At 61.2% G+C, this 55,300-nt stretch carries 53 protein-coding genes; 28 read left to right on the forward strand and 25 right to left on the reverse strand.

Features of this window, described 5'->3' with window-relative positions; translation table 11 throughout:
- Window positions 1-95 precede the first annotated feature (95 nt).
- The 6 genes from PSELUDRAFT_RS19275 to PSELUDRAFT_RS19295 all read left to right on the forward strand — a co-directional run bounded on the left by PSELUDRAFT_RS19275 (window position 96) and on the right by PSELUDRAFT_RS19295 (window position 3,743).
- On the forward strand, window positions 96-464 hold the full coding sequence (locus PSELUDRAFT_RS19275; protein WP_157725044.1) for a hypothetical protein: 369 nt from the start codon (window positions 96-98) through the stop codon (window positions 462-464).
- A gap of 61 nt (window positions 465-525) precedes the next feature.
- Window positions 526-1,110, forward strand: coding sequence for a hypothetical protein (locus tag PSELUDRAFT_RS19280; protein ID WP_157725045.1), 585 nt, complete (start codon window positions 526-528; stop codon window positions 1,108-1,110).
- A gap of 166 nt (window positions 1,111-1,276) precedes the next feature.
- Entirely contained in the window at window positions 1,277-1,594 is a 318-nt protein-coding gene (locus tag PSELUDRAFT_RS19285) for a hypothetical protein (protein ID WP_157725046.1), read from the forward strand.
- On the forward strand, window positions 1,591-2,076 hold the full coding sequence (locus PSELUDRAFT_RS06860; protein ID WP_088966141.1) for a hypothetical protein: 486 nt from the start codon (window positions 1,591-1,593) through the stop codon (window positions 2,074-2,076). The genes PSELUDRAFT_RS19285 and PSELUDRAFT_RS06860 overlap by 4 nt, the downstream gene beginning before the upstream one ends.
- Window positions 2,077-2,131: 55 nt before the next feature.
- Window positions 2,132-2,581, forward strand: coding sequence for a hypothetical protein (locus PSELUDRAFT_RS19290; protein WP_157725047.1), 450 nt, complete (start codon window positions 2,132-2,134; stop codon window positions 2,579-2,581).
- Between the two features lie 526 nt (window positions 2,582-3,107).
- A complete protein-coding gene (locus tag PSELUDRAFT_RS19295; RefSeq protein ID WP_157725048.1) occupies window positions 3,108-3,743 on the forward strand; it encodes a hypothetical protein in 636 nt (211 codons plus the stop codon).
- A gap of 404 nt (window positions 3,744-4,147) precedes the next feature.
- Here PSELUDRAFT_RS19295 and PSELUDRAFT_RS06865 read toward each other — a convergent pair whose 3' ends face one another.
- The gene (locus tag PSELUDRAFT_RS06865) at window positions 4,148-4,846 is read right to left on the reverse strand and encodes an NUDIX domain-containing protein (protein WP_088966142.1); all 699 of its coding nucleotides are present in this window, start codon (window positions 4,844-4,846) and stop codon (window positions 4,148-4,150) included.
- A gap of 124 nt (window positions 4,847-4,970) precedes the next feature.
- Here PSELUDRAFT_RS06865 and prs point away from each other — a divergent pair, with 124 nt between their 5' ends.
- Both prs and PSELUDRAFT_RS06875 read left to right on the forward strand, forming a co-directional pair.
- On the forward strand, window positions 4,971-5,783 hold the full coding sequence (gene prs / locus PSELUDRAFT_RS06870) for a ribose-phosphate diphosphokinase (RefSeq protein WP_197693946.1): 813 nt from the start codon (window positions 4,971-4,973) through the stop codon (window positions 5,781-5,783).
- Window positions 5,784-5,806: 23 nt separating this feature from the next.
- Window positions 5,807-7,525, forward strand: coding sequence for a nicotinate phosphoribosyltransferase (locus tag PSELUDRAFT_RS06875; RefSeq protein WP_088966144.1), 1,719 nt, complete (start codon window positions 5,807-5,809; stop codon window positions 7,523-7,525).
- 465 nt (window positions 7,526-7,990) lie between these two features.
- On the opposite strand, the gene PSELUDRAFT_RS19300 is transcribed toward PSELUDRAFT_RS06875, so the two are convergent.
- Complete coding sequence (locus PSELUDRAFT_RS19300; RefSeq protein ID WP_157725049.1) at window positions 7,991-8,140, reverse strand: hypothetical protein; 150 nt, start codon at window positions 8,138-8,140, stop codon at window positions 7,991-7,993.
- A 93-nt stretch (window positions 8,141-8,233) separates the two neighbouring features.
- Between PSELUDRAFT_RS19300 and PSELUDRAFT_RS06880 the strand changes: the two genes are divergently transcribed.
- Window positions 8,234-9,901: an ABC-F family ATP-binding cassette domain-containing protein gene (locus PSELUDRAFT_RS06880; protein WP_088966145.1), complete on the forward strand. Its 1,668-nt coding sequence runs from the start codon at window positions 8,234-8,236 to the stop codon at window positions 9,899-9,901.
- Between the two features lie 356 nt (window positions 9,902-10,257).
- Here PSELUDRAFT_RS06880 and PSELUDRAFT_RS06885 read toward each other — a convergent pair whose 3' ends face one another.
- From PSELUDRAFT_RS06885 to ycaC, 4 genes are all read right to left on the reverse strand, one after another.
- The gene (locus PSELUDRAFT_RS06885) at window positions 10,258-10,860 is read right to left on the reverse strand and encodes a hypothetical protein (RefSeq protein ID WP_157725050.1); all 603 of its coding nucleotides are present in this window, start codon (window positions 10,858-10,860) and stop codon (window positions 10,258-10,260) included.
- Window positions 10,861-11,301: 441 nt separating this feature from the next.
- Entirely contained in the window at window positions 11,302-11,715 is a 414-nt protein-coding gene (locus tag PSELUDRAFT_RS06890) for an OsmC family protein (RefSeq protein WP_088966147.1), read from the reverse strand.
- A 14-nt stretch (window positions 11,716-11,729) separates the two neighbouring features.
- A complete protein-coding gene (locus PSELUDRAFT_RS06895) occupies window positions 11,730-12,332 on the reverse strand; it encodes an FMN-dependent NADH-azoreductase (protein ID WP_088966148.1) in 603 nt (200 codons plus the stop codon).
- A 54-nt stretch (window positions 12,333-12,386) separates the two neighbouring features.
- A complete protein-coding gene (gene ycaC, locus PSELUDRAFT_RS06900; RefSeq protein WP_088966149.1) occupies window positions 12,387-13,013 on the reverse strand; it encodes an isochorismate family cysteine hydrolase YcaC in 627 nt (208 codons plus the stop codon).
- A gap of 27 nt (window positions 13,014-13,040) precedes the next feature.
- On the opposite strand from ycaC, the gene PSELUDRAFT_RS19305 reads away from it, so the two are divergent.
- Window positions 13,041-13,205 carry a hypothetical protein gene (locus PSELUDRAFT_RS19305; protein ID WP_157725051.1) on the forward strand — a complete coding sequence of 55 codons (165 nt, stop codon included), beginning with the start codon at window positions 13,041-13,043 and terminating at the stop codon, window positions 13,203-13,205.
- Window positions 13,206-13,241: 36 nt separating this feature from the next.
- Here the strand turns inward: PSELUDRAFT_RS19305 and PSELUDRAFT_RS06905 are convergent, their stop codons facing one another.
- Complete coding sequence (locus PSELUDRAFT_RS06905) at window positions 13,242-14,105, reverse strand: pirin family protein (protein ID WP_088966150.1); 864 nt, start codon at window positions 14,103-14,105, stop codon at window positions 13,242-13,244.
- 95 nt (window positions 14,106-14,200) lie between these two features.
- Here PSELUDRAFT_RS06905 and PSELUDRAFT_RS06910 point away from each other — a divergent pair, with 95 nt between their 5' ends.
- A complete protein-coding gene (locus PSELUDRAFT_RS06910) occupies window positions 14,201-15,088 on the forward strand; it encodes a LysR family transcriptional regulator (protein WP_088966151.1) in 888 nt (295 codons plus the stop codon).
- A gap of 261 nt (window positions 15,089-15,349) precedes the next feature.
- On the opposite strand, the gene PSELUDRAFT_RS06915 is transcribed toward PSELUDRAFT_RS06910, so the two are convergent.
- Window positions 15,350-16,588, reverse strand: coding sequence for an NADH:flavin oxidoreductase/NADH oxidase family protein (locus PSELUDRAFT_RS06915; protein ID WP_088966152.1), 1,239 nt, complete (start codon window positions 16,586-16,588; stop codon window positions 15,350-15,352).
- 303 nt (window positions 16,589-16,891) lie between these two features.
- On the opposite strand from PSELUDRAFT_RS06915, the gene PSELUDRAFT_RS06920 reads away from it, so the two are divergent.
- Window positions 16,892-17,683, forward strand: a complete 792-nt coding sequence (locus tag PSELUDRAFT_RS06920; RefSeq protein WP_157725052.1) for a type 1 glutamine amidotransferase domain-containing protein — start codon at window positions 16,892-16,894, stop codon at window positions 17,681-17,683.
- Between the two features lie 44 nt (window positions 17,684-17,727).
- On the forward strand, window positions 17,728-18,141 hold the full coding sequence (locus tag PSELUDRAFT_RS06925; RefSeq protein ID WP_088966154.1) for a MerR family transcriptional regulator: 414 nt from the start codon (window positions 17,728-17,730) through the stop codon (window positions 18,139-18,141).
- Between the two features lie 126 nt (window positions 18,142-18,267).
- Here PSELUDRAFT_RS06925 and PSELUDRAFT_RS06930 read toward each other — a convergent pair whose 3' ends face one another.
- Window positions 18,268-19,047, reverse strand: a complete 780-nt coding sequence (locus PSELUDRAFT_RS06930; protein ID WP_088966155.1) for an ABC transporter substrate-binding protein — start codon at window positions 19,045-19,047, stop codon at window positions 18,268-18,270.
- 267 nt (window positions 19,048-19,314) lie between these two features.
- Here PSELUDRAFT_RS06930 and fumC point away from each other — a divergent pair, with 267 nt between their 5' ends.
- Complete coding sequence (fumC, locus tag PSELUDRAFT_RS06935) at window positions 19,315-20,715, forward strand: class II fumarate hydratase (protein ID WP_088966156.1); 1,401 nt, start codon at window positions 19,315-19,317, stop codon at window positions 20,713-20,715.
- A gap of 286 nt (window positions 20,716-21,001) precedes the next feature.
- The gene (locus PSELUDRAFT_RS06940) at window positions 21,002-21,781 is read left to right on the forward strand and encodes a slipin family protein (RefSeq protein ID WP_179947572.1); all 780 of its coding nucleotides are present in this window, start codon (window positions 21,002-21,004) and stop codon (window positions 21,779-21,781) included.
- A 55-nt stretch (window positions 21,782-21,836) separates the two neighbouring features.
- Here PSELUDRAFT_RS06940 and PSELUDRAFT_RS06945 read toward each other — a convergent pair whose 3' ends face one another.
- Both PSELUDRAFT_RS06945 and PSELUDRAFT_RS06950 read right to left on the reverse strand, forming a co-directional pair.
- Window positions 21,837-22,307, reverse strand: coding sequence for an HNH endonuclease (locus tag PSELUDRAFT_RS06945; protein ID WP_157725053.1), 471 nt, complete (start codon window positions 22,305-22,307; stop codon window positions 21,837-21,839).
- A gap of 46 nt (window positions 22,308-22,353) precedes the next feature.
- Window positions 22,354-22,833 carry a VOC family protein gene (locus PSELUDRAFT_RS06950; protein ID WP_088966158.1) on the reverse strand — a complete coding sequence of 160 codons (480 nt, stop codon included), beginning with the start codon at window positions 22,831-22,833 and terminating at the stop codon, window positions 22,354-22,356.
- 319 nt (window positions 22,834-23,152) lie between these two features.
- Between PSELUDRAFT_RS06950 and hemN the strand changes: the two genes are divergently transcribed.
- Window positions 23,153-24,532 carry an oxygen-independent coproporphyrinogen III oxidase gene (hemN, locus tag PSELUDRAFT_RS06955; protein WP_197693947.1) on the forward strand — a complete coding sequence of 460 codons (1,380 nt, stop codon included), beginning with the start codon at window positions 23,153-23,155 and terminating at the stop codon, window positions 24,530-24,532.
- 59 nt (window positions 24,533-24,591) lie between these two features.
- On the opposite strand, the gene PSELUDRAFT_RS06960 is transcribed toward hemN, so the two are convergent.
- On the reverse strand, window positions 24,592-26,766 hold the full coding sequence (locus tag PSELUDRAFT_RS06960) for a nitric-oxide reductase large subunit (RefSeq protein ID WP_231895324.1): 2,175 nt from the start codon (window positions 26,764-26,766) through the stop codon (window positions 24,592-24,594).
- 579 nt (window positions 26,767-27,345) lie between these two features.
- Complete coding sequence (gene hutC / locus PSELUDRAFT_RS06965) at window positions 27,346-28,053, reverse strand: histidine utilization repressor (protein WP_088968414.1); 708 nt, start codon at window positions 28,051-28,053, stop codon at window positions 27,346-27,348.
- Window positions 28,054-28,397: 344 nt separating this feature from the next.
- On the opposite strand from hutC, the gene PSELUDRAFT_RS06970 reads away from it, so the two are divergent.
- From PSELUDRAFT_RS06970 to PSELUDRAFT_RS06995, 6 genes are all read left to right on the forward strand, one after another.
- The gene (locus PSELUDRAFT_RS06970) at window positions 28,398-29,255 is read left to right on the forward strand and encodes a transporter substrate-binding domain-containing protein (RefSeq protein ID WP_088966161.1); all 858 of its coding nucleotides are present in this window, start codon (window positions 28,398-28,400) and stop codon (window positions 29,253-29,255) included.
- 131 nt (window positions 29,256-29,386) lie between these two features.
- Entirely contained in the window at window positions 29,387-30,103 is a 717-nt protein-coding gene (locus PSELUDRAFT_RS06975; RefSeq protein WP_088966162.1) for an ABC transporter permease, read from the forward strand.
- A 10-nt stretch (window positions 30,104-30,113) separates the two neighbouring features.
- Complete coding sequence (locus PSELUDRAFT_RS06980) at window positions 30,114-30,806, forward strand: ABC transporter permease (protein WP_088966163.1); 693 nt, start codon at window positions 30,114-30,116, stop codon at window positions 30,804-30,806.
- Window positions 30,807-30,866: 60 nt separating this feature from the next.
- Window positions 30,867-31,643 (forward strand): ATP-binding cassette domain-containing protein, encoded by a 777-nt coding sequence (locus PSELUDRAFT_RS06985; RefSeq protein ID WP_088968415.1) that lies wholly within the window; start codon window positions 30,867-30,869, stop codon window positions 31,641-31,643.
- Window positions 31,636-33,159 carry a histidine ammonia-lyase gene (gene hutH / locus PSELUDRAFT_RS06990; RefSeq protein WP_088966164.1) on the forward strand — a complete coding sequence of 508 codons (1,524 nt, stop codon included), beginning with the start codon at window positions 31,636-31,638 and terminating at the stop codon, window positions 33,157-33,159. Before PSELUDRAFT_RS06985 ends, hutH begins: the two co-directional genes overlap by 8 nt.
- Window positions 33,160-33,384: 225 nt before the next feature.
- Entirely contained in the window at window positions 33,385-34,569 is a 1,185-nt protein-coding gene (locus PSELUDRAFT_RS06995) for an MFS transporter (RefSeq protein WP_088966165.1), read from the forward strand.
- Window positions 34,570-34,677: 108 nt separating this feature from the next.
- Here PSELUDRAFT_RS06995 and PSELUDRAFT_RS07000 read toward each other — a convergent pair whose 3' ends face one another.
- From PSELUDRAFT_RS07000 to PSELUDRAFT_RS07010, 3 genes are all read right to left on the reverse strand, one after another.
- On the reverse strand, window positions 34,678-35,580 hold the full coding sequence (locus PSELUDRAFT_RS07000) for an HD-GYP domain-containing protein (protein WP_088966166.1): 903 nt from the start codon (window positions 35,578-35,580) through the stop codon (window positions 34,678-34,680).
- A gap of 265 nt (window positions 35,581-35,845) precedes the next feature.
- Window positions 35,846-36,613 (reverse strand): ABC transporter substrate-binding protein, encoded by a 768-nt coding sequence (locus tag PSELUDRAFT_RS07005; protein WP_088966167.1) that lies wholly within the window; start codon window positions 36,611-36,613, stop codon window positions 35,846-35,848.
- Between the two features lie 91 nt (window positions 36,614-36,704).
- Complete coding sequence (locus PSELUDRAFT_RS07010; RefSeq protein ID WP_088966168.1) at window positions 36,705-37,901, reverse strand: M20 aminoacylase family protein; 1,197 nt, start codon at window positions 37,899-37,901, stop codon at window positions 36,705-36,707.
- 160 nt (window positions 37,902-38,061) lie between these two features.
- Between PSELUDRAFT_RS07010 and PSELUDRAFT_RS07015 the strand changes: the two genes are divergently transcribed.
- The 3 genes from PSELUDRAFT_RS07015 (at window position 38,062) to PSELUDRAFT_RS07025 (ending at window position 40,835) form a co-directional block, all read left to right on the forward strand.
- Entirely contained in the window at window positions 38,062-38,979 is a 918-nt protein-coding gene (locus PSELUDRAFT_RS07015) for a LysR substrate-binding domain-containing protein (protein WP_088966169.1), read from the forward strand.
- A 107-nt stretch (window positions 38,980-39,086) separates the two neighbouring features.
- A complete protein-coding gene (locus tag PSELUDRAFT_RS07020; protein ID WP_088966170.1) occupies window positions 39,087-40,472 on the forward strand; it encodes a nicotinate phosphoribosyltransferase in 1,386 nt (461 codons plus the stop codon).
- The gene (locus PSELUDRAFT_RS07025; protein ID WP_088966171.1) at window positions 40,473-40,835 is read left to right on the forward strand and encodes a nuclear transport factor 2 family protein; all 363 of its coding nucleotides are present in this window, start codon (window positions 40,473-40,475) and stop codon (window positions 40,833-40,835) included.
- 80 nt (window positions 40,836-40,915) lie between these two features.
- On the opposite strand, the gene PSELUDRAFT_RS07030 is transcribed toward PSELUDRAFT_RS07025, so the two are convergent.
- The 9 genes from PSELUDRAFT_RS07030 to PSELUDRAFT_RS07070 form a co-directional block, all read right to left on the reverse strand.
- Entirely contained in the window at window positions 40,916-41,536 is a 621-nt protein-coding gene (locus tag PSELUDRAFT_RS07030) for a VC0807 family protein (protein ID WP_088966172.1), read from the reverse strand.
- Complete coding sequence (locus tag PSELUDRAFT_RS07035) at window positions 41,526-42,068, reverse strand: cysteine hydrolase family protein (RefSeq protein ID WP_088966173.1); 543 nt, start codon at window positions 42,066-42,068, stop codon at window positions 41,526-41,528. The genes PSELUDRAFT_RS07030 and PSELUDRAFT_RS07035 overlap by 11 nt, the downstream gene beginning before the upstream one ends.
- Window positions 42,069-42,194: 126 nt before the next feature.
- Window positions 42,195-42,656 (reverse strand): SRPBCC family protein, encoded by a 462-nt coding sequence (locus PSELUDRAFT_RS07040; protein WP_088968416.1) that lies wholly within the window; start codon window positions 42,654-42,656, stop codon window positions 42,195-42,197.
- A 78-nt stretch (window positions 42,657-42,734) separates the two neighbouring features.
- On the reverse strand, window positions 42,735-43,001 hold the full coding sequence (locus tag PSELUDRAFT_RS07045; protein WP_088968417.1) for a hypothetical protein: 267 nt from the start codon (window positions 42,999-43,001) through the stop codon (window positions 42,735-42,737).
- A gap of 632 nt (window positions 43,002-43,633) precedes the next feature.
- The gene (locus tag PSELUDRAFT_RS07050) at window positions 43,634-44,110 is read right to left on the reverse strand and encodes a GyrI-like domain-containing protein (protein ID WP_088966174.1); all 477 of its coding nucleotides are present in this window, start codon (window positions 44,108-44,110) and stop codon (window positions 43,634-43,636) included.
- Between the two features lie 154 nt (window positions 44,111-44,264).
- Window positions 44,265-48,107 carry a DUF3683 domain-containing protein gene (locus tag PSELUDRAFT_RS07055; RefSeq protein WP_088966175.1) on the reverse strand — a complete coding sequence of 1,281 codons (3,843 nt, stop codon included), beginning with the start codon at window positions 48,105-48,107 and terminating at the stop codon, window positions 44,265-44,267.
- Between the two features lie 267 nt (window positions 48,108-48,374).
- Window positions 48,375-49,361 (reverse strand): 4-hydroxythreonine-4-phosphate dehydrogenase PdxA, encoded by a 987-nt coding sequence (pdxA, locus tag PSELUDRAFT_RS07060; RefSeq protein WP_179947573.1) that lies wholly within the window; start codon window positions 49,359-49,361, stop codon window positions 48,375-48,377.
- A 65-nt stretch (window positions 49,362-49,426) separates the two neighbouring features.
- Window positions 49,427-50,704, reverse strand: coding sequence for a peptidylprolyl isomerase (locus PSELUDRAFT_RS07065; protein WP_088966176.1), 1,278 nt, complete (start codon window positions 50,702-50,704; stop codon window positions 49,427-49,429).
- On the reverse strand, window positions 50,701-52,779 hold the full coding sequence (locus PSELUDRAFT_RS07070; RefSeq protein ID WP_197693948.1) for an LPS-assembly protein LptD: 2,079 nt from the start codon (window positions 52,777-52,779) through the stop codon (window positions 50,701-50,703). The genes PSELUDRAFT_RS07065 and PSELUDRAFT_RS07070 overlap by 4 nt, the downstream gene beginning before the upstream one ends.
- A 191-nt stretch (window positions 52,780-52,970) precedes the next feature.
- Here PSELUDRAFT_RS07070 and amgK point away from each other — a divergent pair, with 191 nt between their 5' ends.
- The 3 genes from amgK to ruvC are packed head-to-tail and all read left to right on the forward strand — an operon-like array spanning window position 52,971 to window position 55,250.
- The gene (gene amgK / locus PSELUDRAFT_RS07075) at window positions 52,971-54,017 is read left to right on the forward strand and encodes an N-acetylmuramate/N-acetylglucosamine kinase AmgK (RefSeq protein ID WP_088966178.1); all 1,047 of its coding nucleotides are present in this window, start codon (window positions 52,971-52,973) and stop codon (window positions 54,015-54,017) included.
- 4 nt (window positions 54,018-54,021) lie between these two features.
- Window positions 54,022-54,723, forward strand: a complete 702-nt coding sequence (gene murU, locus PSELUDRAFT_RS07080; RefSeq protein ID WP_088966179.1) for an N-acetylmuramate alpha-1-phosphate uridylyltransferase MurU — start codon at window positions 54,022-54,024, stop codon at window positions 54,721-54,723.
- Entirely contained in the window at window positions 54,720-55,250 is a 531-nt protein-coding gene (ruvC, locus tag PSELUDRAFT_RS07085; RefSeq protein ID WP_088968419.1) for a crossover junction endodeoxyribonuclease RuvC, read from the forward strand. Before murU ends, ruvC begins: the two co-directional genes overlap by 4 nt.
- Window positions 55,251-55,300 lie beyond the last annotated feature (50 nt).

Consider the following 55,300-nt stretch of genomic DNA (forward strand, 5'->3'; position numbering starts at 1 on the left):
CAGTGAATTCCCTCAGTCTCAATAGACAAATCACTGTAGCAAGTTGTAGCTCGCCCAAAGGCTTAGGCGAATATCAATTATAACTAGGAATTTTTATGCCAAAAAAATCTTGGAATAAGTTTGTAGGTACTTGTCAGAGTGCAATAACTTTTACGGCAAAGGTATCGGCTGGATTGCCAAAACAGCTGCAATTTGATAAAAATGGGAAAAAACTTCCAACGCCATATGGTTTATTTGTTGAGTGGGCCGAAGCTAGTTTAACCGGAGATTGGTCGTCAACATCAATCAGAGGGGGAGGATTCGCTGTTTCAGTCGAGTTACAGACTGATGCCCAGATTGTTATGACTACATTTGGCACAATTGGTGCTTTTCAAAAGACGACTGTGTCAAATAGAACAATTCAAGTGAACTATAAAGACTCAGACTATGCTGGCTTGGCAAAAAAACTTGGTTATCAATTATAGTTAGTGCTTAATATGGCATCTCGTGTGGGATGCTTTTCATTTTGCCGGCATAGGTGCATTAATGGATATCTTGTGGTGGGAAAAAACCGTTGAGTATTTTTTTGTTCAAAAATATGTAGATATCAAAACGTTTGTGGCACCTTTAGATGGTAATCACGAAAATGTTGGCGATGCAATTTTTTCCAATGAGAGCATGTGGATTTTAATTGAGTTCAAGAGAGATAAGAAAAGCATATCTGACGAATTAGGGAAATTCATAAATTTTGCCGAAGCAAAGGAAGCGTTGGAATCAGAGGGGGCACATCACTTAATAATTTATGGCGAGTCCGAAAGTGCCGATTTTTATCTAAAATGTCAGCAGTATTTTTCTGGATTGCCGATCCTACTTGAGGATGCGCTTAAATCAGGTATTGAGAAAGATTTATTTGTAAAGTATCTGCAAAAATTAATTGAATACAAAAAGCAATCACAGGGTGGCTCTGGCGGTTATGGTTTTGTCGCCGGAGTAAGCAATGACGGCACTGTAACGAGATGCATGAAGCTCTCAGAATTTGCTGAAGCTCTACATCTTGAAAAAATACTTAAGCAAAAATTGCAGCAGAGGCCACAACAGTCGAGCTATTCAAGGCCAAGAATGGGCAGGTAGCTTTTCTGGTAAGCTACAGAATTATGGCCGAGATATAGTGCTATTCATTCTTATGTATGTTTAATTTCTAGGATGCAGTGATTTCTATTTTTGTGCATTCAAGGTGATGTTTCACAGTCTGTGTCAGTAGTAAGATAATACTACTTTATACACATGAGGATTGATTTTGAAACTCTATGTGATTGATAAGAAAAACAGCGGAAAAGTATTCCTTCGTACCGTTGCTCCAAACCGCCATGCACTTGCGCAAAAACTTGGCGCTAAAGTATTTAAGGCAAATGGTATGACTTACTACGTAAGCGATGTCGTGGCGGAAAAGGGATCTGATAATACCGCCATTGGAATGTTGGTGGGAGGCGTAATTGGAGCTCTGGGGGGCGGGCCAGGTGTTGCGGCGGGTGGCTTTATTGGCGCTTTACTTGGAAAGGAGCAGGACAAGAAAGAGGAAGCTGAAGTTGCTGAGTTCAACAGGAGCATCGTATGAACCGCGGAAAATTCAGTCCATCGAGGCTACTCGTAATAATTGCCTTGCTTATCCTTGGACTTGCGCTCGTTTACAGCAAAGATGAAGCAAAGAACATCGTTCGTATCTTTCTTGAGTCTTACTGGCCAGCTGTAGTCATCTGGCTTCTAGCAATCGTCGGTGTCGGCGTTGGAAAGTTCTTCTGTGAACCCGACGAAAATGGAGTAGAGGGTTTCATCTATAGGAGCTTTGGCGGGTATGCCGATGCCGTGTTTACCATTGCCACCTATGGATTTTCTGGAAGCACGTCACTTGCGCTGTTGAAAGGGCTTTATTTGCAGTTATTTTTTGGTGGCGCCTTCTTTACGGGGTTTGGTGAGTTCGATCTTGCATCAATTTTTGTCATTTCATCATTTCTACTTTTCTATTCAGTTGTAAGCACGACAAGGCAAATTATCAATGTTGTCTTTCAAGCTGAAGCGACAGTTGTTACATCAGTGTAAGTCGAAGTTTGTGAAAATGCAGATGCCGGATGCCTGGCCATTGATGTGATTGTGAATGAAGATCCTTTCGAGGGGGCTGTATCTTCTGACTTTTATTATTGATTTTCATTGCAATATTTCATGGTGGTTAAGGGATGATATGAAAAATTATATTTTGTATGCCGTTAAAGACGGTACTAGTGGTTTAGATACAGAAGTAAATCTCAGCTTTGAGATTACTAGCAAAGATGCTCCGGTACGTCTGGTAGATTTTAGTGGCGGTAGGGCTGAGTTATATGACGGTTATTCGGCGCAAACTTATAAATATTCTATTGGTTTGGTTGATTATGATGAGAGGCGAATTTTTCTAAATAATGGTGTTAATCGTGATATTGTGATTTCTCCGGATTTTATTCGTCGAATTGACAAAAATGACCCACTGAATCAATTGGTTGAAATTCCATTAAAACTGGGGCAGAACCTTTCAGGATATAAAATTACTCATTCGAACTGGGGATTGAGGTGAAGTGGCGAGATCTGGCAGAGATTTTCTGGCCTAAAAATTTGTGTTAGCTGGAAATTATATGCCAAAAATAATTTCAAATTTAGACGTGGTTGCTAGCTGAAAGTATAAATAAATTCTAGGATGTTTTTCATAGTCACCTCTCCCGGTGCAATGCCATCCGCTGGCCGGATAGCGCCAGTGGTGTTTGCGGTACGCTATCGTCAGGAGTTGGCAGCAACACAACTAAGCAGCGCCACAACCATGCAAACCTAGGACTTCTCTTCTTATCGCTGGTATGACTGACGGGGGAAAATCAGAGCAGATCAGAGCAGTTCGGTGCGTAGACCGTAATGTCTAACTCGCGGCGCTTCGCGCAGCACATTGAGCAAATGTGATGCGGTAGTCCCATTGGGCTGTGTGCTTTCAGACATCAGCCTCAAAAAAGCTTGAAAAATAAGAATGACGCCATTGTCATTTCGCGTTATGCGCACAGCCAAACAAAATATACACCTGTATATGTGCATGTTTCACATTGGAGATGTCAATAATGCCCCAGGTTATTCAATTGCAAGACCTCACGCCCAAGCAGGCTTCGGGGCGCATTTGGTATTTTTTCTTTACACCGTTTTGGGTGTCATTATTATTGACGCTCGCATCGCTTGCTTTAGATAACTACTGGTCACGTGTAATAGTTGAAGCGGTATCGGGTCAGCTTGCGCTCCCTCTTATTAAGCTTTTCTTGTATGTGGCTGGCTGGATGCTTGGAACGGCTGCGTTTCTAGCCGGAGTGCCCTTAATTGCGAAATTCTTATGTTGGTCAGGGGAGCGTGTGGCAAGTGTGGCTTTCGACTATTCGAGTGCGGCAAACGGTGTGATATTGGGCTTCTTGCCAGCGGCAATTATTCAAGATGGCGCAAGGGCGTTTGCAGTCACTATCTATGTTTCGCTTGTGATTCTTGCGCTGCAAGCATGCCTCTGGGCCAGCTCATATCTAGCATTCGGCAAGGCAGATAAACATTTCAATAACTATCGCTGGTTAACTCGCCTATTTGGTTTGGCATTAGTGGCTATTTTTGTCTGGGCATTTCACGGGGAGCTTTGGAGTGAATTGAAGGGCAAATGTAGCCAGTCGCAGCAATCTCGAACCACTCAATCCACCGGACCCGCTAAAGCGAGCCGGTGATTTCAAACATTCGGACCGCGCGTGACTTCATCATTTATTTGCTCCTTGTAAACTGGTCATTACCATCGCAGCATTGACCGCTGGGTTTGGCCGACCGGTCTCCTCACTCCCCGTCCTGAAACCCTTGCTATTGCTAGTTTTGACAGACTATGGCAACAAGCATGCACATAACCCCTTGAAATCGTCACTGTGTGACAGACTTAAAATTTTGGCGGTTTCGTGGTTTTAATGTAAAAAAATCATAGGCTTACGATTTGTTGTCATGACAGACTTTATTCTCTCCGATCACTAGAGCAAATAAAGTTCGTCGGATCCGAATAAAGTTCGTCGGAGTCTGACCAAAAAGAAGGGGCCATTGGCCCCTTCTTTGTTAGATAGGGTCGGGAAAGTTCAGTGTCCTGTAGCTACCAGCAAGCCCGCTTGAACAAGCTCAGATGGTTGACGCGAAACAGCCTGGCCGGGCGTTGGCTGCCGCCGAGAAATTCGTCGGTAGCAATCAGGATATCCGCCTCGTCTGCCGACTCCCCTGGCCTGGCATCTCCAACTCTGATGCCAAGACGCGAGCGGAAAGTGCCTCGCGAGACGGTCTCTCCAAATATCTGTTCATAGGTGCGCTGCAACTGGGTCAACGTGAACAACTCCGGCAACAACCAGCAGGGCAGGGTGGAATAGCTGGCCTTGTTGCGCACCCGCTGTACGGCCTCGCGGACTTGCTCGGCATGGTCGAAGGCCAGCTCCGGCAGCTGGTCCACGTCGTAGAAGTGGAAAACACCGTCCCCTACCCCCCGCAGCTCCTCCAGTGGAATCAGCGCTACATGTGAGATGGCCACCGACCAGCCGCGTGGATCGCGGTCCGGTCCGGCGAAGGTGCGTAGCTGCTCCAGATAGCGCGGCACCAGGCCGGTTTTCTGCTTGAGTACTCGCAACGCTGTCGCGTCGGCCGATGCATCCTCATCCACATGGACGTACCCCCCGGGGAGGGCCAGCTGCCCTCGGCAGGGATCATGCTCCCGGCGATGCAACGCCACTTTCAAGCCGCCTTCGGCCAAAGTGAGCAACACGATGTCGACACTGACTGCCGGCGTTGGGTAGTCCCTATCCATTGCAAACCCCGCTAATCCTGATCACGGCACTATTTTCACCGAGATAGTTGCAAAGTTCAACTAAGTATTATTATACTGAATGCATGTTAGTCGAAATGATCGACTAAGCGGAAAGGTGAACGCCATGATCAAGGTTTACGCGGTATCGCGCGACGGGGCCTCGCAAGACATCGAGGTCAACACCACGATGTTTCCCGGGGGTGAAGTCCATGTATCGGTGGGGCTGGATATTCCGGCCGACTCTTTGCGGTTGCATGCCCATCTGCCGAATGCAGCGGCGGTGATGACGCTGCTCCTGGTGACCGATGCCTTGCGCCGCGCCTATCCCGGCCTGCCGCTGTCATTACACATGCCGTACGTGCCCTATGCCCGTCAGGATCGCGTGGCCAACCCCGGCGAAGCCCTCAGTGCCAAGGTCTTCTGCGATCTGATCAATGCCCAGGGCTACAGCCGGGTGCTGATCCAGGACCCGCATAGCGATGTTGTACCGGCGCTGCTGGACCGGGTTGTCATCGAAGACCCCTTGCCAGCGTTACGCAAGGTGTTGGCCCAGGTGGGACCGGTGGCACTGGTGGCGCCGGATGCCGGCGCGCGCAAGCGTGTGCTCAAGCTGGCGCAACAACTCGGCTGCGACGTGGTATTTGCGGACAAGGTACGCGACACCCGCACAGGGGCCATCACCGGTACACAGGTGGCTGGCTCGCTGCCAGCACTGCCATTGCTGGTGGTCGACGACATCTGCGATGGCGGTCGCACTTTCACCGAGCTGGCTACAGTGCTGCGGGCTCGGCAGATCGAACAGGATCTGCATGCGCCGCTTTACCTGTATGTGACCCACGGCATTTTCAGCAAGGGGCCAGAGCCGCTGCTGGCTCACTACCGACAGCTTTTCACCCGCAACAACTGGAGCGGCGATCTGCGCTGCGCACTGGTCTGAACCCTGACTCGATGGAGACACTGATGAACGCCCCAACTCGCCGTGAAGTGCTCGAAAAGAACAATCTGGTTCCGTTCAACCTGGCTGACTTCTACAAGACCGGCCACCCATCCATGTACCCGGCTGCCACCACCAAGCTGGTGGCCAACTTCACGCCCCGCTCGGCCAAGTACGCACCAGTGCTGAAGGAGCTGTTTGACGACAAGGTAGTCTGGTTCGGTCTGCAGGGTTTCATCCAGGAATTCCTGATCGACCTCTTCGGCAAGGAGTTCTTCCGCAAGCCGAAGGGACAGGCCGTCCGTAAATACCAGCGCCGTATGGATACCGCGCTCGGCCCTGGCGCCGTGGCCGCCTCCCGCCTGGAAGCACTGCACGAACTCGGCTACCTGCCGCTGGAGATTCGCTCGCTGCCGGAAGGCTCGCGGGTGGATATCAAGGTGCCGCCGGTCATCTTCATCAACACGCATCCGGATTTTCCGTGGGTGGCGACCTATTTTGAAACCCTGTTCAGCTGCGAAACGTGGAAGCCCTCGACGGTGGCCACCATCGCCTTCGAGTTCCGCAAGCTGCTGGACTATTTCGCCCAGCTCACCGGGACGGCGCCGGAATTCGTCGGCTGGCAGGGACACGACTTCTCGATGCGCGGCATGAGCGGAGTGCACGACGCGATGCGCTGCGGCGCCGGCCACCTGCTGTCGTTCACCGGTACCGACACTATCCCGGCACTCGACTACCTGGAGGATTTCTACGGTGCCGATGCCGACAACGAGCTGGTAGGCGGTTCTATCCCGGCTTCCGAGCACAGCGTGATGGCACTGCGCATTCTGCTGACGCTGCAGCGCCTGCGCCGCGATCCAGCCAATACCGCCCTGAATGAGCCAGCGCTGCGCCGCAAGGCGGAACTGGCGGTGGTTCGCGAGTTCGTCACCCAAGACTACCCGGCAGGGATGGTCTCCATCGTCAGCGACACTTTCGATTTCTGGAACGTCATCACCGTGATCGCCAGGGAGCTGAAGGCGGACATCCTGGCGCGCAAGCCGGATGCGCTGGGCAATGCCAAGGTGGTGTTCCGCCCCGACTCGGGCGACCCGGTGAAGATCCTGACCGGCTACACTGCTGACGAACTGCAGTGCGAGGCCGGCCAGCCGCTGGTGGACGATGCTGGCCGCTACATCGTCAAGGCGACGGGCGAGCGGATCACCGAGGCCGAGCGCAAGGGCGCGGTGGAGTGCTTGTGGGAAATCTACGGCGAAACCACGACGAGCCAAGGCTTCAAGCTGCTCGATGCCCATGTCGGTCTGATCTATGGAGACTCGATCACCCTGCCGCGCGCCCGCGACATCCTGCTACGCCTGGCTGCCAAGGGGTTTGCCTCCGGCAATGTGGTGTTTGGCATTGGCAGCTTCGTCTACGGCATGAACTCCCGCGATACCTTTGGCTATGCGCTGAAGGCTATCTATGCCGAAGTGGATGGCGAGGCGGTGGACATCTACAAGGATCCGGCCACGGACGATGGCACCAAAAAGTCCGCCAAGGGCATGGTACGGGTTGAGCGGGAAGGTGACTGCTTCGTATTGTATGAGCAGCAAACGCCGGAGCAAGCTGAAGGCGGTGCGCTGGTGCCGGTATTCCGGGATGGCGAGCTACTGGTGAGGCAGTCGCTGGCTGACATCCGGGAACGTCTGCAGTCATCCTGGCACTGCCCAGAGGTTGGCAGTATCCGTTGGCACAGCCAAGGCTAATTTGACTAGAAAATGGCCTCCAGATTTGGAGGCCATTTTCTTTACTTCCTTCCGTGGTCAGCATGTGGCTAACACCGGCGTCTCAACAACACTCAGCGTCAGGCCATGTGTGGCAGCATACATGATGCGCCAGCTTGGATTGTCCGACGAACTTTATTCAGACGTCGCGAAATGAGGTGGCACGAAGAACTGGTTGCGACGAACTTTCGGACGAAAAACGTATGACGCAAAATCAAGTACTTATGGTGCCATGTCGCGACGAACTTTATTCGCCCCCGTCAGACTACACCGAATAAAGTCTGTCGGATCCGAATAAAGTTTGTCGGAGTCTGATCAAGGAGAAGGGGCCATTGGCCCCTTCTCCTTTTTGGTGAGGGGCGTGTGGAGCGGAAGGAGGTATGCGGAGTAGCTGCTGTTCGGCCAAAGCGGTCTGTTATCCCATTTGTCCTGAACGTCTGCTCAGATTCACATACCGGCCATTTCTCTGTTGCCGGCACCGAACGTCAGCTTTCTTCCCCTTTGGAGCGCGTAGGGGCGTGTTACCATCTGCGCCGTGCCGTTTTTATTGCTTTGCAGCATGCGGCGGCACCGCTGCTGCTGCAGCACCATTGCCATGATGCGGCCAACGTTGGCCGCATTGCCTGTCGTCTTCCCGCCTTGTCGCCGGTCGCGGCGTAACCTGTTTCCTGCCGCCGCACGGCGCTTCCCATGATCATTCTGAAAAACGTGGCCTTGCGCCGCGGTACCAAAGTCCTGCTCGACAACGCGTCGGTGACGCTCAATCCTGGGGAGAAAGTCGGCCTCGTCGGCCGCAACGGCGCAGGTAAATCTTCGTTGTTCGCGGTGCTGAACGGCTCGCTGCACGAAGACGGCGGCGATGTGTCGATCCCGTCACAATGGCGTATGTCACAGGTGGCGCAGGACATGCCGGAAACGGAGCAGACGGCGACCGAGTTTGTGATCGAAGGCGATACCACCCTGCTCGCCGCGCAGCAGGAGGTGACCGAGGCCGAGGCCGGCGAAGACTACATGCGCATGGCGCACGCCTATACCGCGCTCAACGATGCCGGCGCCCACGACGCGCCGGCACGGGCGCAGGCGCTGATTCTCGGGTTGGGTTTCAGCGTCGCCGAGCTGCAGCAGCCGGTGAACAGCTTTTCCGGCGGCTGGCGCATGCGGCTGCAACTGGCACGCGCGCTGATGTGTCCGTCCGACCTGCTGCTGCTGGATGAGCCGACCAACCACCTGGATCTGGACGCGCTGGTATGGCTGGAAGCGTGGTTGAAGCAGTACGCCGGCACCATGGTGGTGATCAGCCATGACCGCGAATTCCTCGATGCCGTCACCAACGTGACGCTGCACGTCGACAATGCCAAGCTGGTGCGCTACGGCGGCAACTACAGCAAGTTCGAGGACATGCGTGCCGAACAGCTGGTCCTGCAGCAGGCGGCGCAGGCCAAGCAGCAGGAAAAGATGGCGCATCTGCAGAAGTTCATCGATCGCTTCAAGGCCAAGGCCAGCAAGGCGAAGCAGGCGCAGAGCCGCGTCAAGGCGCTGGAGCGGATGGAGAAGATTGCGCCGGTGTTGGCCGATGCCGAGTTCCAGTTCGAATTCAAGGAGCCGCAGAGCCTGCCGAACTCGATGCTGTCGATGACCGGCGCGGTGTTCGGCTATCCGGCGCCGGAGGGCGCGCCGGAAGACACTGCGCCGACGGTGATCGTGCGCAACGTGAACCGCACCGTGCTGGCCGGGCAGCGTATCGGCATTCTCGGTGCCAACGGCCAGGGCAAGTCGACGCTGGTGAAAACCGTGGCCGAGGCGCTGCAGGCGGTCGGGGGCGAGATCATTCGCGGCAAGGGGCTCAATATCGGCTACTTCTCGCAGCAGGAGCTGGACGTGCTGCGGCCGGAGGACGATCCGCTGCAGCACATGTTCCGTCTGGTGCGCGACACCCCGGCGGCGATGCGGCCGTCGGCCAACGATTGCCGCGAGCAGGGGCTGCGCAATTTCCTCGGCACCTTCAACTTCAGCGGCGACATGGTGAAGCAGGCGGTCGGCAGCATGAGCGGCGGCGAGAAGGCGCGGCTGGTGCTGTGCATGATCGTGTGGCAGCGGCCGAACCTGCTGCTGCTGGATGAACCGACCAACCATCTGGACCTCGCCACCCGCGAGGCGCTGAGCGTGGCGCTGAACGAGTTCGAAGGCTCGGTGATGCTGGTCAGCCACGACCGGGCGTTGCTGCGCGCGGTGTGCGACGAATTCTGGATGGTGTCGCGTGGCGGGGTCAGCGATTTCGCGGGCGATCTGGACGATTACCAGGTCTACCTGCTGGAAGAGGCCAAGCGCCGGCGAGAAGAAGCGGCCGGAAAGCGTTAAGCCGGCCCGTCTGCGCGTTACCACCTTGCGCAAGCATAGGGCAGGATTGCCTACAGGAGCCGGGGCCGCCCACTTCCAATAGGAAAGTGGCCATTTTTAGTGGTGACGTGGTTGCCTGTTAAGGCCGAAAACCGCTAGCGCTACATTGCTCAAAAGTTACCGCAGTAGTCTGCCAGCAGGCTGTGGAAATGAATTTGTGCAAATTTTGCACAAAGTAAGGGCGTTGGAGGCTCTTCTCACCACGACCTAAAGTGGCTCATGAATTGCTCACACTCGACTGCGAGTGCCTCTATACGCGCAGCGTTCAAAAAGGAAAAGCCCGCAAACGCGGGCTTTTCCTTTTGTTGTTCACTTGATTAGCCAATGTAAAAGGCATCGGTGCTCTCGCGCTTGGCGATGTAAAAGGCATCGGTGCTCTCGCGCTTGGCGATGTAAAAGGCATCGGTGCTCTCGCGCTTGGCGATGTACTGGGCATCGGTGCTCTCGCGCTTGGCGATGTACTGGGCATCGGTGCTCTCGCGCTTGGCGATGTACTGGGCATCGGTGCTCTCACGCTTGGCGATGTACTGGGCATCGGTGCTCTCACGCTTGGCGATGTACTGGGCATCGGTGCTCTCGCGCTTGGCGATGTAAAAGGCATCGGTGCTCTCGCGCTTGGCGATGTAAAAGGCATCGGTGCTCTCGCGCTTGGCGATGTACTGGGCATCGGTGCTCTCGCGCTTGGCGATGTACTGGGCATCGGTGCTTTCGCGCTTGGCGATGTACTGGGCATCGGTGCTTTCGCGCTTGGCGATGTACTGGGCATCGGTGCTTTCGCGCTTGGCGATGTACTGGGCATCGGTGCTCTCACGCTTGGCGATGTACTGGGCATCAGTGCTTTCGCGCTTGGCGATGGTTTCAGCCTGGGCAGTGCCGGCAAACACAGCAAAAATGGAAGCAATCAGTACCAGTTTTTTCATGATCATATCCTTTAATCAAAATTCGGCTTCAAGCTCAGGTGCCGGTTTGTTCGGTTGTCCGCCTTGTTTCATCCAGCCTGCAATCCGTTTGTCTTGGTTCGGACTGCCTTGGTGTACTTGTTCTGTGCTGCTATGTAGTAACTATAGTTATTATCCTGATTAGAACAAAGCAGAAGAATTCGAAGCAGTCATTTTGAAGATTTGAACAGACAGGTCGGGGAGGTGGGCCAGCAACTGTTGTGAGTAGCGTTTGCACAGAATGCCAACCTACTACCGGCTCGTCGGGTGGGCGGGTAGATCATCGGCCAAGTGGAGGTTGGTCGGTGAGTGCTCTACGTCCACGTTGGCCAAGCTGCTGTCTGACTACCGTGATCAGCGGCAAATCGTCGGCCAACGCTGAAGTAGTAGGGTGGGTGATACAGCGCCTGCTGTACACCGGATTCAGCCACGCTGGGGGCTGAGTTCCGTCTGGATATAAATCTCACCACTTAGCAGCTTGTGCATAGGGCAGCTGTTGGCCACCTTCAGTAGTTGCGCCTGCTGTTCCTCGTTCAAGTCGCCCTGCAGGGCAATCCGGCGAACGATGTTGTTGCCGCTCTCCGGCTTGCCGTCCGGGTTGAGCTGCAATTCCACCTGGATGCCTGTCAGTGGCAATTGCCGACGAGCGGCAACCATCTTCAGGGTAATTGCCGTGCAGGCGCCAAGGCTGGCCAGAATCAGGCGTTCTGGCGTTGGTGCCGTGTTGCCGCCACCTGCCTCCAGCGGTTCGTCAGCTGTCCAGCTGTGGCCGAGATCATCGGTGAACGAGACGATATAAGGCGTCTCTTGCAGTGTGGCTTTGACAGTTGGTGCCATTGGTACTTCTCTCCTCAGCTGGCAATGCGGCTCAGTTCGGCATGGGCAATTGCCAGCCCGGCTGCCTTGCTTTCCGCGCCCATGTTCAGGCCTTCTGCGTAAACAAATTCAACCTCGGTGATGCCGATAAAACCCAGGAAATTGCGCACGAAATCGGTCTGGGTATCAAAGGAAGTACCGGCATAACGGCCACCGCGCGTGGCGAAAACGTAGACCTTCTTGTTGGCGAGTAGCCCCTCGGGCCCGTTTGCCGTATAGCGGAAGGTGATGCCGGCGCGAGCGACATGATCCATCCAGGCTTTCAGCATCGACGGAACGCCCAGGTTGTACATCGGCAGGCCGATGACCAGCACGTCCGCCGCCTGCAGCTCGGCGATCAGCGCATCAGAGTAGGCAACCTTGGCCTGCTGTTGGTCGGTGCGCTCCCCCGGCTTGCTCAGGAAGGCCTGGAAGCCCGCGCCGTCCAGGTGTGGTACCGCTTCGGCGGCGAAGTCGCGGATGGTTACTTCCGATCCGGGCCGGCTGGCTTGCCAGGCCTCGACAAAGGCATCGGATAACTGGCTGGATTGCCCCTGATCGGCAAAGAGGCTGGTCTTGAGTTGCAGCAGTTTTTGCATGGTGCGTATTTCCCGGGTAAAGGGGTGCCGCCAGGAGGTGGCACCCCCACAGCCTTATTTGCTGTTCTGTACGGTGGTGTAGCTGTTGATCAGGTTGCGGTAGTCGGGGATGTGGTTGGCAAACAGGGTGCCCAGGCCCTCGACATCGTTGCGCCAGTCGCGGTGCAGTTCGCAGGCAACGCCGAACCAGGTCATCAGCTGGGCGCCGGCGGTGGACATGCGATCCCAGGCCGACTGGCGGGTCACCTCATTGAAGGTGCCGGAGGCATCGGTTACCACGAACACTTCGTAGCCTTCCGCCAGTGCGGACAGTGCCGGGAAGGCAACGCAGACTTCGGTAACGATGCCGGCGATGATCAGCTGTTTCTTGCCGGTGGCCTTCACCGCCGCCACGAAGTCTTCATTGTCCCAGGCGTTGATCTGGCCCGGCCGGGCGATGTATGGCGCATCCGGAAAGGTATCCTTCAGCTCGCTCATCAGCGGGCCGTTGGGGCCGTTTTCAAAGCTGGTGGTCAGGATGGTTGGCAGCTTGAAGTACTTGGCCAGATCAGCCAGCGCCAGCACGTTGTTGCGGAACTTGTCCGGGTCGATATCGCGCACCAGGGAGGACAGGCCGGCCTGGTGATCTACCAGCAACACGGCGGCGTTGTTCTTGTCGAGTTTGACGTAGGGCTTGCTCATGGGAATGCTCCTTTTCAGAGACGGGCCATGCTGGAAATCCAGCACGGCGGTGCATTTCCCGGCTTGCGTTGCCTGGCCGTGGCGGGCGATCAGCAACAGGCAAGCCGGGAAAATCCTGGTATTGACTTTTACCCGCGCACTGCCAGCATCAGATGGAGCGATGCCGGGCCGGCGCGGGGAGGTGGCGGCTGAGCGCTAGCTCAGCCTCCTGCGGGTGCCGGCATGGGGTCAGCCGATGCGCCCAAAGCGGCCATGGTTGAAGTCGTCCACCGCCTGGCGGATTTCCGCTTCGCTGTTCATCACGAACGGGCCGTAGCCCACCACGGGCTCACCCAGTGGCTCGCCGTTGAGCAGCAGCAGTGTGCTGTCTTCGAGCACGTCAAACACCAGGCGGCTGCCGGCGCGCTCCATTACCGCCAGTTCGGCGCCGTGCACCTCGTGCTGATCCCCCAGGCGGATGGCGCCGTGCAGCACGAACAAGGCCGTGGTGTGTCCTTCCGGCAGATCGAACGCCACTTGATGACCGGCCTTCAGCCGCAGATCCCAGACATTCATCGGCGTGAAGGTGTGTGACGCGCCGGCAGTGCCGTCGTAATTGCCGGCAATGACGCGCATCTGGCCGGCATCGTTAGGCAACGTCACGGTGGGGATCTGCCCGGCGGTAATGCCCTGGTAGCCTGGTGCGGCCAACTTATTCTTTGCCGGCAGGTTGACCCACAGCTGGATCATCTCGAAGGCGCCGCCCTGGCTGGCGAAATCGGGGCTGTGGTATTCCTCGTGGATCAGGCCGGATGCGGCTGTCATCCATTGCACATCGCCCGGGCCGATGGTGCCGCCGCCACCCGACGAGTCGCGGTGCGACACGCCGCCTTCGTAGACGATGGTCACCGTTTCGAAGCCGCGGTGCGGATGCTGGCCAACGCCGAGCTTGCGGGTGGTGGGCGGGAAGGTGGCCGGGCCGGCGTAGTCCATCAACAGGAACGGGGACATTTCCTCGGCGATATCGCGATAGGAAAAGATGCCCCGCACCGGGAAGCCGTCCCCGACCCAGTGACTGCCGCTGCCGCGTTTGATGAATGCCAGTTGTTTCATGACTGCTCTCCTTGAGTGGATGCAGTTACTGTAGAAGGCTGACTGCCCACGCACTAGATGGTTAAATACGAAAACATTTTCCAACTGGTTGCATAATGGATCTCAATCAAGCAGCAGTATTCGTCAAGGTGGTGCAGGCTGGCAGTTTCAGCGCCGCCGCCCGCCTGCTCGGCCTGCCTACCTCCACGGTGAGCAATCGGGTCGCCACTCTGGAAAAGCGCCTGGGGGTGACGCTGCTGCAACGCACGACGCGGCAGCTCAAGCTGACCGAGGCGGGCGAGCTGTACTACGAGCACGCGTCTACCGGCCTGGCACACATGCTGGATGCGGAATCAGTAGTGACCGAATCGATAGGCGAGCCAAGGGGCGTGCTGCGCGTCACCGCGCCTGCCGATCTTGGCGACCAGCTGCTGTCCAGCATCGCCCAGCAAGTGCGGCGCAACTACCCGAAGGTCAGCATCGACATGCTGCTGGTGGATCGCTACGTCGACCTGATTGCCGAAGGGGTGGATGTGGCCATTCGCACCGGGGCGCTCAAGGATTCCAGCCTGATCGCCAGGCATGCAGGCGTTGCACAGTGGGTGCCGTTTGCCAGCCCTGGCTATCTGGAAACCGCACCGGTACCCGATATGCCGCAGGCACTGCGGCACCACCGCTGCCTGCAGTTCACCCCGCTGGGCAGGGACAGCTGGACCCTGAAAGGCGAAACCGGCAGCGTGACGGTGCCGATGACAGGCCAGGTGCAGGTCAACGACATCCGGGTGATTCGCGCCCTGGCACTGGCAGGAGAAGGCGTTGCCCTGCTGCCGCTTTACCTGTGCAAGGAAGACTGCACGGCAGGCCGCCTGGTGCGTGTGTTACCCGAGTGGTACGCCAAGGCAGACCCAGTCCACCTCGTCTACCCCCGCCAGCGCTTCATGGCGCCAAAACTGCGTGCCTTTATTGAGCTGGCCATACAGGAGCTGGCTTTGTGGTTGGCATAGATCTACCGCCCACAAGCCATGCCAACCATCAGGGAAGGCCTTCCTGGGTAAGGTCCGTTCTTCCCCGGTCCGCAGACTGATCAAGATATCGGGTACTTGCCTGCTTTGGCCGACGTGCTACCGCTCCTGCCTGGGGCCGCAGTTCGGCCCAAGCGGGCTTTACGGCAATTGCACTGAGCGACCGCTGCCGATGGAGGCTGTCGATCATGCCGGCCTGGGTCGTGGCTTCATGGGGGAGTCATCGTTCACCTGCCGATGTGATCACGCAGCAAAGGCCTGGGCATTCATCCAGCGGCGGTAGCGGTAGTTCCTGCACGTGGTATCCCATTGCTGCTGTGCCAGCGCTATTGCAGGAGCAACATCTGGGCGGGTGCGTTTGCCTTTGCCCAGGCGGCGCAGCTGGTACTTCACCATCGCCATGTAACCGACCGAGGCCAGAACCTTGTTCTTCCACGGGATGGCCCGCAGCAGGGAAGTCGCCGTGGTGTCGACGCGCCAGGTGCGGGGTAGCTGCGGGTCTATCGCCAGTGCGGTGGCCATGCCGGCGACGGCAATGCCGCTTTGCAGTACCTGCTCCACCACCGGGTAGCGGCGAATGCCGCCGGTCACCATGATGGGCATGTGGGCAACCGCGGCGATGTCGCGGGCGAATTCCAGGAAATAGGCTTCGCGCGCCAGTGTGCGGCCATCGCGGGTCTGGCCGTGCATGGCCGGTGCCTCGTAACTGCCGCCGGACAGCTCGATCAGGTCCACGCCCAGCGGGTTCAGCATGGCAACCACCTGTTTGGCATCGTCGGCGCTGAAGCCACCGCGCTGGAAGTCGGCCGAGTTGAGCTTTACCGAGACGGCAAAGCCGGCACCCACCGCCTGGCGGACTTCCCGGACGATATCCAGCAACAGCCGGGCGCGGTTCTCGATGCTGCCGCCCCAGCGGTCGGTGCGCTGGTTGGTGATGGGCGACAGGAACTGGCTGAGCAGGTAGCCATGCGCGGCGTGGATCTGTACGCCGTTGAAGCCGAAGCGTGCGGCCAACCTTGCGCTGCCGACAAAGCGGGCCTGTACCTCGGTGATGTCGGCCGCGGTCATGGCGCGCGGCAGCTCGAACTGTTTGGAGAAGTTGCCCAGATCCAGCGCCACCGCCGATGGTGCGATGGCTTCCTGCCCCAGCGCGGCAGGCATCTGGCGGCCGGGGTGGTTGATCTGCATCCAGACTTGCGCACCCTGCGCGCGGGCGGCAGCGGACCACTGTTCGAAGCGGTCGCCGAACTGTGCCGACTCCAGCACCACGCCGCCCGGCCCGGTCATGGCGCGGCGATCCACCATGACGTTGCCGGTGATCAGCAGCCCCGCACCGCCTTCCGCCCAGGTGCGGTACAGGCGGACCAGTTCGGCGGATGGCGCGTGATCCTGGTCGGCCATGTTTTCCTCCATGGCGGCCTTGGCAAGGCGGTTCGGCAGCTGGGTGCCGTTGGGCAGGGTTAGGGAAGTGAAGGGGCTCATCGTGGTCTCCCGGGTAGTGGAGACAGCACGATAGATTTAAAGCCAACTTGAAGGTCAAGCCCCGGCGGTGAAGAAAATGTGGTGAGGAAATTTTTTGCTGCCGCCGGGTGGTAATGGTGGGCCGGGTCGGCACATCGGCAGCCATTCCGCCACGGCCTGATGCGCGATCCGGGTCGGGAGGTGGCGCTGTTGACATTAAAGCGGGCTTTAAACCTAGCATGATGCTTGCCGTCATCTCTGGCAGGCCGCCGTACCCGGACAGAGGGCATGGTGGAATGTTCTATCATCCGAAGGGTATTACCCATGTCCATCTTCAAGCAGCTCGCCCTGCTCGCCATAGCGCTACTGATGATGAAAACCGCCATAGCCGAATCGACTCCTGCAGCGTCCGTCAGCACCGGCAAGGTGCTGGTGGTGATGACCAACCACGACTACTACCCGGGCAGAAACGACCGTACCGGGCTGTGGCTCACCGAGCTGACCCACGTTTACGATGTGCTGACCGGCGCCGGCTACACGGTGGATTTCGTCAGCCCGCATGGCGGTGCCGTGCCGCTGGACCAGCGCAGCCTGGGCTGGCTGTATATGGATGCCGCGGCCAGGGCGCATCTGCATGACCCGGCCTTCATGGCGCTGCTGCAGTCGACGAAGGCTGCGGCCAACGTTGACCCGGTGGCTTATCGCGCCATTTTCTATACCGGCGGCCATGGCACGATGTGGGACTTCCGCGGCAGCAGGGAACTCAAGCGCATCGCCGAAGGCGTCTACCGCCATGGCGGCATTGTGTCGTCGGTGTGCCATGGCGCAGCCGGCCTGCTGGATCTGGAGGCGGATGACGGTACGCCGCTGATTGCCGGCCATCGCGTGACGGGGTTTTCCAATCTGGAAGAAACGCTGTCCGGGGTAAAGGATCAGGTGCCCTATATGCTGCAGAGCGAGATGGAGGCCAAGGGCGCGCGCTACGAGAAGTCGCTCATCCCGTTCGGCAGCTTCGTGTTGACCGATGGCCGCCTGGTTACCGGGCAGAACCCCGGTTCCAGCAAGGAAGTGGCGCAGGCACTGTTGGCCGCATTGCAAAACGGCAAGCAGCCGTAAGCCCGGCGGCACGGCATTCAGTCAATGCTTCAGTCAGGAACAGCATGAAAATCGGAGAACTGGCCAAGCGTACCGGCATGGCGCCTTCCGCCATCCGCTTCTATGAAGCCAGGGGCCTGCTGAAGGTGGCAAGCCGGCAGGCCAATGGCTACCGCGACTACCCGCCGGAGGCAGTGACAGTGCTGACCATCATCAGTGATGCCCAGCAGGCCGGCTTCTCGCTGGATGAAATCAAGCAGCTGCTGCCGACGGATGTTGCCTCCCGGCAGCACGACGAATTGATCGCCATCCTGCAGCGCAAGGTCGCGGATATCGAGGCACTGCAGACACGGCTGGCGCAAAACAAGGCACATATCCAGTCGCTGATCCAGCTGATCGAATCCAGGCCGGAAAACATGGACTGCAAGGCTAATGCCGCCCGGGTAATGGCCAGCCTGGGCCTTGCCGGCGACACATAAGGCGCAGCCGGCCCGCCATGAACGCGACAAGCGGTTCGATGCCAGCAAATGCAGACGTCGCTTCCCTGACTTTGCCGTGAGCACCTGCGAGTAGCAATGAGATTCGGGGCGAGGTTTGTATTACGGCTAGTTGGTGATGGAGACATACGGTTCCGGCGTGATGCCGGGCGGCGTATCGTCGGGCCGCCATTTTTGGAACAAGGCGCGGAAAGTGCCGTCCCGCTTCATGGTGACCAGCATGTGCTGCCACGCGTTGACGAATTCAGGCGGCGTGTCCTGGGAACAGACGATATAGGACTGGCTTTGGTTGACCAGCATGACCATTTCGACATCGTCCAGCCGTGCCTGCGTTTTGGCCAGTAACTTAGGCAGGGTAAACGCAGCGGCGAACATGAGCTTGCCCCGGTCGTGCAGCAACATCGCCACCATCGTTTCCGGGGTCAGGGTAGGTTCAAGATTGTTAAATCCCAGCTTCTTCAGCAGTTCATAGGTATACCAGCCGTTGGGAACCAGCACCCGATCAACAGCCTTGGCCTCTGCAAGATTATGTATGCGGAGGCTGTTGCTGCGCTTGGCATAGAACCCGAATCGCCCGGTGGTAATTGGCCCGATCCACTGGAATTTGTTTTCGCGTTCCGGTGTCCGTCCCATATCCAGAATGCACGTGGCCGGCTCGCTTTGCAGCTTTGCAAAGGCCCGCGGCCAAGGCAGCATGGTAATCGGGAGTGACTGCCCGAGACGGCTCTGAATCTCGCGAGCCACCTCGGGATAGAGCCCAACAATGGCACCATCTTTGGTGAAATTATTGGGTTCCTCTTCGTGGGTCAGCAGTTGTACGGTGCTGGCATTCGCGCTAAGGGCAAGCAGTAATGAAGCAAAGCAAGTAATACGCCGCAGGCTAACCATCCCCTCTCCTTGAGGAATCAGCTTTTTACCATTATCGATGAAAGGGGCTCTCAGAAAACAAGAGTTTGCTCGGCCCGTAGCGGGCTGCCCGGCCCTGTCGCATTGCCCGGCTACGGGCTATAAGAACACTGTGATCTGACAGCATCGCCTCCGCCGGCGGGCAAAATGGTCTGTCACGCCACTGGCAGGCAAGGACGACATGGGGCCCGACGGGCCTCTTTGCTTTTGCGGCATATCGCAGGCGGGCATCTTGCAAGGACAGCAGCCATGACCACCACCCGCATCGAGACCGATTCCTTCGGCCCCATCCCCGTTGCCAGCGACCGCTACTGGGGCGCGCAGACCCAGCGTTCGCTGGGCAATTTCGATATCGGCAGCGACCGCTTTCGCTGGAAGTTTCCGGTGATCCGCGCGCTGGGCATCCTGAAAAAGGCTGCCGCCCAGGCCAATATGGAGCTGGGCGAACTGGCACCGGAGCTGGGTCGCGCCATCATGCAGGCGTCCGACGAGGTGATAGTCGGGCGCTGGAACGAGCATTTTCCGCTGGTGGTGTTCCAGACCGGCTCCGGCACCCAGTCGAACATGAACGCCAACGAGGTGATCGCCAACCGCGCCAGCGAGCTGCTGGGGGGCGCACTGGGCAGCAAGCAGCCGGTACATCCCAACGATCATGTCAACCGCGGGCAATCGTCCAACGATACCTTTCCCACCGCGATGCACATCGCGGTGGTGGCACAGCTGGAGCAGCGCCTGTTCCCGGCGGTGGGGCAGTTGCGCGACACGCTGGCGGACAAGGCGGCGGCGTTCGACGAAGTGGTGAAGACCGGGCGCACCCACCTGCAGGATGCCACCCCCATTACCCTGGGGCAGGAGGTTGGCGCCTGGGTGGCGCAGCTGGACTACGCGGTGGAAACCCTGCGCCACAGCATGCCGGACCTGTACGATCTGGCCATAGGCGGCACCGCGGTCGGCACCGGGTTGAATGCGCACCCGCAGTTTGGCGAGCGCTGCGCCAGCCACATTGCCGTAGAAACCGGCCAGCCTTTCCAGGCTGCGGCCAACAAGTTCTTTGCGCTGTCGGCGCACGATGCGCTGGTTACCACTTCCGCCTGCCTGCGCACGCTGGCCGGTGCGCTGCTGAAGATTGCCAACGATGTACGCTGGCTGGCCAGTGGGCCGCGCTGCGGCATAGGCGAGATACTGATACCGGAGAACGAGCCGGGCTCCTCCATCATGCCGGGCAAGGTGAACCCTACCCAGTGCGAGGCGCTGTCCATGGTCTGCGTGCAGGTGTTCGGCAACGACGCCGCTACCGCTTTTGCCGGCAGCCAAGGCAATTTCCAGCTCAATGTCTACAAGCCGGTAATGGTGCATAACGTGCTGGAAAGCATCGACCTGCTCAGCGATGCCTGCATCTCGTTCGACCTGCACTGCGCGCAGGGCATCGAGCCCAATCTGCCGGTGATAGCACACCACCTGGCCAACAACCTGATGCTGGTGACCGCGCTGAACCGCCACATCGGCTACGACAAGGCCGCCACCATCGCCAAGACTGCGCACCGGCAGGGCCGCACCCTGCGCGAGGTGGCCATCGAGCTGGGTTACACCACGGCGCAGGAGTTCGATGCCTGGGTGGACCCGCTGCAGATGACCCGCAGCGGCGGCTGACTGCCGGCCGGCTGTGAAGGCACGGTTAGTTGGCCGCATGGCCCCAGCGCACGGCCGCCCACCCGGGCGGCCGTTGTTCATGCCAGGCAGGCAAAACGGCATCCGGCGCCGGCTTGCCAGATAAGTTCTTGTTGAAAAAGAAACTATACTTAACAAGCAGTTAGTACGTCGGCTGTTCAATTAGCGCCGGATTGGCCAGGGGAAGCAGTATCCGCCCGTGGCGATCCAGGAACATATATGGCACTGCATGCAGAGGGGTAATGGTTTTTAACGCCAGGAGAGAATGATGATCATCGACCTCGGCTGGATGCCCCCTGTTTCCCTCGTGCTGATCATGATCTGGCTGATCGGCACATCGATCCGCATATTCCGTGAATATGAACGCGGTGTGGTGTTTACCCTGGGGCGTTTCTGGAAGGTAAAAGGGCCGGGGCTGGTCATCATCATTCCCGCGATCCAGAAGTCCATTCGGGTGGATCTGCGCACCGTGGTGCTGGAAGTGCCGACCCAGGACGTGATTTCACGCGATAACGTGTCGGTGAAAGTCAGCGCGGTTGTCTATCTGCGGGTTACCGACCCGGAAAAGGCCATCATCCAGGTGGTGGACTACCTGAATGCCACCAGCCAGCTGGCGCAAACCATGCTGCGCTCGGTGCTGGGCAAGCACCAGCTCGACGATATGCTGGCCGAGCGTGAAAAGCTGAACATGGATATTCAACAGGCGCTGGATGCCCAGACCGACTCCTGGGGCATCAAGGTGTCGAACGTTGAAATCAAGCAGGTAGACCTGACGGAATCCATGATCCGCGCCATCGCCCGCCAGGCCGAAGCCGAGCGCGAGCGGCGTGCCAAGGTGATTCATGCCGAAGGGGAATTGCAGGCATCGGAGAAACTGTTCCAGGCCGCCAAGGTGCTGGCCCAGGAGCCGCAGGCGATTCTGTTGCGCTATCTGGAAACGCTGACCGTGATTGGCGCAGACAAGAACACCACCATCGTGTTTCCCCTGCCCATGGACCTGATTGCCTCACTGGAAGAGAAAATGAAAAATACCGGCAAGGGTATTTGATTCGCCTCCGCGGCAATATGGCGAGCGCGAATGCCGGGGCCAGACCATTCCCGGCTCACGGCTCGCCGTAATACTTTTTGTAGGCCTCCCGCCAATCGTTCACCAGCATCTGCCTGGCCTCATCCAGCGTGATATTGCCGGCGCACATTTCCTTGTGCAGCCGGTTTTCCAGTTTGTCCTTGAGCACGGCATTCCACGGGCTGCTGCCATAGGCCTGCGGCCAGAGGTTATCGATTTCATCGGCACCGCCAAGCTCGCGGCTGATCAGGTGATCGACCTCGCAGTGACGATTGCCCGCCGGTATACACCTGGGGTCGTCATTGCCGCTGTAGCCGTAGCGCTGGAAAACCTGCTGCTTCATTTCCGCGCTGACATGGCGCTCGTCCTTGCCCCAGGTGGTGCTGCAAATCTGCTGCTGGGTGAGATCGGGCCGCGCGCTGCCGGGGGTCAGCTCCGGGTCGGGAATGTCATCGGCACGGGCGGGCAGCGAGAGCAATAGCAGGGTAATCAGGCATAAAGCTCGCATCAGTGGCTCCTTCACGGGGCGGGTCGGGATGCTCATCGGGGAGGCGTCAGCCCTGGCGGGCGGCTTCGATGGCGGCGATGTCGATCTTGCCCATGGTCATCATGGCCGCGAATGCGCGCTTGGCCGCCGCGCGGTCGGGGTCGCTGATTGCTGCGATAAGCGCGCGGGGTGTGATCTGCCATGACAGCCCCCAGCGGTCCTTGCACCAGCCGCATGCGCTTTCCTCGCCGCCATTGCCCACAATTGCTTGCCACAAGCGGTCCGTTTCGGCTTGATCGTCGGTGGCAATCTGAAACGAGAAGGCATCGTTGTGCCTGACATGCGGGCCGCCGTTCAGACCAAGGCAGGGAATGCCGGCGACGGTGAATTCAACAGTCAGCACATCGCCTTCCTTGCCGGCGGGGTAGTCGTCCGGGGCATAAAAAACGGTGCCGACCGCGCTGTCGGGGAAGGTTTGGGCATAGAAGTTGGCCGCATCGAGGGCATCGCCGTCGAACCATAGGCAGATGGTGTTCTTGCTGTTCATTGTGCGCCTCCTGAAAGCGCAGGCTTGGCGCCTGCTTTGCGCAAAACAATGCGGGCTCCGGCGTGCCGCCAGGGCAGCAGCCATGCTGGCTGACCGGTTGTTGATGTGACCGGTTGTAGATGTGACTGATTGTAGATGCCGGCTGCGGCAGTTCCCAGCACATGGCAACAGGCCTTCGTCCACTTGCCGCGCAGCGGGCGGCGACAAGGCCTAAAGTGATAAGGCCAAGCTGGTGTGCAGCGGCGTCGGGCAGCAAACGATGCCCGGCTCTGCAGCCCGGTTCTTTGTCCAGCAGCGTTCTAACGGGAAGGCAATCGCCATGGCGGATATCGACATTTCTGAAGCGCTGGTCCGCAAGTTCGACAAGTCGGGGCCGCGTTATACCTCGTATCCAACCGCGGACCGCTTCCACCCCGGCTTTGACCAGCACAGCTACCAGCACTACCTGGAGCAGCGCCGGCACAGCGACAGCAACCCGCCGCTGTCCGTCTACCTGCACCTGCCGTTCTGCGAGTCGCTGTGCTATTTCTGCGCCTGCAACAAGATCATCACTCAGGATCACAGCCGGGTAAGCCAGTATCTGCGCTACCTGGAGCGGGAAATGGCGCTGGTGTCGTCGTACCTGGGGCCGGATCGTCAAACCGTGCAGCTGCACCTGGGGGGCGGCACGCCGACCTTTTTCAGCCCGAAGGAGCTGCGCCAGCTGCTGGACATGCTGCACGAGCACTTCGACTTCACGGCAGATGCTGAGCTGGGCATCGAGATTGATCCGCGTACGGTGCATGACGGCTTGCTGGAGGAGCTGGCCGAGCTGGGCTTCAACCGCAACAGTTTTGGCGTGCAGGATTTCGAACCGGCGGTACAGCAGGCCGTCAATCGCATTCAGCCATTCAATATGGTGGAGAAGGCGGTGATCGATAGCCGCCGCGCCAGGTTTCAATCGGTGAATGCCGACCTGATTTACGGCCTGCCCAAGCAGACGCAGCAAAGTTTCAGCCGCACGCTGGACAGCCTGATCCAGCTCGCGCCCGACCGCATCGCGCTGTACAACTACGCGCACCTGCCCAGCCGCTTCAAGGCGCAGCGGCTGATCGTTGCCGCCGACCTGCCCTCGGCCGAGGAGAGGCTGCAGATATTCCTGATGTCGATGCAAAGGCTGCTGGATGCCGGCTATGTGTATATCGGGCTGGATCACTTTGCGCGCCCCGACGACGAGCTGAACCTGGCGCGGCAGAACGGCACGCTGCATCGCAATTTCCAGGGCTATACCACCTGGGCCGAATGTGACCTGGCAGGCTTTGGCGTTTCCGCCATCAGCAAGGTGGGCCATTCCTATGGCCAGTCGGTGCGGTCACTGAATGCCTACTACGAGCGGCTGGACAACGGGCAGCTGCCGATAGACCGCGGCTTCGAGCTGAACCAGGACGACCTGCTGCGGCGCCAGATCATCATGGCGCTGATGTGCAGCGCGCCACTCGATATCGAGGCCATCAACCGCCGCTGGGACATCGATTTCAATACTTATTTTGCCCGCGAGCTGGCGCAGCTGCGGCAATACGAAGATGCGGAGCTGGTCAGCATCGAGCCGCACTTCATCCGGGTTACCGCCAAGGGCCGGTTGTTCGTGCGGGCGCTCAGCATGGTGTTCGACCACTACCTGAACCAGCCGACGACGTCGACCTACTCCAGGTTGATCTGAAGCCGGACAACATAAAAACGGGCCATCATCATGATGGCCCGTTTGGACTACTACCGGAATCAGATACCCTGTGCCACCTTCACTGCAGCCGGGCGGCGGCGGATCAGGCGCAGCGCGAACCGTGCCAGGTACAGCACACCGAGTGCGAACACGATGTCACCCGGTACGCGCAGCCACACCAGGTTCTGCATCAGGGCGGAATGGATCACCTCCGGCGAGCGGGCATACCACAGACCCTTGCTGACGCTGGCCCAGGCCTGGTAGATGCCCGACGGCAGAATCGACATGAACACCATCATGAACAGGCCCACGTTCAGCATCCAGAAGCTGGGCTTGAGCAGCTTGTCTTCCCAGTCATCACGCTCCGACAGGCCGCGCAGGCAGAACAGCATCAGGCCGATACCGAGCATGCCGTACACGCCGAACAGTGCCGCGTGGCCATGGGCCGGGGTCATGTTCAGGCCCTGCACGTAGTACAGCGAAATCGGCGGGTTGATCGAGAAGCCGAGCACGCCGGCGCCCAGGGTGTTCCATACCCCCACGGCCACAAAGCACAGGATGGACCATTTGTAGGTGGCTACCCACGGTGCGGCCTGCGCCTTGCGGTAGGTATGCCAGCCTTCCAGACCGATCAGCGCGAGCGGTACCACTTCAAAGGCAGAGAACACGGCGCCCACGGCGATCACCGCGGTAGAGGTGCCGGTGAAGTACAGGTGGTGCAGGGTACCCAGGATGCCGCCGAACAGGAACACGATGGTTTCCATCACGATGGCGCGGTTGGCGCTATCGATGCGAATCAGCCCCAGGCGCGAGAAGATCAGTGCAATCACGGCGGTAGCGAACACTTCGAAGAAGCCTTCCACCCACAGGTGCACCAGCCACCATCTCCAGTACTCGATCATCGAGTAGTGCGTGTGTTGGCCCCAGGCCAGCGACGAGGCGTAGAACAAGCCGATGCAGGTGGCCGACAGGAACACCATGGCGATCAGGCCACGGCCTTCGGTTTTCTTGTTTTTCAGTGCCGGCATCAGCGCGCGGCCCATCAGGAACAGCCAGAACAGCAGGCCGATGAACAGCAGGATCTGCCACACGCGGCCCATGCTGGTGTACGCCAGACCCTGATTGCCGATCCAGAAGCTGAAGTCGGTGCCCAGATGCTGCAGCGAACCGATCCAGCCCATGGCGGTGGAGCCTACCACGATGAAGATCAGCGCCCAGAACAGCACATCCACGCCGAGCTTCTGCAGCTTGGGCTCATGGCCGGACAGCAGCGGCGAGATATACAGGCCGGTAGCCAGCCATGCAGTGGCAATCCACAGCACGCCGAACTGGGTGTGAATGGTACGGCTCACCACCCAGGGCAGCACGGTGGCCAGCGGCATGCCGAAGAAGCTGTGCCCCTCCACCGCATAGTGCGCGGTGATGGCGCCCATGCCTACCTGGGTCAGCAGCAGGCCGATCACCACGTAGAAGTACTTCTTGGTGGCACGCATCGACGGCGTGGCCTTGACGTTGAACAGCGGATCCTTGGCCGGTGTGGCCACGTGCTCTTCTTCGCCATGCGCGGTGTGATACCAGATCATGGCGGCAATGCCCGCGATCAGCAGTACCACGCTGGCAATCGACCACAGACCGTTGGCGGTGGTGGGGGTGTTGCCCACCAGCGGCTCATGCGGCCAGTTGTTGGTGTAGGTGATGTCGGACTGGCCCGGGCGGTCGGTGGTGGCCGACCAGGCAGACCAGAAGAAGAACGAGGCCAGTGCTTCGCGGTCGGCAGCGTTCGGCAGTGCGTTGGCGTTCATCGCGTATTGTTCGCGCAGGGTGTCGAACGCCTTGTCGGTGCCGTACAGGCTTTCGTAGTGCGCGGCAACCTGCGCCACCGCCTGGGCGCGTTCCTGGCTCAGCGTGACGCGGCCATTGGCGGCATCATAGCTGTTCTTGCGCATTTCGCGGCGCAGGCGGGCGTCCAGCAGGCCCTGCTTGTCCGCATCCAGATTGAGGTAGGGCTTGCCGAATTCCTGGCGTGCCCAGGTGTCGCGCAGCGCCACCGCTTCGCGGTGCAGCCAGTCGGCCGACCAGTCCGGCGCCACATAACTGCCGTGGCCCCACACCGTGCCTACCTGCTGCCCGCCGGAAGCCAGCCATGCCTGCTGGCCACGCTTGATCTGCTCGCCGGTAAACACTACCCGGCCATTACTGCTTACTACTGCATTGGGAATAGGTGGCGCGGCCACATAGATTTCTTTGCCTATGTACAGCAAGGTCGAGAATGACAGCAGGCAAATCACTGCTAGCCATCCCCATAAACGACGTGTTGATTTCATGATCTCATCCCCCGGTGGGTTGGAAAGGGCAATACTTAAGATGTACTGTATGGGCATCTTTAAAAGATGTACACGAGATGGATCTTCAGGATTCGACCTTCTTGATGGCGGTCAAGCGCAGCTGGCCACGGTGTGGCAAAGGCGGTCTGCGACGCGGGGGAGAGGGGGGCGGGGTGCCCGATGCCGGCATTGGCAGCCAGCAATTGTGGCCAGGGTGTGAAGTACCAGGACGCCTGAATCCGGGCCGTTCAGCGCAGATCCGCCGCCAGGCGAGCGCGCAGCCCGGCATTTTCGGCTGCCAGTTGCGCCAGGCGCTCGCAAGGTCTGCCGGGACCTGTCCGATAGAAGGGGCCGTTGGCTTCTTTTACTTTTTCCGAATAGCGGACGTACTGATATTTCAGGAGTGGGGAGCGTGGGTCTGACTGCTCCAGGCTCGTCGCGTGTGCTAACTGCCGCCGGAAACGGCCAATTTCGACGATGCCAACACGCTTAGACGCTGCCTGAAAACTGATAGCGGGTTCCCGGGTGCCATAGTGTCACGTCGGTGGCCACCTGGTTGTGTGCCCACGTACGTCGATGCAGCACCAGGCAGGGAGTACCAATATCCATGCGCAGCCGGTGGCGAACGGTGGCATCCGGCATTGTGGCGGTGATGACGTACTCAGCACGCTGTAATGGCGCTTCACGTGTCATGTATTCGTTCGGCGTAATCAGGGTGAAATTCTGCTCAAGGTAGTGCGGGTACAGCTTGGGGTTGACGTAGCGGTCTTCCAGCTGGATTGGCACCTCGTTTTCGTAATGCACGATGCGGGAGTGGAAGGCGGGGCCGGCTGGCAGGCCGAGTGCGGCCAACGCTTTGCTGTCGTCCGTGCATTCAAGAATAAGCACCTCACTGCTGTGCACATCGCCGCGGTTTTTAATCTCTTCGGCAATGCTTTTTATCTCGATCAAGGTGGATTGGTACTTCTGTGCCGACACGAACGTGCCTGCGCCTTGAATGCGTGTGAGCACTTGTTCGGCAGTCAGCTCCCGCAGTGCACGATGCACGGTCATGCGCGATACGCTGAATTGTTTGACCAGATCATGTTCGGAAGGGATCAGGCTGCCGTTCGGCCAGACGCCGCTTTCTATCTGCTTGCGCACATAGTTCTTGATCTGGGCATAGGCGTGCACAGGCTTGTTATTAGTCGGATGCATGAGCATTCACAATAATTAGCATCCGGTCACTATAGCACGCATCTTGTTTGTATAGGCATGTTCTTTGCATGGAAATCCTTGTGGTGTTGTATTGTAACTTATTGTATTTGAACAATAAAAATGAAAATACAGCAAGTGGCTGGAAAAGCTGTTGACACTAAGTTGTATAGGCATGCACGATGGTGAACATGTTGTGGCCCGGGCTTGGGCGATAGCATCTGGCCGGGATATGAAAGGCCAGGACTAAGAACATAACAACGACAGTACCAACGAACCCACGTGCGTTTTTGTTTCCGGCTACTGAGCGGCAGGAAGCGGTGCACACTGTCTACAGGATCAGAGAGATGAAAGTACCTACCGTATCCGCAAAGAGCCTGGCGCTCGCGGCAGCCATCATGGCATCGACTTTTTCGTTGCATGTCCAAGCCAAGGATTGGCAGAACGTTACGATCGCACTTGAGGGTGCGTATGAGCCGTGGAATTTGACCAAGCCGGATGGTTCGCTGGGTGGCTTCGAGCCGGAGTTGGCCGCAAACCTGTGTACGCGCATGAAGGTCAAATGCAAGCTGATTGCCCAGGACTGGGATGGCATGATGGCCGGGCTCAAGGTCGGCAAGTTTGACGTGATCATGGATGCGCTGTCGGTGACAGACGAACGCAAGAAGGAAATCGCGTTCTCCCTGCCGTATGCCAACACTCCTGGCGTATTTGTTGCCGCCAAAGGTGGCAAGCTTGCAAATATCGCGGGTTCCGGCATGACCGTTAAGCTGACTGGCAACGCAGCGAGCGATAAAGCGACGGTAGCTACGCTGCGCACGGCGCTCAAAGGCAAGACCATCGGTATCCAGGCGGGCACCGTTTACTCCGGCTTTATCTACAGCCAATTCAAAGACATTGCCACCATTCGCGAATACAAAACCGCGGCGGAGCATGACCTCGACCTGGTGGCTGGCCGCATCGATGTCGCATTCGACGATGCGACCTACTTCATCTCGGCATTCTCCAAACCTGACAACAAGAGTCTGACCTTCACCGGCCCGAAAATCGCGGGTCCGATCTGGGGCGAGGGCGAGGCATTGGGCCTGCGCCAGGCGGATAAGGACTTGAAAATCAAGTTTGACGCTGCCATCAAGGCCGCTCTTGCGGACGGCACTGTCAAGCGCCTGAGCGAGAAGTGGTTCAAGCTCAACGTGGCACCTTAAGGCAAAGGCCCTGAGCCCTCTCCCTTATACATGGGGCGTGGGGCTCACGGTGTTGGAATGCGGTTGCCTGCTGCCTCCGTCCTGTGTCCGGAGGGGGGCGCGGCAACCTGCCCACTTAAAGGCGTTTGAACATGTCGGCTTTTGAATTACTCGGTTTTGGCCCGGATGGTTGGGGGCAGGTGCTGCTGCTTGCGGCGCTGATGACGGTAGCGGTAACAGTCACTGCGCTTGCGATTGGCTCCGTGTTTGGCTCCCTGGTGGCATGGGGCAAACTGTCCAAGAATCTTCCCGCTCGAATTGTTGGCGATGCGTATACCACGGTCTTTCGTGGCGTACCGGAGCTACTGGTGATCTACCTGATCTATTTCGGCGGTTCCACGCTGGCTACGGCAGTGGGCAGCTATTTCGGTGCAGATGGTTTCTTTGGCTTGCCCCCGTTTCTGGCGGGTGCATTCGCTGTTGGCGTGATTTCCGGTGCATATCAGGCCGAGGTCTATCGCGGTGCCTTCCTGGCGGTATCGCGTGGGGAGATCGAGGCTGCACGTGCGATGGGCATGCCGCGCAAGAAACTGTTCTTTCGCATCATCGTTCCGCAAGTGATGCGTTTTGCGTTGCCTGGTCTGGGCAACGTGTGGCAACTGAGCCTGAAGGATTCGGCGTTGATCTCTGTGACCGGTTTGGCCGAGTTGTTGCGGACCAGCCAGGTAGGCGCGGGCTCCACTCACCATTATTTCCTGTTCTACACCGTCGGCGGTGGCCTGTATCTGGTCATGACCAGCTTGTCCAATCGCGTGTTCGACCGGGCTGAGGCGCGCGTAGGCAAGAGCTTCCGCCGTGCCATTGGCTAAGGAGCATTCAATGGATTTCGAATTTCTCTTTGACACGGTGGCGCAATTGCTGGAAGCGCTACCCGTTACGCTCGGCTTGTTCGCGTTATCGATTCTGCTTGGCCTGTTGCTGGCACTGGGTCTTACCTGGATGCGATTCTCGCGCTGGTATTTGCCACGGCAACTGGCGCGTGGCTACGTATTCGTGTTCCGTGGTTCGCCGTTATTGGTGCAGATGTTCCTTGTCTACTATGGCGTGGGGCAGTTTGATGCGGTGCGAGACAGCATGCTGTGGCCGGTGATGCGTGATCCGTTCAACTGCGCGGTGATTTCACTGGCCTTGTGTACTGCCGGTTATACCGCCGAGATTTTTCGTGGTGGCGTGCTGGCGGTACCGGCACAGCAGCTTGAGGCGGCGCGTGCGATGGGTATGTCCGGCCTCTTGCTATTCCGTCGGCTGATTGCCCCGGTAGCACTGCGTCAAGCGCTTCCTTCGTATTCGACCGAGATCGTGTTGATGGTCAAATCCACCGCGCTCGCCAGCCTGGTGACGGTTTGGGAGATCACCGGAGTGGCCCAGCGCATTATCTCGCACAGCTACCGCACCATGGAGGTGTTCCTGTGCGCTGCGGCGATCTACCTGCTGCTCAATTTCCTCATCGTGCGCGTGATTGGCCTGATCGAGTATCGCCTGTCCCCGCATCTGCGCCCCATGCCTGCCTAAGCCGGCGATAGAGAGTGAGTTGACGATATGAAAACCAATGACCTTCCAATTGAGAGCAAGATGACTACTGCCTCCGCACTTGAAATCCGCAACCTGCACAAGCGCTTCGGCAGTAACGAAGTGCTCAAGGGTGTTTCCCTCACGGCACATGAAGGTGATGTGATTACCATCTTGGGTTCCAGCGGCTCGGGCAAAAGTACTTTCCTGCGCTGCATCAACCTGCTGGAGACGCCGGATGAGGGGGAAATCATTGTTGCCGGCGAGCAGCTCATGCTACGCAAGAATCGCCACAACCAGCTTGAGCCGACCGACCGTCGCCAGGTAGACAGGATTCGCTCCGAACTGGGCATGGTATTCCAGAGTTTCAACCTGTTTTCGCACATGACGATTCTGGAAAACCTGATCGAAGGCCCTGTACATATCCAGAAGCGGGCTCGTAACGAATGCATTGACGAGGCAATGGCGCTGCTGGAGAAAGTGGGGATTGCGGATAAACATAACTTCTACCCGGCGCACCTGTCCGGTGGTCAGCAGCAGCGAGCGGCAATTGCGCGGGCTTTGGCGATGAAACCAAAGGTAATGCTGTTTGATGAGCCGACCAGCGCGCTTGACCCGGAGCGGGTGGGCGAAGTGCTTAAAGTGATGCGCCAGCTGGCGGAAGAGGGAAGGACGATGCTGGTGGTGACACATGAGATGGGCTTCGCCCGCAATGTGTCGAACCGCGTCTTGTTCATGCACCAGGGTCGGGTTGAGGCTGATGGCACCCCGGACGAATTGTTCCGCGAGCACAAGTCCGAGCGTTTCCGGCAGTTCATTTCGAGCCACGCTCATGGTTGACACCGTCATCATCGGGGGGGCGCCGCTGGGTCGACAGCAGTTGGCCGCAGTGGCTGCTGGTGCACGGCTTGAGCTCAATGCGGCAGCCTGGTCCCGCATCGACAATGCCCGCGCCATTGTCGAGCGCATTGTCGCCAATGGCGAGCGAGCTTATGGCATTACCACGGGGCTGGGGGCGTTGTGCAATGTGGTGTTGTCCCCGGATCAGTTGGCCAGGTTGTCGAGCAATACGCTGCAAAGCCATGCCTGTGGCGTTGGCGAGCCGCTGTCGATTCCGCTTGCGCGTGCGCTGTTGACGGCGCAACTGCAGAACTACGCGCACGGCCATTCCGGTATTTCTCCGGCCGTGGTTCAGCGGCTAGTCGACTTTCTTAACCTCGGTATCACCCCCGTGGTACCTGCGGGCGGGTCGGTTGGCTATCTCACTCACATGGCACATGCGGCGCTGCCATTGATTGGTCTTGGTGAAGCCTGGGTAGAAGGGGAGCGTGTGCCTGGCGGCGTGGCACTTTCACGCCGCGGGCTTGAACCACTGGTGCTTGGCGCCAAGGATGGCCTGTCGCTGGTCAACGGCACGCCTTGCATGACCGCCTTTCTGGCGATGGCGCTGGCGCGTGCCGAGCACCTGGCCAAGTGGGCCGATGTGATCAGTGCCATGAGCTTTGAGGCACTCAAGGGACAGTTGGCCGCATTCGATGCCGAAGCGCTCGCGGTCAAGCCTCATCCCGGGGCGCTGCAGGTCGGTGCCAACCTGCGCCGCTTGCTGGCAGACAGTGCCAATTTGAGTCGCCACCAAGGCATACGCACACAGGATGCCCTCAGCATTCGTTCGATACCGCAAATTCACGGCGCCAGCCGCGATCAGTTCACCCATATCGGGCGACAAGTCGATATCGAGCTGGCCTCCGCTACCGACAATCCGCAAGTATTCGGCACCCCGGACGACTACCGGGTGGTTTCTCAGGCCAACCCGCACGGCCAGTCACTGGGCATGGCAGGTGATCTGCTGGCAATCGCCTCGGCAGAGTTGGCCGGGGTTGCAGAGCGGCGCATTGATCGCTTGGTCAACCCGCTGGTCAGCGGGCTGCCGCCATTCCTGCTTGAGGACAGTGGGGTCAATTCGGGGCTGATGATCGTGCAGTACGTAGCCGCTGCGCTGGTGGCCGAGAACAAGGTGCTGGCGCACCCCATGGTGGTTGACAACTTTGTCACCTCGGCGCTGCAGGAGGACCACCTGAGCCTGGCCACCCCGGCCGTGCTCAAGGCGCACAAAGTGCTCGACAACGTGGAAACCGTGCTGGCGATCGAGTACCTGGTAGCGGCGCAGGCGCTGCATTTCTTCGACGCTGCCGCGTTGGGACAAGGTAGCCGTGCCGCGCTGGCGGTAATTCGCGAGCATATCCCGCCATATAGCGAAGACCGGGTGGTCGCGCCGGATATCACCCGCACGCTCGGCTTGCTGCGTGACCCGCTGCTGTTGCAACGCATCGAGACCGAGCTTGGCACGTCGCTTTGAAGCAGCGCGCTCTGCGGATAAGGCAGGGTGAAACAGCGAGTCAATTTATCCAGGCCACCTCGAAAAACCCCCGTTTTTGTTGCGTTACTGCGTTGCTCACGAACACTGTCTCCCTGGCTATCAGCCATATGCTGCGGAGGTAGTTTCGCCGGCATCTTGTCTCGCTTGGAAACCCGGGTTTTTCGGGGCGCCTTCCAATGATGGATATTTCACAGAAAGTGCCTCATGACCAAGGTGTTGTCCGCTGTCGCTGCGATCCTTCTCGGCAATGCGATCTTGATGATGGGCATCGGCCTGTTCGGCACGCTGGTCTCGATAGGGTTGGTGCAGGCGGGATTTTCGACACTGATGGTGGGGCTGGTGCAGTCGGCCTATTACGCCGGCTTCATGATCGGCGCCCTGGGCGCCAGCGCGCTGATTGCGCGTATTGGTCATCACCGCGCTTTTGCCGTGTTTGCTTCAGTTCTCTGTTGCGCCGCCCTCGGGCATGCGGTGTTCAGTCAGGCCTGGGTGTGGGCGACGTTGCGCCTGATTGCCGGCTTCTGCATGGTGGGCCTGTTCACCGTGGTGGAGAGCTGGCTACATGCTGCGGTCAGTAACAAGCACCGTGGGCGGGTATTCTCGTTTTATCTGATCACCGCCTATCTGGCGGCCGGGGTCGGGCAATTGCTGCTCAAGCTGGCCGATCCGGCCAGCTTCAAGCTGTTCAGCCTGATTGCCTGCCTGTTTGCCCTGTCCTTGCTGCCGGTTACCTTGACTGATAAACGGGCTGCGCCGCAAGAGCCGGGCGAGGCCGGCCCGGTAGCGGGGCTCCGCTTGTCGGCGCTGCTGCAGCTTTACCGGCAAGCCCCGCTCGGCGTGTGGGGTGGCCTGGCGGCAGGCATGCTCAACAGTGGCTTCTATGCCATGGCGCCGGTGTTCATGCGCGGTGTCGGTTACTCGGTAGCCGGGGTGTCCAGCTTCATGGGGGCGGCGATGCTGGCAGCGTTGTGCCTGCAATGGCCGGTGGGACGTCTCTCGGATCGGATCGACCGCCGCAGGGTACTGTTCGGCGTGGCGACGCTGGCTACTGCCAGTTGCATTGCCATCACCTGGTATCGGCAAGGCATCTGGCTGGAGCCGATGGTGTACCTGTACGTGAGCCTGACCTTCACTGTGTACGGTCTGGTGACTTCATACATCAATGATTTCATTGCGAACGATCAGCTCATCGCGGCGAGCGCCGGTTTGCTGCTGCTGTTCTCGGTGGGCGGCATGCTTGGGCCGACCATCGCCTCCTTGGTGATGACCACGCTGGGGCCGGTTGGTTATTTCGTGTTCAGCGGCGGCGTGACCTGCGTGCTGGCGTTGCTGACGCTTCGGTTGCTGTTGCAGAAAATACCCGCTGCGGCAAACCCCTTCAGTGCTTAGGAGGTAAACCACCACCGGCAACATACCGGTGTACCCGGTTTTGGGGCGAGCCTGATCAATGTTCATCGCTTGCCCGCATGTACCTGCCGCTGCCGCGAACGGCTGCCTTCAGGCGGTGAGCAGGGCGCGTGCCGATGCGCGCACGACTTGCGCAATCAGCTCGTTATCGACTTTCGGCTCCAGTTGCTCGGCGCTGCCCTGCTGCCCGGTTGCTACCGCATTCAGCAGCCCGGCGGAGGGTTCCAGCGCATATTCGCCGGTGCATGACGGGCAGTACAGATGGTCGCCCGCCTTGCTGCTGCGTTGCACCACCAGGATAGGGCCGCACGCCAGGCAGCTGCGCAGCGGTATGCCCTCATCGCTGTGGCCCACGATGTGGTCGAGCTGCCCGCTGCGACCAAGGGCAATGAAGCGCTCGCCACACGCAGTATCGAACTGGCGGCCCAGATTCTGCTCGATGATCTGCAGCGCTTGCGCCACCGGCATGCCACGCCGGTAGGGGCGGGTACTGGTCATGGCATCGAAGGCATCGCAGATGCCGACGATGCGGGCATCGATAGGCACTGCATCGCCGCTCAAACCACGCGGGTAGCCCTTGCCGTCCGGGGTTTCGTGATGCGCGCGGACGGCCGCTTCCACCATGCCGGCCAGCGGGTGGCCGGCCAGCATGCGCCAACCCACTTCCGGGTGGGTCTTGATGACCGAATATTCCTCGCTCGTCAGGCGCTCCTTCTTGCGCAGGATGTGGTCCGGCACGCTGATCTTGCCCAGGTCATGCAGAAACCCGCCCAGCGCAATGCGGGCGGTATCTGCAGGCGGCAGCTCCAGGGCGGTGGCCAGCAGATGGCTGAAGCGCGATACCCGCCACAGGTGGCCGCCGGTATACGGGTCACGCGCTTCCACCATCCAGGCCATTACCAGCAGGCTGGTCAGCAGATCCTCATGCACGCCGGAGCGCCGGTATCCGGTGTCGCCCCGCAACAAGTGAGTGATGTGGCTAACCAGTCCCATAGTGTTTCCTTGTGATTGTGTGGATATCCAGCTGCGCCCATGCCCCGTCACAGCGGGCTGGCCGCTTAGCTTAGTCGCCGCAGGCTGCCGATTCCTTACATGGCGTGTTTCAACCGCATACAGTGCGTGGCCGCTGCTGGCAGTACATCACAAAGCACGGGAGTGGTAACGCAGTATTTGCCAATGACAGCGCCGGCTACCCGCCAGCCGTGGTTCTGGCTGGTGTGGTAGCCGGCAGCGTGTCTCATGCCGCTCGCGGCAAGGCTCAGTTATAGATATCGAAATCGAAGTATTTCTTCTGGATCTTCAGGTAAGTGCCGTCCTTGTGGATGTCGTAGATGGCCTTGTTGAGCTGCTGGCGCAGTGCCTGGTCTTCCTTGCGCAGGCCGATGGCGGCGCCCACGCCCAGGGTGTCGGTGTCATGCAGTGCCGCGCCGACAAAGGTGTAATCGCGGCCGCGTGCGGTTTTCAGGAAGCTCAGGTCGGCCTGCACCGAATCCTGCAGCGCGGCATCCAACCGGCCGGCCTGCAGGTCCTGGTAGACCAGGTCCTGGTTCTGGTACGTCACCACCGTCACGTTGTTGGGCTCCCAGTATTTGCGGGCGTAAGTCTCTTGCGTCGAGCCCTGTTCCACCCCGATGCGCTTGCCCTTGAGTGATTCCGGCGTGCCCAGCGCGGCGCCCTTCCTGGCGACCAGCCGTGTCGGGGTGTGGTAGATCTTGTCGGAGAAGGCAATCTGCTGCAGGCGCTTCTCGGTCACGCTCATCGACGACAGGATGGCGTCGAATTTCTTGGCCTTCAGCCCCGGGATAATGCCGTCCCAGGAGTTTTCCACCCAGACGCAACGCACCTGCAGCCGGGCGCAGATGGCATTGCCGATATCGATATCGAAGCCGACCAGCTTGCCGTCCGGTGCCTTGGATTCGAACGGGGCATAGCTGGGGTCGAGGCCGAAGCGGATAACGCCGGCGTCCTTGGCGTACACACTGCCGGCGAGCAGGGCCAGCGTCATGGCCAATGCAAGTTTCTTCATCGTTTTCTCCGTGGATGTCGTGCTTGTTGTGGTGTTGCAGGGGTGTTGGCCGCACGCGGCACGTAGCAGCAGGCGGCCTGGGGAAAGCGGCTCAGCCGGCAGGCGCCAGGAAGCGCTCGACCAGGCGAGCCCAATAAGCGGCGCCGATCGGCAGGTTGCGGTCGTTGAAGTCGTATTCGGGGTTGTGCACCATGCAGCCGTCTTCGCCTGTGCCGTTGCCGATGCGCAGGAAGCAGCCGGGGCGGGCCTGCAGCATGTAGGCGAAGTCCTCGCTGCCCATCAGCTGCGCGGTGTGCGGCACCACCTGCTCGGCGCCCACCAGCTCTTGCGCCACCTGGATGGCGAATTCGGTTTCGCGGTCGGAGTTGATCACCACCGGGTAGCCCATGCGGTAGTCGATGTCCGCCGTGGCGCCATAGCTGGCCGCCTGCTGCTGCACCAGCTCGGTAATGCGCTGCTTGAGCAGGGCGCGTACTTCGGCGCTGAACGAGCGCACGCTCAATTCCAGCCGGGCGCTGTGCGGAATCACGTTGTTGGCGGCGCCGGCCTGCTGCACGCCCACCGTCACCACCGCCGGCTGCGCCGGGTCGATGTTGCGCGCCACGATGGTCTGCAGCGCCATCACGATGCTGGAGGACACCACGATCGGGTCCACCGTCAGGTGCGGGCGCGCGGCATGGCCGCCGGTGCCGTGGATGGTGATGTAGATATTGTCGCCGGCGGCGAGGAACGGCCCCTTGCGGAACAGGAACGTTCCCACCGGTGCGCCGGGGTGGTTGTGCACGCCAAACACGGCATCGCAGGGAAAGCGCTCGAACAGGCCGTCGTCGATCATGCATTTGGCGCCGCTGTCGATGCCGTGCTCTTCCGCCGGCTGGAAGTAAAGATGCACGGTGCCGGAAAAATTGCGCGTTTCGGCCAGGTATCTGGCGGCCCCCAGCAGCATGCTGGTATGGCCGTCGTGGCCGCAGGCGTGCATCTTGCCGTGGTGCTGGCTGGCATAGGGCAGGCCGGTCTGTTCGTGGATGGGCAGCGCATCCATGTCGGCGCGGATGCCGATGCTGCGCTGGCCATCACCCACCGTCAGCGAGCCCACTACCCCGGTGCGGCCAACCCCGGTAGTCACGGTGTAGCCCCATTGCTGCAGTTTTTCTGCCACCAGCGCCGCGGTTTGCTGTTCCTCATAGGCCAGTTCCGGGTGCTGGTGGATGTGGTGGCGAATCGCGCGCAGTTCATCCGCCATGCTGTTCAGATCAGCGACTTCGCAGTAACGCTTGCTGGTGTCCATTTCATTGCGCCTTTCAGGAATGCAGCCCACAGCGCGGGCCTGCAGAAGAATCCGGAGCCGCCGGCATGGCGGGGTTGGCATCACGATACGGTTTGCGTAGTGCGCTGAAAAGATGTAATTTTTTTGAAAACGATCAGGATTATTTATCACCGGGAGGAGTATGAAACTGCAGCAACTTCAGGTGTTTGTTGCCGTTGCCGAGGAAAAAAGCCTGCGCGCCGCAGCGCGGCGGCTGGATCTGACGCAGCCGGCGGTAACCCGTACCGTGCAGGAGCTGGAACACGATCTGGGTGTGGTGCTGATGACGCGCAGCGTGCAGGGCATAGCGCTTACGCCGTATGGCGCTGCGCTGAAAATCCGCGCGCTGCAATTGCTGGAAGATGCGCGCCGTGCGCGCGAAGAGCTGCAGCAGCTCAAGGGCGAGATGCGTGGCAAGGTTGCCGTCAGCGCGACCTCGACCATTGCGCTGACGATACTGCCGCTGGCGATTCAGCATTTTCAGCAGGCGGCGCCGGAGACCGAGCTCACCTTCCTGGAGGTGAGGTTCCCCGAAGCCAGCCAGAAGCTGCGCGACGGCAGCATTGACTTCATCGTGTCGCACGTGCTGCCCGACATGCTGGCTGATGATCTGGTCAGCCTGCCGCTGTTCAGCGCCGACTTCGTGGTGATGGCGCGCGAGGGGCACCCGCTGGCTCACGCCCGCCAGCTGGCCGAACTGGCGGACGCGCAATGGGCCACCACGGTGCCCGTCGGCGGCTTCCAGCACAGCGTAATGGAAACCGCCTTCCACAATGCGGGGCTGCCGCTGCCGCGGCGGCTGATCCAGTGCTCGGCGTTTGCCATTGCGCTGGGGCTGGTTTCCGGCACTGATACGCTGGTGCTGTTTTCCTCCCTGCTGGCCAAGCGCCTCGCCGGCCTCGGGCTGTGCCAGATTCCGCTGCAACAGCCGCTGCCGGCGCTGGAGATGAGCATCGTCATGCGCCGGGACATCCTGCTCACCCCGGCGGCCGATTTCTTCGTGCGCTGCCTGCGCAAGGCGGTGGCGGCACTGGCGCCGGAAGAGCGCCGCGCCCGCTAGGGCTGGCGCTTTTTGCGCCGTTGCGGCGGCGGGCGCGCTGCCGGCGTATGACAGTGGCGGGCCGGCAGCGTATGCTAGAACGCATTGTGACGCGCGCGTGAACCGCCATGGCCTTCAATCCCATCCTCAATACCGACTCCTACAAGCTCAGCCACTGGAAGCAGTACCCGCCGGGTACCGATGGCATGTATTCCTACGTTGCCGCGCGCGGCGGCACCGCCTCGCACGTGCTGTTCTTCGGCCTGCAGGCGCTGCTGAAGGACTACTTCAGCCAGCCGCTGACGGCGGGGGACATCGACGAGGCGGAGGCGCTGGTGGCGCTGCACGGGCTGCCGTTCAACCGCGCCGGTTTCGAGCGCATTCTTGCGCTGCATGGCGGCTACTGGCCGGTGCGCATCCGCGCGGTGGCCGAGGGCGAGCTGGTGCCCACCGGCATTCCGATGATCACCATCGAATCCACCGACCCGGAGCTGTTCTGGGTGGTGTCCTTCCTGGAAACCGCGCTGCTGCGCAGCTGGTACCCGATCAGCGTGGCCACGCGCAGCTTCCGCGCCAAGGAAATCATCCGCCGCTACCTGGCGCAGACTGCCGACAGCCTGGACGGCCTGCCGTTCAAGCTGCACGACTTCGGCGCGCGCGGCGTGTCCAGCTACGAGAGCGCGCAGATCGGCGGCATGGCGCACCTGGTCAACTTCATGGGCACCGACACCCTGGCCGCGGTGGCGGCGGCGCGTCGCTACTACCATGAGCCGTGCGCCGGCTTTTCGATTCCGGCGGCGGAGCATTCCACCATCACCGCCTGGGGCCGCCCGCACGAGGGTGACGCCTTCGCCAATATGCTGTCGCAGTTCGCCAAACCCGGCGCCATCCTGGCAGTGGTCAGCGACAGCTACGACGTGTTCCACGCGGTAAGCGAGCTGTGGGGCGACCGCCTGCGCCAGCAGGTCATCGACAGCGGCGCCACCGTGGTGATCCGCCCCGATTCCGGCGAGCCGGTGCAGGTGGTGGCCGAGGTGATAGACAGGTTGGCCGCAAGCTTCGGCACCACGCTCAACAGCAAGGGCTACCGCGTGCTCAACCACGTGCGGGTGATCCAGGGCGACGGCGTGAACCTGGCCAGCATCGAAGCCATCCTGTCGCGGCTGGCCAAGCTGGGCTACAGCGCCGACAACGTCGCCTTCGGCATGGGCGCGGAACTGCTGCAGAAGCTGGACCGCGACACCCACAAGATGGCGCTGAAATGCTCGGCCATCCGCATTGCCGGTGAATGGCGCGATGTGTTCAAGGACCCGGTGACCGACCCCGGCAAGCGTTCGCTGGGCGGGCGCGTGGTGGCGGCGCGCAACAGCCGCAGCAGCTGGGGGCTGAACACGCTGGAGCGGGTCAGCGAGGCCGATCTGCAAATGCGCGTGGTGTGGGAGAACGGCAAGCTGCTGCTGGACGAAGACTTCGCCACCATCCGCGCCCGCGCCGCCGCCCACCTGGAGAACTGAATGAAAACCCCGGAACAGGTGGTGGCAGCACAGCTGGACGCCTACAACCGCAAGGATCTTGACGCGCTGCTGGCCTGCTATGCCGACGATGCGCGCATGTACGTCTACCCGGCCACGCTGGTGGCCGAAGGCCGCGAGGCGCTGCGCGAGCGCATGAGTCTGCGCTTTGCCGAGCCGGATCTGCATGCCGAGCTGCGCCGGCGCGTGGTGCTGGGCGAGCTGGTGATCGACGACGAGATCGTGACCCGCACCTTTCCGGAAGGGCGCGGCAGCATGGCGATGACCATGATCTACCGCGTGGCCGACGGCCACATCATCGATGCCTCGGTGATTGCCGGCGCGCCGGTGCTGGACGAGAGCTGATACCGGCGCAGGCCGGGGCGCGGTACAAAAAGGTTGGCCGCATGCGGCCAACCTTTATCATTTTCAGGCAGCTATCATTTTCAGGCAGTTTGCAGCGACTGCTGCTGCAGCCGGCGCCGCCACAACCAGGTGGCCGCCGCCAGCAGCGCCATGATGCCGTAGCTGATCCACGGCCCGATGGCCACCGCGCGCGCCACCGGCCAGTGAAAGGCCAGCCAGATGCGGCTGGCGCACTCCGCCAGCAGGCCGCCGCCCCACAACGCGGTCATGCCGCGCATCACTCGCCGTACCGCCGGCAGCCCCAGCCGGGCCTGCAGCGCTTGCTGCTGCTGCGGCGACTGCCGTGCCGCCGTGGCCAGTGCCAGGCGGCTCACCAGTGGCTGGCGCCATAGCAGGCTCAATACGAAGACCAGCCCCACCGCACCGGTTACCAGCGATTCACGCACCAGCAGCCAGCGGCTGTCGCCGTCGCCGAGCATGGCCAGCAGCGACAGCACGATGCCGGCCAGTACCAGTACGCTCATTGCGTCCAGCCGGCGGTGGCGGTACAGCTCCCACAAACTCCACAGCGTGGGCGGCACGGCCGACCACAGCAGCGCGCCGCGCTCGCCCCAGCCGGCCACGGTCTGGTCGTAGACCAGCCACGGCAGCAGCAGGTTGACGGCCAGGTCAGGCAGCAGCGTGCGCCAGTCAGGCTTCATCGTCGTCTTGCAGCGCGGTCAGCGGCAGTACGCGGATCGGGTTGCCCGGCACATCCATATTGGCCCACAGCCAGTTCAGGTGCGCCACCAGCGTCTCGCCGCTGGCATGCGGGCGGTTCTTGCAGGTGTGGGCATCGGCCACCACGGTCACCGCGTAGCCCAGCGAGGCGGCGCGGCGCACGGTGGTATCGACGCAGAAATCGCTGGCGTAGCCGCCCACCCACAGGTTCTCGATCTCTTCGCTGTCCAGGTACTGGCGCAGGCTGGTGTCGAGGAAGCTGTCGCAGGCGGTCTTTTCGATTACCGGGTCGCCCGGCTGGCGGTGCAGGCCGGGGTGCAGCTGCCATTCCTCGCTGCCGCGCGGCAGGTCTTCGGCATGGTGCTGGATGAATACCACGCGGTGGCCGCAGGCGCGGGCATGGTCGATCAGCTGGTTGAGCGTGGCCAGGGTTTCGGCGCCGCGCGTGGCGCGCGGTTCCATGTCGATAAGGCCGTACTGGAAATCGATGACAAGCAGGGCGGTGTTGCTCATGGCAGTCTCCGGTGGGGCCGGCCGGCGGTAGCCAGCCGGGGAAGCCGCATGCTAACAGCAAATCCGCCGGCGGCGACAGCGCCGTTCCGGCCAGGGGCGGGACGCTTGCGGCCAACCTTGCCTGGGCTAGCTGGCCTGGCTTGCGCTATCGCGCCAGGCCAGGATCAGGCTGCGCCATTCGGCCAGCATGGCGTGGTAGCCGGCGGCAAAGTCGCGGATGGCGGCGTTGCCGGCCTCGCTGAGCCCGGTGAGGGTGTAGCTGACCTGGACACGGGTGTTGGCCGCATCCACTGGCTGGCAGCTCACCTGCACCTGCACGAAGCGCGAACCGGGCGTGACCCGCACATAGCGGTAGCTGTAGGCAGCGGGCTGATAATCCGCCAGCGTCCACAGCGTGGTCTCGCCACCGTGGCCGGTACTGAAAACCATGCCCTGCACGGTGTGGCCGTCGGCCGGGTGGAAGTACTGCGGTTGCCAGTCCGGCACCCACAGCGTTTCGCCGGCCGGGGTGAACAGCGGGTAGGCGGTATCGATATCCAGCGGCAGGGTGAACTCGCCGCCGAGGTGTTGGTGTATTGCCTGGAACATGGTTGCCCTTTCCTCGGAATTGGAAAAGCCGCAGCGCCACATGGCGTGCGGCATGGCATGTCGCGGCAAACAACGGGCTCACTCTCCCTTGCGATCCTGCAGGCGGTGGCTGGCGTCGGCATCCAGGTCCAGGCCGTAGATGGCCTTGAGCTGGGCGATGGTGGCCAGGGTTTCCGGCGAGAACGGCTGTTTGCCGTCGAAGGCGTGCAGCACGATGCCTTCCAGCAGGTCACCCAGCGTCATGTCCTTGTGCTCGGCCAGTGCCTTCAGCACCTTGACCAGCCGTTTTTCCAGCCGCACCCCAGTCTGGATGCGTTCCACTGCGATAGGCGCTTGTTCGGGCATGGTGAACCCCGTCATTTCGTTTGGTACATGTGTACCAAGATAACTCGGATGTCGGGGGAGGGCAAGTGGGGTGGGGTTGATCCGGGCTATCCACTACGCGGTGGAGACAGTCTTGCAGCTTGGGTTGAGCGCAGCGAAGCCCAACGTTTACCGCATTGGTTTGGTGGTGTTGTCGGGAGTGGAATCCGCTACGCGGATGATGATTGAAGTCGCCGGTTCCGCCCGGCGTACGGGGAGGGGGGCGTGCCGCCCCCCCCCCTCCACCCCCGCTCGCCCCTTATGGTCCGCGAAACCCCGTCCAAAAAGGCATTCGCCAGGCGCCGGCAATTCGCCGTTTGCTAACGTCAAACGGCTCAGCTGCCGTCTTAAAAACCTGGCGAACACCATTTTGGCCGGCGCTCCCCGTGGGGCAGTTTGGGTGCTACACAACGTTGGCCGCATGTTGTGGTCGTGGGTTGATGCGGCCAACGTTTTTGTTCTGTATCTACGGGTGGCGTTGCCAACGGTAGGGCGGGTTGAACCAGGGGTTCATACCCGCGCAAGCCGCCAACGTTGCGCGGGTATAGCCTACGGCCAACCAGCCGACAATTACGCCCACAAAACAGGCCGCGGAGCCGAAGCAACCTGCCCCGTCAGGCGTCGTCGTCGGTGGCGTCCATATTCACCGGGATGTACAGCTCGACCACGCTGTCCGGGTGTTCCGGCCCCAGGAAGCGGGCGTCCACCAGTTCGAACTCGATGCCGGGCACCGCCACCAGGCCGGCTTCCGGCAGCCATTCGGTGTAGGCGCTGCGGAAGGTGTCCGGCAGACCCTGCACCGGGCCGTGGTGTTCCACCACCGCGTAGTGCTGCGCCGGGATGTCGATGGCCACCATGCCGGCCGGCACCGCTGCATCGGCAGTCACTTCCAGCCCGGCGATGTAGCGCCAGCTGCCGTCCGGGTGCGCATCGCACACGCCGTAGCTGTTGGCCGACTGCACGCCCTGGATTTCCGGGATGCGCGGCACGAAGCGGGTCCACAGCTGGGCGATGGTGCCGCCGTCGCTCTGCTGCCATTGCATGCCGATGACGCGGAAGGCGGGGCGGGTGACCAGGGAAGGGGTTTGCATGGTGAGGCTCCGGTTGAAGTTGGTGCAGCAGGGTAGGCTGCTATGAGGGTAGTGTCGAGCCTGCCGTTTCGCCAATAAAACGCGGGCACGAAAAAGGTTGGCCGCAAGCCCGTTGCCAGGCTTGCGGCCAACCTTGTTCACCTGCAGAGGCGGTTTACAGCAGCACGCGTTCGATGCCGCCGTTGCGCGCCTTCTCCACGTAGTCCTTCATCCAGTTGTCGCCCAGGATGTGCTTGGCCATTTCCACCACGATGTAGTCGGCCTCGGTGTTGGTGTCGTCGCTGTAGCGGCTCAAACCCTGCAGGCAGGACGGGCAGGAGGTGAGGATCTTCACCGGCTTGTCGGTTTCGCCAAGCTTGGCCAGATCTCGGTTGATCTCCTCTTCCTTGCGGAAGCGCACCTGGGTGGCGATGTCCGGGCGGCTGGCGGCAAAGGTGCCGGACTCGCCGCAGCAGCGGTCGTTCTGGATCACGCCGCCGCCCAAGAGCTCGTTCACCACTTTCATCGGCTGGTAGGCCTTGATCGGGGTGTGGCAGGGGTCGTGGTACATGTACTTCTGACCGCCGATGCCTTCCAGCTTCAGGCCCTTCTCCATCAGGTATTCATGGATGTCGATGATGCGGCAGCCGGGGAAGATTTCCTCGAAGCGGTAGTTGGCCAGCTGGTCGTAACAGGTGCCACAGCTCACCACCACGGTCTTGATGTCGAGGTAGTTCAGCGTGTTGGCCATGCGGTGGAACAGCACGCGGTTCTCGGTGGTGATGGCGTCGCCCTTGTCCTGGTAGCCGGCGCTGGTCTGCGGGTAGCCGCAGCACAGGTAGCCCGGCGGCAGCACGGTCTGGGTGCCCACATGCCACAGCATGGCCTGGGTGGCGAGGCCGACCTGGCTGAACAGGCGCTCCGAGCCGCAGCCGGGGAAGTAGAACACCGCCTCGGCTTCCTCGCTCAGTTGCGGGTTGCGGATCACCGGGATCACGCTGGCGTCTTCCACGTCCAGCAGTGCGCGCGCGGTTTTCTTCGGCAGCCCGCCCGGCATCGGCTTGTTGATGAAGTGGATCACCTGCGCCTTGATCGGCGGCTTGCCGAGGGTGGACGGCGGCTGCGCGGTTTGCGCGCCGGTGACGCCCAGCTTCTTGCCTATGCTGTTGCCCAGGCGCTGCGCCTTGTAGGCCAGGCCCACCAGGCCGCCGCGGATGGTCTTGATGGTGGCCGGGTCTTTGGCGGTGAGGAAGGCCATGCCCAGCGCGGTGCCGGGGTTGAACTTCTTGTTGCCGGTCTTGCGCAGGAAGTTGCGCATCGCCACCGACACATCGCCGAAGTCGATCTTCACCGGGCACGGCTTCACGCAGCGGTGGCACACCGTGCAGTGGTCGGCCACGTCGGACAACTCCTCGAAGTGCTTCAGGCTCACGCCGCGGCGGGTCTGCTCTTCGTACAGGAAGGCTTCGGTGAGCAGGCCCACGCCCAGGATCTTGTTGCGCGGGCTGTACAGCAGGTTGGCGCGCGGCACGTGGGTGGAGCACACCGGCTTGCACTTGCCGCAGCGCAGGCAGTCTTTCACCGAGTCGGAAATCTGGCCGATGTCGGACTGCTCCAGGATCAGCGATTCGGCGCCCAGCAGTTCGAACGACGGGGTGTAGGCCATGGACAGGTCGGCGCCTGGCAGCAGCTTGCCCTTGTTGAAGTGGCCGTTGGGGTCGACGCGCGCCTTGTAGTCGCGGAACGGCTGGATTTCGTCATCCGACAGGAATTCCAGTTTGGTGATGCCGATGCCGTGCTCGCCGGAGATCACGCCGTTGAGCTGGCGCGCCAGCGCCATGATGCGCTCCACCGCGCGGTGCGCGGTCTGCAGCATCTCGTAGTCGTCGGAGTTCACCGGCAGGTTGGTGTGCACGTTGCCGTCGCCGGCGTGCATGTGCAGCGCCACGAAGGCGCGGCCGCGCAGCACTTTCTGCTGGATGGCGCGGATGGCGTCCATCACCGGGGCGTCGGCCTTGCCGGCGAACAGGCTTTCCAGCTCGGCCAGCAGTTCCTGCTTCCAGCTCACGCGCAGCTTGAAGTCGCGCATGGCAAGGAACACGCTGCTCTCATGGTTGGCCGCAGCATCTTCCAGTGGCGCCTGCGGCCAACGTCCGGTGTAGCTGCCCAGCGGCAGGTCCAGGTTGTCCAGCAGCCACTGCCAGCGCTGGCGCACCTTGGCGATCAGCTCCAGCGCGGTTTCGCGGCGGTCGCCGATCAGCTCGTCGGCGGACAGGGTTTCCTCGCTGTCCACCGGCAGGCGGCCGTGGAAGTAGTCGGTGAGGCGGTCCAGCAGCTTGATCTTGTTGGCAACCGACAGCTCGATGTTGATGCGCTCGATGCCGTCGCTGTAGTCGCCCAGGCGATCCAGCGGAATCACCACGTCCTCGTTGATCTTGAAGGCGTTGGTGTGGCGGGCGATGGCGGCGGTGCGCGAGCGGTCCAGCCAGAATTTCTTGCGTGCGTCCGGGGTGACGGCGATGAAGCCTTCGCCGTGGCGGGCGTTGGCGTAGCGCACCACCTGGCTCGCGGCCTCGGCTACGGCGTTCTCGTTGTCCGACACGATGTCGGCGATCAGCACCATCTTCGGGCGGCCCTTGGACTTGGCCTTGGTGGCGTAGCCCACGGCGCGCACGTAGCGCCAGTCCAGGTGTTCCAGGCCGGCCAGCTGCACGCCGGCGGCCACACCGGCGCCACCCGGCTTGAAGTAGTCGGTGATCTCGACGATGGCCGGTGTGGCCTCGGCCACTGTGCCGAAGAATTCCAGGCACACGGTGCGGATGTGGCTCGGCATGCGGTGCAGCACGAAGCGCGCGCTGGTGATGATGCCGTCGGTGCCTTCCTTCTGCACGCCGGGCAGGCCGGCCAGGAATTTGTCGGTAACGTCCTTGCCCAGGCCCACTTTGCGGAAGGTGCGGCCCGGAATGTCCAGCTGCTCGCTGGAGATCACGGTCTTGCCGTCGTCCTGCAGGCGGGTGACGCGGAAGCTGGCCACGTCCACGTCGTGGATCTTGCCGTAGTTGTGCTGCAGGCGTTCCACGAACAGCCAGTTGCCGTTCGGGTCCACCATTTTCCAGCTGGCCAGGTTGTCCAGCGCGGTGCCCCACAGCACGGCTTTCTTGCCGCCGGCGTTCATGGCGACGTTGCCGCCGATACAGGAGGCCTCGGCAGAGGTCGGGTCCACCGCGAACACCAGGCCGGCCGCGCCGGCGGCTTCGGCCACGCGCGCGGTTACCACGCCGGCGCCGCACTGGATGGTGGCGTGCTTGCCGGCAAGGCCCGGCAGCTCGATGTATTCCACGCCGATGTGGCGGTCGAGTTTTTCGGTGTTGATCACCGCGCTGCGGCGATCCAGCGGCACGGCGCCGCCGGTGTAGCCGGTGCCGCCGCCACGCGGGATGATGGTGAGTTCCAGCTCGATACAGGCCTTCACCAGCGGGGCGATCTCGGCCTCGGTATCCGGGCACAGCACCACGAACGGGTATTCCACGCGCCAGTCGGTGGCATCGGTAACGTGCGATACGCGCGCCAGGCCATCGAACAGGATGTTGTCGCGGCGGGTGATTTTGGCCAGGCGCTTGAGGATGGCGGCGCGCAGCTCGCGGGTTTCGCCGAACTGGCGCTCGAAGGTATCCACCGCCACCTGGGCGGCGGCGATCATGCGGCCAACCTTGTCATTGCCGTCGCGGCGCTTTTCCACTTCGTTCAGGCGGTGGCGCATGGCACCCACCAGCGCGCTCAGACGCTGCGGGTTGTCCAGCAGGTCGTCCACCAGGTAGGGGTTGCGATCCACCACCCAGATATCGCCAAGCACTTCGAAAAGCATACGGGCAGAGCGGCCTGTTTTCCGCTCTGCCCGTAGTTCTTCCAGTAAATGCCACATCGGCTCGCCCAGTAACCGGATGAAGATTTCCCGGTCTGAATACGAGGTGTAGTTGTACGGAATTTCCCGTACCCGCTGCTGGATGGTGGTGCTCATGCTGTCCCTGAACTTCGTCAAGTATTTGAAAACTGTGCCAATGGTAGCTGAAATGCTGCGCCGCGAAAATTGACGCGCACGGAAGGGTTATTCGGTTACCGCATATGGTATGCAGTATCGACATGCCATTTTGGGGTTGAATGTCGTCGGGCGACTACAAAATGCTGTCGTATCGAGGCTTGCAGACAGGCGGATAGCCGGTTCGGAAATGACGACACCCCGCCCGGCAGTGCCGGCGCGGGGTGTGTTTTGTGCATGGCAGCGTAGTCAGCGCCGCTGGCTTGCCGCCAGCGTCAGGGCCAGCCGGGTGGCCTCGAACAGGCTGCCAGGGTCGGCGCGACCGCTGCCGGCCAGGTCCAGCGCGGTGCCGTGGTCCACCGAAGTGCGGATGATGGGCAGCCCCAGGGTGATGTTGATGCCGGCACCGAAGCTGGCGTGCTTGAGCACCGGCAGACCCTGGTCGTGGTACATCGCCAGCACCGCGTCGGCGCTGGCAAGCTTGTCCGGGTTGAACAGTGTGTCGGCCGGCAGCGGGCCGATCAGCTGCATGCCTTCCGCGCGCAGCGCTTCCAGCACCGGCTCGATCACCTCGATTTCCTCGCGCCCCATGTGGCCGCCTTCGCCGGCATGCGGGTTGAGGCCGGCCACCAGGATGCGCGGCGTGGCGATGCCGAACTTGTGCACCAGGTCGGCGTGCAGGATGCGGATCACCGCGGCCAGGCCATCGCGGGTGATGGCATCCGGTACCGCGCGCAGCGGCAGGTGGGTGGTGGCCAGCGCCACGCGCATGCCGCCACCGGCCAGCATCATTACCACCAGCGGGGTGCCGGTCTGCTCGGCCAGGTATTCGGTATGGCCGGAGAACGGCACGCCGGCCTCGTTGATCACCCCCTTGTGCACCGGCGCGGTGACCATGGCGGCGAACTCGCCACGCACGCAGCCGGCGATGGCCGCGTCCAGCGTGGCCAGCACGTAGCGACCGTTGGCCGCATCCAGCTGCCCGGCGGTAACCGGCGCCGCCAGCGGCACGTGCAGCACTTCCAGCGTGCCCGGCGCAGGGTTGGCCGCAGGCTGGTAATCCTGCAGCTTCACGTTCAGCTGCAGCTGCGCGGCGCGCTGTTGCAGCAGCTGCTTGTCGGCGATCAGCACCAGGCGGGCGGGCAGCGCCTGCTCGGCCAGGCGCAGCACGATGTCGGGGCCGATGCCGGCGGGTTCGCCGGCGGTGATGGCCAGTACGGGCAGGGCAGGTTTCATGAGATGGATGCTGTCAGTGGCCATGGAAGCAAACAGGGCCGGCATGTGCCGGCCCTGGGAACTGCTTACTTCTCGATCAGGCGATCATCGATGAAGGCGGAGGCGCGCAGCTGTTCCAGCCAGTCGGTGTAGCTCTGCTCCATCTTGCGCTGGCGCAGCTGCTGCTTCAGCGTCAGGCGCTCGCGATCGTCGCTTACGTTCTGGCTGCGTACTTCGTCCAGGCGGATCAGGTGCCAGCCGAATGGCGATTTGATCGGCTCGCTGATCTGGCCGGGATGCAGTGCATGCACGGCACGTTCGAAATCGGGCACGGTATCGCCATCGGACACCCAGCCCAGGTCGCCGCCCAGTGCCGCGGTGCCGTCTTCGGAGAACTGCTTGGCCAGGTCCTCGAACTTGGCGCCGCGCTTCAGGCGATCCTGTACCTGCAGGATGCGGTTGTAGGCGTCGGTTTCCGAGGTGGCTTCATTGGTTTTCACCAGGATGTGGCGCACCTTGTACTGCTGCACGAACTGCGGTGCGTTGTCATTGCGCTTTTCCACCAGTTTGAACAGGTACAGGCTGCCACTGCTGCGCACGATGTCGGTAGTGGCGCCAGGCTGCAGTTTCTCCAGCATCTGCGCGAAGTCGGCCGGCAGCGCATTGGCGCTGCGCCAGCCCAGGTCGCCGCCTTGCAGCGCGTTCTGGGCTTCGGAGTAGCTGGCGGCCACCTGGGCAAACGGCTTGCCGGCCTGCAGCTCGCTCTGCGCCTTCAGCAGCTTCTGGCGGCGCTGCTCGAAGATGGCGGCATCGGCGCGCTCCGGCACGTTCACCTGGATCACCGCCAGGTGGTACTCGGTACTCTTCAGGTTGCTGGCGCTTTTCAGGATCTGGTCGACTTCCTGGTCGCTCACGGTGACGCGGCTGGCGATTTCACGCTCGCGGATGCGCTGCAGCAGCAGGTCCTTGCGTAGTTGCTCGCGCAGCTGTTCCAGGGTCAGGCCATCCTTTTCCACCAGCTTGCGCAGGCCGGGCAGGTCGGTCTTGTTCTGCTTGGCCACGTTCAGCATGGCGCTGTCCAGGTCCAGCTCGCTGACGCGGATGCCGTTATTGCTGGCGAACTGCAGTTGCAGCTGCTCGTTGATCATCTGGTCCAGCACCTGGCGTGCCAGCAGGTCTGCCGCCGGCAGGTCGATTTTCTGGCTCTTGAGGCTGGTGCTCACTTCCTGCTCGCGCAGGTTCAGCTCGGACAGGGTGATGACGCTATTGTTGACCACGGCGACGATACGGTCGGCGGTACTGACGGCGAAAGCGGGCGAGGCGAGGCCGGCCAGCAGGCTGGCGGCCAGGAGAAGCTTTTTCATTCTGTCTCCGGAATGTTGTTGATATTGCTGTAGCCCGGGATGGCCAGGCGCAGCGTTTCCATGGGGTTGCTGCCGATGCTGCTGAGGTCCTTCAACTCCAGCTGCAGGTAGATGGCGTTCTTGTACTGGTTGATGTCGGTCAGGTAGCGTTCACCGACCACGCGCACGATCCAGCAGCCCTGGTTGTACTCGACACCGGCCAGGCGCTGTAGCACTTTCTTGTCCTGCAGCGAGTAGTTCTGGCGGCCAACGGCATACCAGTTGCGGGCGATCGGCCATTGCGCGGCCACGTCGACGGTGCGCAGTGGGCCGTAGTTGCCGGCATTGTCCAGCAGTTCGTTGCGGCCGGAGCGGTAGCGTACGCTGAGTGTCTTGCCAGCGGAAGGGGCGTAGCGCAACTGGGCGGTGAAGCGTTCGGTCTTGGCCAGCGCCTGGTTGTACTGGTAAGTGGTATCCAGACGCAAGGCACTGGTGAGGTCGCCACCAACCGTGGACAGGATGTCGGAGCGTTTTTGCTGGCGGGCGGTAGCGCTGCCGCTCAGGGCGATGTCGTCATTGTTCAGGTAGAAGCGCTGACCAACTGCCACGCGCAGGTGCTCCAGACCGTTCTGGTTGTCCAGCAGGCTGCTGGTGACGGCGGTGGTGATCTGCTGGGCGGCATTGATGCGGTCATAGCCGGAGAAGCGGTTCTCGCTGAACAGCTGGGCAAAACTCAGATCGTTTTCCGAGGTGTCGAAGTTGGGCAGCTTGCTCTGGTCCACGCTCGGGATGTGCACGAAATACAGCCGCGGCTCCAGCGTCTGGGTCAGATCGCGGCCGTTGAAGCTGGTCGGGCGTTCGAAGAGCAGACCGCTGTCCAGCGTAGTGATCGGCAGGGTGCGGTCCCGGGTGGTGGCCGGGCTGCCGTTGTAGGCGTCCAGGTCGTAGTGGGTGTAATGCACGCCGAACTTGGCTTTCAGGAAGCCCCACGGTTTGTCCATCGACCAGGTGACGCTGGGGTAGGCCACTTCACGCCAGCCGTCCTGCAATGTACGGTGCTCGAAACGGGTGACTTCGCTTTCCAGGTTGGCGCTGAAGTCGCCGAACTGCTTGTTGCTGGCAATGGTCAGCTTGGGCACGCGGGCGTACTGCTCGGTGCCGTTGTCCAGGGTCTGGTAGCGCGAGGCGCTGAGGTTCACATTGCCCCAGCTCGGCTTGTAGTTCACCCAGGCTTCACGCAGCAGGTTGCTGCTGGTGGCCACGGCGGTGCTGTTGCCGAAGTCGGTGTAGTAATCCTTGTCGGACACCACGGTGCCGTCGATGCCGAACGTCAGCTGCGGGTTGATCGTCTGCTTGTGATCGAGCTGCCACAGGTAGCGGTCACTGTCGGTCTTGCGGTCGTTCGGCAGCTGCTCGGTATAGATGCGGCCACGGTAGTCCGGCTGCAGGTAGCGCCCTTCCAGTCCCAGCATCAGGCCGCGCTGTTCGATGTAGCGCGGGGTGATGGTGGCATCGTAGTTGGGCGCGATGTTCCAGTAATACGGCAGCGATACCTGCAGGCCGTCGCTGCCGGTGGTGACGGTGGGGAACAGCAGGCCGCTCTTGCGGCCGCCATCCAGCGGAAAGTCCATCCACGGCGTGTACAGGATGGGCACGCCTTCGAACTGGACCCAGGCGTTGCGCGCCACGCCGACATTGCTGACGTAATCCAGGTTGATGCTGCCGGCACGCAGGTACCAGGAGTCGTCGCCGGGGCTGCAGGTATTGGCGCGGGTGCCTTGCAGCTGGTAGTGACTCTTGCCGTCCATCACCAGTTTTTCGGCATGGCCGCGCAGCACGCGCTTGCCGTGGCCGAAGGCGAAATCGGCATTGCTGCCGCTGCCGCTGTCGGTGGCCAGGTAGGCCTCCAGCCCGTCGGCATCCACTGTGCCGTCCGGCTGCTGCATATGGGCGCGGTCGCCGGCGCGCAGCAGCTGCTTGTCCACGTAGTATTCCAGCCAGTCGGCATCGAACTCCTGCGTGCCGCGGGTGGCCTTTACCGAGCCGGTGGCGCGCAATTGCTGGTCCATCTGGCCGGAAATGGCATCGGCTTCCACGTGCAGCGGCCCGGCCTGTCGGGATTCTGCAAGCGTGAACGGGGCCAGAAACAAGGGAAGCAGGGCTGCGGTGAGTGGGGCAAGACGAAAGCGGGAGCGCATGGATAGCATCAGCCTGTCGGTGAGTGTGGGGGCTGGTCAAAGCGGGTTACAATCACGTCATTGTACCCAATTTGCCGATATACGCGACTATGCAGCGACTCGAAGCCCTCAAGGCGTGGCTGGCCACGCAGTTTCCCGGTCAGGATATCGCGGTGGAATTCGCCGCCGCCGATGCCGATTTCCGCCGTTATTTCCGCGCCATCTTCCCGGATGGCAGCAGCCGCATCGTGATGGATGCGCCGCCGGACAAGATGAATACCGACCCCTATGTGGCGGTGCGCGATGTGCTGGCGTCTGCGGCCAACGTGCCGGCCATCGAGCTGCGCGACCGCGAGCAGGGCTTCATGCTGCTGCAGGATCTGGGCAAGGTGACCTTCCTCGCTGCCCTGCAGCACGACGAGCGCCCCATGGTGCACAAGCACCTGTTGCTGGAGGCCATCGATACCCTGATCGAGATCCAGAAGATCAGCCAGCCCGGCGTGCTGCCGGAATACGACCACGCGCTGCTGCTGCGCGAAGTCAGCCTGTTCCCGGAATGGTTCGCCGCCAAGGAGCTGGGCAAGCCGTTCACCTTCGCCCAGCGCCAGCGCTGGGATGCTGCGCTGCAGGTGCTGCTGCCGCGCCTGGAGGCGCAGCCCAAGGTGTACGTGCACCGCGACTTCATCGTGCGCAACCTGATGCTGACCGCCGGCCGCCCCGGCGTGCTGGACTTCCAGGACGCGGTATACGGCCCGGTCAGCTACGACCTGGTGTCGCTGCTGCGCGACGCCTTCATCGGCTGGGACGAGGAATTCGTGCTCGACCTGGTGGTGCGCTACTGGGAGAAGGCGCGCGCCGCCGGCCTGCCGGTGCCGGAGCAGATCGACGAGTTCTACCGCGATTTCGAGTGGATGGGCGTGCAGCGTCACCTCAAGGTGGCCGGCATCTTCGCCCGCCTGTACCACCGCGACGGCAAGGACAAATACCGTGGCGAGATCCCGCGCTTCATCAAGTACCTGAAGAAGACCACCCGCCGCTACCAGGAGCTGGCACCGCTGTACCAGCTGATCGTGGAACTGGTGGGGCTGGACGCGGACGATAACGACGACAGCATCCAGTCGGTATTCAGCGCCACCAAGCTGGCGTCGGACCAGTAAGCGCATGAAAGCGATGATCCTTGCCGCCGGTCGCGGCCAACGCATGCGGCCGCTGACCGACCACACCCCCAAGCCGCTGCTGCCGGTAGGCGGGCAGCCGCTGATTGCCTGGCATATCCGGCACCTGGCCGCCGCCGGCTTTACCGACATCGTCATCAACCATGCCTGGCTGGGCGACAAGATCGAAGCCACGCTGGGCGATGGCAGCCGCTACGGCGTGCGCCTGGCCTACTCGCGCGAAAAGAGCGCGCTGGAGACCGCCGGCGGCATCGCCACAGCCTTGCCGCTGCTGGGGGATGCCCCGTTCGTGGTGGTGAATGGCGATGTGCTCACCGACGTCGACTTCACCGCCTTGCGGCCAACCCTGGCGGCACTGGACGCCGAGCGGCACCTGGCGCACCTGCTGCTGGTGGCCAACCCGGCGCACCACCCGGGCGGCGATTTCGGCCTGCTGGCGGATGGCCGGCTGTCTGGCAATGCCAGCGACGGCATCGGGCTGACCTTCTCCGGTATCGGCCTGTACCACCCGGCGCTGTTTGCCGCCATACCGGCGCACCAGCCGGCCAAGCTGGCGCCGCTTCTGCGCGAGGCCATGGCACATGGCCAGGTAAGCGGCGCGCGTCACCACGGCCTGTGGCTGGATGTGGGCACCCCCGAGCGGCTGGCCGAGGCCGACGCCATTGCCAAGGGTTGGCCGCAAGCGTGAAGCGGCGCATTCTCGGCATCGACCCCGGCAGTCGCATCACCGGCTTCGGGGTGATAGACATTGTCGGCAACCAGCGCCACTACGTGGCCTCCGGCGCCATCCGCACCCCGCCGGGCGCTACCCTCGCCGAGCGGGTCAAGGTGCTGGTGCACGGCATCCACCAGGTAATCGACACCTACCAGCCCACCGAGTCGGCGCTGGAGCAGGTGTTCGTCAACGTCAACCCGGCGGCCACGCTGATGCTGGGCCAGGCGCGCGGCGCCTGCATGACCGCGCTGGTGCTGCGCGACCTGCCGGTGGCGGAGTACACCGCCTTGCAGGTGAAGCAGTCGGTGGTGGGGCAGGGCAAGGCGCCCAAGGAGCAGGTGCAGTACATGGTGGTGCGCATGCTGAATCTGTCCGGCACGCCGCAGGCCGATGCCGCCGATGCGCTGGCCGTGGCGCTGACCCATGCCAGCCACAGCAGCGGCGCGGTGGGCAAGCTGGCGCTGCAGGGGCTGAAGGTGCGTGGCGGGCGGCTGGTGTAGCGCGTGCGCTTGTAATAAGCCGGCGATTGTTGCTATTCCAGGTGCTACCA

Origin of the sequence: Vogesella sp. LIG4, assembly GCF_900090205.1 — a bacterium.
Lineage (GTDB): Bacteria > Pseudomonadota > Gammaproteobacteria > Burkholderiales > Chromobacteriaceae > Vogesella.

Bases quoted from the DNA above. Each gene is read 5' to 3' on its own strand.
- PSELUDRAFT_RS06880 (WP_088966145.1), top strand. From the start codon at position 8,234: ATGATCATTCTGAAAAACGTGGCCTTGCGCCGCGGTACCAAAGTCCTG.
- PSELUDRAFT_RS06920 (WP_157725052.1), top strand. From the start codon at position 16,892: ATGTCCATCTTCAAGCAGCTCGCCCTGCTCGCCATAGCGCTACTGATG.
- PSELUDRAFT_RS19305 (WP_157725051.1), top strand. From the start codon at position 13,041: ATGCTGGAAATCCAGCACGGCGGTGCATTTCCCGGCTTGCGTTGCCTG.
- PSELUDRAFT_RS07050 (WP_088966174.1), bottom strand. From the start codon at position 44,110: ATGCAAACCCCTTCCCTGGTCACCCGCCCCGCCTTCCGCGTCATCGGC.
- PSELUDRAFT_RS06865 (WP_088966142.1), bottom strand. From the start codon at position 4,846: ATGGATAGGGACTACCCAACGCCGGCAGTCAGTGTCGACATCGTGTTG.
- PSELUDRAFT_RS07000 (WP_088966166.1), bottom strand. From the start codon at position 35,580: ATGGGACTGGTTAGCCACATCACTCACTTGTTGCGGGGCGACACCGGA.
- PSELUDRAFT_RS07065 (WP_088966176.1), bottom strand. From the start codon at position 50,704: ATGAAAAAGCTTCTCCTGGCCGCCAGCCTGCTGGCCGGCCTCGCCTCG.
- PSELUDRAFT_RS06860 (WP_088966141.1), top strand. From the start codon at position 1,591: ATGAACCGCGGAAAATTCAGTCCATCGAGGCTACTCGTAATAATTGCC.
- PSELUDRAFT_RS07030 (WP_088966172.1), bottom strand. From the start codon at position 41,536: ATGAAGCCTGACTGGCGCACGCTGCTGCCTGACCTGGCCGTCAACCTG.
- PSELUDRAFT_RS06970 (WP_088966161.1), top strand. From the start codon at position 28,398: ATGAAAGTACCTACCGTATCCGCAAAGAGCCTGGCGCTCGCGGCAGCC.
- PSELUDRAFT_RS06895 (WP_088966148.1), bottom strand. From the start codon at position 12,332: ATGCAAAAACTGCTGCAACTCAAGACCAGCCTCTTTGCCGATCAGGGG.
- PSELUDRAFT_RS06995 (WP_088966165.1), top strand. From the start codon at position 33,385: ATGACCAAGGTGTTGTCCGCTGTCGCTGCGATCCTTCTCGGCAATGCG.
- PSELUDRAFT_RS07025 (WP_088966171.1), top strand. From the start codon at position 40,473: ATGAAAACCCCGGAACAGGTGGTGGCAGCACAGCTGGACGCCTACAAC.
- PSELUDRAFT_RS19280 (WP_157725045.1), top strand. From the start codon at position 526: ATGGATATCTTGTGGTGGGAAAAAACCGTTGAGTATTTTTTTGTTCAA.
- PSELUDRAFT_RS06905 (WP_088966150.1), bottom strand. From the start codon at position 14,105: ATGAAACAACTGGCATTCATCAAACGCGGCAGCGGCAGTCACTGGGTC.
- murU (WP_088966179.1), top strand. From the start codon at position 54,022: ATGAAAGCGATGATCCTTGCCGCCGGTCGCGGCCAACGCATGCGGCCG.
- PSELUDRAFT_RS07010 (WP_088966168.1), bottom strand. From the start codon at position 37,901: ATGGACACCAGCAAGCGTTACTGCGAAGTCGCTGATCTGAACAGCATG.
- PSELUDRAFT_RS07040 (WP_088968416.1), bottom strand. From the start codon at position 42,656: ATGTTCCAGGCAATACACCAACACCTCGGCGGCGAGTTCACCCTGCCG.
- PSELUDRAFT_RS06985 (WP_088968415.1), top strand. From the start codon at position 30,867: ATGACTACTGCCTCCGCACTTGAAATCCGCAACCTGCACAAGCGCTTC.
- PSELUDRAFT_RS06930 (WP_088966155.1), bottom strand. From the start codon at position 19,047: ATGGTTAGCCTGCGGCGTATTACTTGCTTTGCTTCATTACTGCTTGCC.
- PSELUDRAFT_RS06885 (WP_157725050.1), bottom strand. From the start codon at position 10,860: ATGAAAAAACTGGTACTGATTGCTTCCATTTTTGCTGTGTTTGCCGGC.
- PSELUDRAFT_RS07020 (WP_088966170.1), top strand. From the start codon at position 39,087: ATGGCCTTCAATCCCATCCTCAATACCGACTCCTACAAGCTCAGCCAC.
- PSELUDRAFT_RS06915 (WP_088966152.1), bottom strand. From the start codon at position 16,588: ATGAGCCCCTTCACTTCCCTAACCCTGCCCAACGGCACCCAGCTGCCG.
- PSELUDRAFT_RS07045 (WP_088968417.1), bottom strand. From the start codon at position 43,001: ATGCCCGAACAAGCGCCTATCGCAGTGGAACGCATCCAGACTGGGGTG.
- PSELUDRAFT_RS06950 (WP_088966158.1), bottom strand. From the start codon at position 22,833: ATGAACAGCAAGAACACCATCTGCCTATGGTTCGACGGCGATGCCCTC.
- PSELUDRAFT_RS07035 (WP_088966173.1), bottom strand. From the start codon at position 42,068: ATGAGCAACACCGCCCTGCTTGTCATCGATTTCCAGTACGGCCTTATC.
- PSELUDRAFT_RS06910 (WP_088966151.1), top strand. From the start codon at position 14,201: ATGGATCTCAATCAAGCAGCAGTATTCGTCAAGGTGGTGCAGGCTGGC.
- pdxA (WP_179947573.1), bottom strand. From the start codon at position 49,361: ATGAAACCTGCCCTGCCCGTACTGGCCATCACCGCCGGCGAACCCGCC.
- PSELUDRAFT_RS19300 (WP_157725049.1), bottom strand. From the start codon at position 8,140: ATGGCAATGGTGCTGCAGCAGCAGCGGTGCCGCCGCATGCTGCAAAGC.
- PSELUDRAFT_RS07015 (WP_088966169.1), top strand. From the start codon at position 38,062: ATGAAACTGCAGCAACTTCAGGTGTTTGTTGCCGTTGCCGAGGAAAAA.
- PSELUDRAFT_RS07055 (WP_088966175.1), bottom strand. From the start codon at position 48,107: ATGAGCACCACCATCCAGCAGCGGGTACGGGAAATTCCGTACAACTAC.
- PSELUDRAFT_RS06940 (WP_179947572.1), top strand. From the start codon at position 21,002: ATGATCATCGACCTCGGCTGGATGCCCCCTGTTTCCCTCGTGCTGATC.
- prs (WP_197693946.1), top strand. From the start codon at position 4,971: ATGATCAAGGTTTACGCGGTATCGCGCGACGGGGCCTCGCAAGACATC.
- PSELUDRAFT_RS06890 (WP_088966147.1), bottom strand. From the start codon at position 11,715: ATGGCACCAACTGTCAAAGCCACACTGCAAGAGACGCCTTATATCGTC.
- hutC (WP_088968414.1), bottom strand. From the start codon at position 28,053: ATGCATCCGACTAATAACAAGCCTGTGCACGCCTATGCCCAGATCAAG.
- PSELUDRAFT_RS06925 (WP_088966154.1), top strand. From the start codon at position 17,728: ATGAAAATCGGAGAACTGGCCAAGCGTACCGGCATGGCGCCTTCCGCC.
- PSELUDRAFT_RS19290 (WP_157725047.1), top strand. From the start codon at position 2,132: ATGAAGATCCTTTCGAGGGGGCTGTATCTTCTGACTTTTATTATTGAT.
- fumC (WP_088966156.1), top strand. From the start codon at position 19,315: ATGACCACCACCCGCATCGAGACCGATTCCTTCGGCCCCATCCCCGTT.
- PSELUDRAFT_RS19295 (WP_157725048.1), top strand. From the start codon at position 3,108: ATGCCCCAGGTTATTCAATTGCAAGACCTCACGCCCAAGCAGGCTTCG.
- hutH (WP_088966164.1), top strand. From the start codon at position 31,636: ATGGTTGACACCGTCATCATCGGGGGGGCGCCGCTGGGTCGACAGCAG.
- PSELUDRAFT_RS19275 (WP_157725044.1), top strand. From the start codon at position 96: ATGCCAAAAAAATCTTGGAATAAGTTTGTAGGTACTTGTCAGAGTGCA.
- PSELUDRAFT_RS06945 (WP_157725053.1), bottom strand. From the start codon at position 22,307: ATGCGAGCTTTATGCCTGATTACCCTGCTATTGCTCTCGCTGCCCGCC.
- PSELUDRAFT_RS06875 (WP_088966144.1), top strand. From the start codon at position 5,807: ATGAACGCCCCAACTCGCCGTGAAGTGCTCGAAAAGAACAATCTGGTT.
- hemN (WP_197693947.1), top strand. From the start codon at position 23,153: ATGGCGGATATCGACATTTCTGAAGCGCTGGTCCGCAAGTTCGACAAG.
- PSELUDRAFT_RS06975 (WP_088966162.1), top strand. From the start codon at position 29,387: ATGTCGGCTTTTGAATTACTCGGTTTTGGCCCGGATGGTTGGGGGCAG.
- amgK (WP_088966178.1), top strand. From the start codon at position 52,971: ATGCAGCGACTCGAAGCCCTCAAGGCGTGGCTGGCCACGCAGTTTCCC.
- ycaC (WP_088966149.1), bottom strand. From the start codon at position 13,013: ATGAGCAAGCCCTACGTCAAACTCGACAAGAACAACGCCGCCGTGTTG.
- PSELUDRAFT_RS07005 (WP_088966167.1), bottom strand. From the start codon at position 36,613: ATGAAGAAACTTGCATTGGCCATGACGCTGGCCCTGCTCGCCGGCAGT.
- PSELUDRAFT_RS06980 (WP_088966163.1), top strand. From the start codon at position 30,114: ATGGATTTCGAATTTCTCTTTGACACGGTGGCGCAATTGCTGGAAGCG.